This is a genomic window from Kribbella sp. NPDC056861, from assembly GCF_040687575.1.
Lineage (GTDB): Bacteria > Actinomycetota > Actinomycetes > Propionibacteriales > Kribbellaceae > Kribbella.
Map to the genome: position 1 here is coordinate 195250 of NZ_JBFBNQ010000007.1, position 57671 is coordinate 252920.

General features: G+C 67.4%; 50 protein-coding genes (2 of these 50 only partly in view). 29 read left to right on the plus strand and 21 right to left on the minus strand.

The window, feature by feature from the left end:
• Positions 1 to 413, plus strand: partial view of an LLM class F420-dependent oxidoreductase gene (locus AB0P21_RS32570; RefSeq protein ID WP_363701638.1) — the 3' end only. 538 nt of this gene lie to the left of the window's left edge; only the last 413 of its 951 coding nucleotides appear in the window; the start codon falls outside the window, past its left edge; its stop codon occupies positions 411 to 413.
• Here AB0P21_RS32570 and AB0P21_RS32575 read toward each other — a convergent pair.
• Both AB0P21_RS32575 and AB0P21_RS32580 read right to left on the minus strand, forming a co-directional pair.
• Complete coding sequence (locus AB0P21_RS32575; protein WP_363701640.1) at positions 406 to 1218, minus strand: pyridoxal-phosphate dependent enzyme; 813 nt, start codon at positions 1216 to 1218, stop codon at positions 406 to 408. The two genes, AB0P21_RS32570 and AB0P21_RS32575, sit on opposite strands and share 8 nt — an antisense overlap.
• Positions 1219 to 1237: 19 nt before the next feature.
• A complete protein-coding gene (locus AB0P21_RS32580) occupies positions 1238 to 2020 on the minus strand; it encodes a hypothetical protein (protein WP_363701642.1) in 783 nt (260 codons plus the stop codon).
• Between the two features lie 84 nt (positions 2021 to 2104).
• On the opposite strand from AB0P21_RS32580, the gene AB0P21_RS32585 reads away from it, so the two are divergent.
• Positions 2105 to 2788, plus strand: coding sequence for a DUF6518 family protein (locus AB0P21_RS32585; protein ID WP_363701644.1), 684 nt, complete (start codon positions 2105 to 2107; stop codon positions 2786 to 2788).
• Between the two features lie 484 nt (positions 2789 to 3272).
• Here AB0P21_RS32585 and AB0P21_RS32590 read toward each other — a convergent pair whose 3' ends face one another.
• From AB0P21_RS32590 to AB0P21_RS32600, 3 genes are read right to left on the minus strand one after another with little or no spacing between them, the layout of a single operon-like run.
• Positions 3273 to 3692 carry an MmcQ/YjbR family DNA-binding protein gene (locus AB0P21_RS32590; RefSeq protein ID WP_363701646.1) on the minus strand — a complete coding sequence of 140 codons (420 nt, stop codon included), beginning with the start codon at positions 3690 to 3692 and terminating at the stop codon, positions 3273 to 3275.
• A 9-nt stretch (positions 3693 to 3701) separates the two neighbouring features.
• Positions 3702 to 5594, minus strand: a complete 1893-nt coding sequence (locus tag AB0P21_RS32595; RefSeq protein ID WP_363701648.1) for a HAMP domain-containing sensor histidine kinase — start codon at positions 5592 to 5594, stop codon at positions 3702 to 3704.
• Positions 5584 to 6297, minus strand: coding sequence for a response regulator transcription factor (locus AB0P21_RS32600; RefSeq protein ID WP_363701650.1), 714 nt, complete (start codon positions 6295 to 6297; stop codon positions 5584 to 5586). The genes AB0P21_RS32595 and AB0P21_RS32600 overlap by 11 nt, the downstream gene beginning before the upstream one ends.
• 111 nt (positions 6298 to 6408) lie before the next feature.
• Here AB0P21_RS32600 and AB0P21_RS32605 point away from each other — a divergent pair, with 111 nt between their 5' ends.
• The 4 genes from AB0P21_RS32605 to AB0P21_RS32620 all read left to right on the plus strand — a co-directional run bounded on the left by AB0P21_RS32605 (position 6409) and on the right by AB0P21_RS32620 (position 10770).
• Positions 6409 to 7479: a hypothetical protein gene (locus AB0P21_RS32605; protein ID WP_363701651.1), complete on the plus strand. Its 1071-nt coding sequence runs from the start codon at positions 6409 to 6411 to the stop codon at positions 7477 to 7479.
• A complete protein-coding gene (locus tag AB0P21_RS32610) occupies positions 7476 to 8774 on the plus strand; it encodes a peptidoglycan-binding protein (RefSeq protein ID WP_363701653.1) in 1299 nt (432 codons plus the stop codon). The genes AB0P21_RS32605 and AB0P21_RS32610 overlap by 4 nt, the downstream gene beginning before the upstream one ends.
• 5 nt (positions 8775 to 8779) lie before the next feature.
• Positions 8780 to 9472, plus strand: coding sequence for an ABC transporter ATP-binding protein (locus AB0P21_RS32615; RefSeq protein ID WP_363702329.1), 693 nt, complete (start codon positions 8780 to 8782; stop codon positions 9470 to 9472).
• A 110-nt stretch (positions 9473 to 9582) separates the two neighbouring features.
• Entirely contained in the window at positions 9583 to 10770 is a 1188-nt protein-coding gene (locus AB0P21_RS32620) for an ABC transporter permease (protein WP_363701655.1), read from the plus strand.
• Here the strand turns inward: AB0P21_RS32620 and AB0P21_RS32625 are convergent.
• Both AB0P21_RS32625 and AB0P21_RS32630 read right to left on the minus strand, forming a co-directional pair.
• Positions 10748 to 12028: an MFS transporter gene (locus AB0P21_RS32625; protein ID WP_363701657.1), complete on the minus strand. Its 1281-nt coding sequence runs from the start codon at positions 12026 to 12028 to the stop codon at positions 10748 to 10750. The two genes, AB0P21_RS32620 and AB0P21_RS32625, sit on opposite strands and share 23 nt — an antisense overlap.
• Positions 12029 to 12041: 13 nt before the next feature.
• Positions 12042 to 12515 (minus strand): DUF4188 domain-containing protein, encoded by a 474-nt coding sequence (locus AB0P21_RS32630; protein ID WP_363701659.1) that lies wholly within the window; start codon positions 12513 to 12515, stop codon positions 12042 to 12044.
• Positions 12516 to 12587: 72 nt separating this feature from the next.
• Between AB0P21_RS32630 and AB0P21_RS32635 the strand changes: the two genes are divergently transcribed.
• Positions 12588 to 13208 (plus strand): MerR family transcriptional regulator, encoded by a 621-nt coding sequence (locus AB0P21_RS32635; RefSeq protein WP_363701661.1) that lies wholly within the window; start codon positions 12588 to 12590, stop codon positions 13206 to 13208.
• On the opposite strand, the gene AB0P21_RS32640 is transcribed toward AB0P21_RS32635, so the two are convergent.
• Positions 13209 to 14138, minus strand: a complete 930-nt coding sequence (locus tag AB0P21_RS32640; RefSeq protein ID WP_363701663.1) for an acyl-ACP desaturase — start codon at positions 14136 to 14138, stop codon at positions 13209 to 13211. It abuts the gene before it with no gap.
• Positions 14139 to 14185: 47 nt separating this feature from the next.
• Positions 14186 to 14851, minus strand: a complete 666-nt coding sequence (locus AB0P21_RS32645) for an alpha/beta hydrolase (protein ID WP_363701665.1) — start codon at positions 14849 to 14851, stop codon at positions 14186 to 14188.
• A gap of 23 nt (positions 14852 to 14874) precedes the next feature.
• On the opposite strand from AB0P21_RS32645, the gene AB0P21_RS32650 reads away from it, so the two are divergent.
• Positions 14875 to 15288: a thioesterase family protein gene (locus AB0P21_RS32650; RefSeq protein WP_363701667.1), complete on the plus strand. Its 414-nt coding sequence runs from the start codon at positions 14875 to 14877 to the stop codon at positions 15286 to 15288.
• On the plus strand, positions 15288 to 16433 hold the full coding sequence (locus tag AB0P21_RS32655) for a zinc-dependent alcohol dehydrogenase family protein (protein ID WP_363701669.1): 1146 nt from the start codon (positions 15288 to 15290) through the stop codon (positions 16431 to 16433). Before AB0P21_RS32650 ends, AB0P21_RS32655 begins: the two co-directional genes overlap by 1 nt.
• Positions 16434 to 16593: 160 nt before the next feature.
• On the opposite strand, the gene AB0P21_RS32660 is transcribed toward AB0P21_RS32655, so the two are convergent.
• Together AB0P21_RS32660 and AB0P21_RS32665 are read right to left on the minus strand one after the other, a co-directional pair.
• Positions 16594 to 17664 carry a glycoside hydrolase family 75 protein gene (locus tag AB0P21_RS32660; protein ID WP_363701671.1) on the minus strand — a complete coding sequence of 357 codons (1071 nt, stop codon included), beginning with the start codon at positions 17662 to 17664 and terminating at the stop codon, positions 16594 to 16596.
• A gap of 85 nt (positions 17665 to 17749) precedes the next feature.
• Positions 17750 to 18388, minus strand: coding sequence for a dihydrofolate reductase family protein (locus tag AB0P21_RS32665; protein WP_363701673.1), 639 nt, complete (start codon positions 18386 to 18388; stop codon positions 17750 to 17752).
• Between the two features lie 241 nt (positions 18389 to 18629).
• On the opposite strand from AB0P21_RS32665, the gene AB0P21_RS32670 reads away from it, so the two are divergent.
• Both AB0P21_RS32670 and AB0P21_RS32675 read left to right on the plus strand, forming a co-directional pair.
• A complete protein-coding gene (locus AB0P21_RS32670; RefSeq protein ID WP_363701675.1) occupies positions 18630 to 20078 on the plus strand; it encodes a zinc-dependent metalloprotease family protein in 1449 nt (482 codons plus the stop codon).
• Between the two features lie 105 nt (positions 20079 to 20183).
• Entirely contained in the window at positions 20184 to 21554 is a 1371-nt protein-coding gene (locus tag AB0P21_RS32675; RefSeq protein WP_363701677.1) for a zinc-dependent metalloprotease family protein, read from the plus strand.
• Between the two features lie 72 nt (positions 21555 to 21626).
• Here AB0P21_RS32675 and AB0P21_RS32680 read toward each other — a convergent pair whose 3' ends face one another.
• Together AB0P21_RS32680 and AB0P21_RS32685 are read right to left on the minus strand one after the other, a co-directional pair.
• Positions 21627 to 22265 (minus strand): transcriptional regulator, encoded by a 639-nt coding sequence (locus AB0P21_RS32680; protein WP_363701679.1) that lies wholly within the window; start codon positions 22263 to 22265, stop codon positions 21627 to 21629.
• Entirely contained in the window at positions 22262 to 22669 is a 408-nt protein-coding gene (locus AB0P21_RS32685; RefSeq protein ID WP_363701681.1) for a hypothetical protein, read from the minus strand. The genes AB0P21_RS32680 and AB0P21_RS32685 overlap by 4 nt, the downstream gene beginning before the upstream one ends.
• Before the next feature lie 58 nt (positions 22670 to 22727).
• On the opposite strand from AB0P21_RS32685, the gene AB0P21_RS32690 reads away from it, so the two are divergent.
• On the plus strand, positions 22728 to 24641 hold the full coding sequence (locus AB0P21_RS32690; RefSeq protein WP_363701683.1) for a PEP/pyruvate-binding domain-containing protein: 1914 nt from the start codon (positions 22728 to 22730) through the stop codon (positions 24639 to 24641).
• A gap of 431 nt (positions 24642 to 25072) precedes the next feature.
• On the opposite strand, the gene AB0P21_RS32695 is transcribed toward AB0P21_RS32690, so the two are convergent.
• The gene (locus AB0P21_RS32695; protein WP_363701685.1) at positions 25073 to 25783 is read right to left on the minus strand and encodes a TetR family transcriptional regulator C-terminal domain-containing protein; all 711 of its coding nucleotides are present in this window, start codon (positions 25781 to 25783) and stop codon (positions 25073 to 25075) included.
• A 12-nt stretch (positions 25784 to 25795) separates the two neighbouring features.
• Here AB0P21_RS32695 and AB0P21_RS32700 point away from each other — a divergent pair, with 12 nt between their 5' ends.
• Positions 25796 to 27397, plus strand: a complete 1602-nt coding sequence (locus AB0P21_RS32700) for a serine hydrolase domain-containing protein (protein WP_363701687.1) — start codon at positions 25796 to 25798, stop codon at positions 27395 to 27397.
• 130 nt (positions 27398 to 27527) lie between these two features.
• On the plus strand, positions 27528 to 27662 hold the full coding sequence (locus tag AB0P21_RS32705) for a hypothetical protein (RefSeq protein ID WP_363701689.1): 135 nt from the start codon (positions 27528 to 27530) through the stop codon (positions 27660 to 27662).
• Positions 27663 to 27819: 157 nt separating this feature from the next.
• On the opposite strand, the gene AB0P21_RS32710 is transcribed toward AB0P21_RS32705, so the two are convergent.
• The 3 genes from AB0P21_RS32710 to AB0P21_RS32720 all read right to left on the minus strand — a co-directional run bounded on the left by AB0P21_RS32710 (position 27820) and on the right by AB0P21_RS32720 (position 30251).
• Positions 27820 to 29145 carry a hypothetical protein gene (locus tag AB0P21_RS32710; RefSeq protein WP_363701691.1) on the minus strand — a complete coding sequence of 442 codons (1326 nt, stop codon included), beginning with the start codon at positions 29143 to 29145 and terminating at the stop codon, positions 27820 to 27822.
• On the minus strand, positions 29142 to 29294 hold the full coding sequence (locus AB0P21_RS32715; RefSeq protein WP_363701692.1) for a hypothetical protein: 153 nt from the start codon (positions 29292 to 29294) through the stop codon (positions 29142 to 29144). The genes AB0P21_RS32710 and AB0P21_RS32715 overlap by 4 nt, the downstream gene beginning before the upstream one ends.
• Before the next feature lie 96 nt (positions 29295 to 29390).
• Positions 29391 to 30251, minus strand: a complete 861-nt coding sequence (locus tag AB0P21_RS32720; protein WP_363701694.1) for a DUF72 domain-containing protein — start codon at positions 30249 to 30251, stop codon at positions 29391 to 29393.
• Between the two features lie 121 nt (positions 30252 to 30372).
• Between AB0P21_RS32720 and AB0P21_RS32725 the strand changes: the two genes are divergently transcribed.
• Both AB0P21_RS32725 and AB0P21_RS32730 read left to right on the plus strand, forming a co-directional pair.
• Entirely contained in the window at positions 30373 to 30918 is a 546-nt protein-coding gene (locus tag AB0P21_RS32725) for a hypothetical protein (protein WP_363701696.1), read from the plus strand.
• A gap of 38 nt (positions 30919 to 30956) precedes the next feature.
• Positions 30957 to 31928, plus strand: a complete 972-nt coding sequence (locus AB0P21_RS32730) for a winged helix-turn-helix domain-containing protein (protein ID WP_363701698.1) — start codon at positions 30957 to 30959, stop codon at positions 31926 to 31928.
• A 74-nt stretch (positions 31929 to 32002) separates the two neighbouring features.
• Here the strand turns inward: AB0P21_RS32730 and AB0P21_RS32735 are convergent, their stop codons facing one another.
• Together AB0P21_RS32735 and AB0P21_RS32740 are read right to left on the minus strand one after the other, a co-directional pair.
• On the minus strand, positions 32003 to 33082 hold the full coding sequence (locus tag AB0P21_RS32735) for an inositol-3-phosphate synthase (protein WP_363701700.1): 1080 nt from the start codon (positions 33080 to 33082) through the stop codon (positions 32003 to 32005).
• 10 nt (positions 33083 to 33092) lie between these two features.
• Positions 33093 to 33674: a PadR family transcriptional regulator gene (locus AB0P21_RS32740; protein WP_363701702.1), complete on the minus strand. Its 582-nt coding sequence runs from the start codon at positions 33672 to 33674 to the stop codon at positions 33093 to 33095.
• A gap of 222 nt (positions 33675 to 33896) precedes the next feature.
• Between AB0P21_RS32740 and AB0P21_RS32745 the strand changes: the two genes are divergently transcribed.
• The 4 genes from AB0P21_RS32745 to AB0P21_RS32760 all read left to right on the plus strand — a co-directional run bounded on the left by AB0P21_RS32745 (position 33897) and on the right by AB0P21_RS32760 (position 40416).
• Positions 33897 to 35408: a TIGR00366 family protein gene (locus tag AB0P21_RS32745; protein WP_363701704.1), complete on the plus strand. Its 1512-nt coding sequence runs from the start codon at positions 33897 to 33899 to the stop codon at positions 35406 to 35408.
• A 110-nt stretch (positions 35409 to 35518) separates the two neighbouring features.
• Complete coding sequence (locus tag AB0P21_RS32750; RefSeq protein WP_363701706.1) at positions 35519 to 37741, plus strand: transglycosylase domain-containing protein; 2223 nt, start codon at positions 35519 to 35521, stop codon at positions 37739 to 37741.
• A gap of 453 nt (positions 37742 to 38194) precedes the next feature.
• Positions 38195 to 39409 carry a mannosyltransferase family protein gene (locus tag AB0P21_RS32755; RefSeq protein WP_363701708.1) on the plus strand — a complete coding sequence of 405 codons (1215 nt, stop codon included), beginning with the start codon at positions 38195 to 38197 and terminating at the stop codon, positions 39407 to 39409.
• 47 nt (positions 39410 to 39456) lie between these two features.
• A complete protein-coding gene (locus tag AB0P21_RS32760) occupies positions 39457 to 40416 on the plus strand; it encodes a hypothetical protein (protein WP_363701710.1) in 960 nt (319 codons plus the stop codon).
• A 224-nt stretch (positions 40417 to 40640) separates the two neighbouring features.
• On the opposite strand, the gene AB0P21_RS32765 is transcribed toward AB0P21_RS32760, so the two are convergent.
• Positions 40641 to 44606, minus strand: a complete 3966-nt coding sequence (locus tag AB0P21_RS32765) for a GH92 family glycosyl hydrolase (RefSeq protein WP_363701712.1) — start codon at positions 44604 to 44606, stop codon at positions 40641 to 40643.
• Positions 44607 to 45102: 496 nt separating this feature from the next.
• Between AB0P21_RS32765 and AB0P21_RS32770 the strand changes: the two genes are divergently transcribed.
• The 8 genes from AB0P21_RS32770 (at position 45103) to AB0P21_RS32805 (ending at position 55788) form a co-directional block, all read left to right on the plus strand.
• Positions 45103 to 45630: a hypothetical protein gene (locus AB0P21_RS32770; RefSeq protein ID WP_363701714.1), complete on the plus strand. Its 528-nt coding sequence runs from the start codon at positions 45103 to 45105 to the stop codon at positions 45628 to 45630.
• 64 nt (positions 45631 to 45694) lie between these two features.
• Positions 45695 to 47446, plus strand: coding sequence for a hypothetical protein (locus AB0P21_RS32775; protein ID WP_363701716.1), 1752 nt, complete (start codon positions 45695 to 45697; stop codon positions 47444 to 47446).
• A gap of 788 nt (positions 47447 to 48234) precedes the next feature.
• Positions 48235 to 50208 carry an ATP-binding protein gene (locus tag AB0P21_RS32780; RefSeq protein ID WP_363701718.1) on the plus strand — a complete coding sequence of 658 codons (1974 nt, stop codon included), beginning with the start codon at positions 48235 to 48237 and terminating at the stop codon, positions 50206 to 50208.
• Positions 50201 to 51853: a hypothetical protein gene (locus AB0P21_RS32785; protein ID WP_363701720.1), complete on the plus strand. Its 1653-nt coding sequence runs from the start codon at positions 50201 to 50203 to the stop codon at positions 51851 to 51853. Before AB0P21_RS32780 ends, AB0P21_RS32785 begins: the two co-directional genes overlap by 8 nt.
• The gene (locus AB0P21_RS32790) at positions 51846 to 52166 is read left to right on the plus strand and encodes a hypothetical protein (protein WP_363701721.1); all 321 of its coding nucleotides are present in this window, start codon (positions 51846 to 51848) and stop codon (positions 52164 to 52166) included. Before AB0P21_RS32785 ends, AB0P21_RS32790 begins: the two co-directional genes overlap by 8 nt.
• Before the next feature lie 107 nt (positions 52167 to 52273).
• On the plus strand, positions 52274 to 52573 hold the full coding sequence (locus tag AB0P21_RS32795) for a DUF6086 family protein (protein ID WP_363702331.1): 300 nt from the start codon (positions 52274 to 52276) through the stop codon (positions 52571 to 52573).
• Between the two features lie 87 nt (positions 52574 to 52660).
• Positions 52661 to 53578, plus strand: coding sequence for an NAD-dependent epimerase/dehydratase family protein (locus AB0P21_RS32800; RefSeq protein WP_363701723.1), 918 nt, complete (start codon positions 52661 to 52663; stop codon positions 53576 to 53578).
• A complete protein-coding gene (locus AB0P21_RS32805) occupies positions 53554 to 55788 on the plus strand; it encodes a glycosyltransferase family 2 protein (RefSeq protein WP_363701725.1) in 2235 nt (744 codons plus the stop codon). The genes AB0P21_RS32800 and AB0P21_RS32805 overlap by 25 nt, the downstream gene beginning before the upstream one ends.
• Here AB0P21_RS32805 and AB0P21_RS32810 read toward each other — a convergent pair.
• Entirely contained in the window at positions 55706 to 56431 is a 726-nt protein-coding gene (locus AB0P21_RS32810; RefSeq protein WP_363701727.1) for a class I SAM-dependent methyltransferase, read from the minus strand. The two genes, AB0P21_RS32805 and AB0P21_RS32810, sit on opposite strands and share 83 nt — an antisense overlap.
• Positions 56432 to 56569: 138 nt before the next feature.
• Here AB0P21_RS32810 and AB0P21_RS32815 point away from each other — a divergent pair, with 138 nt between their 5' ends.
• Positions 56570 to 57671, plus strand: the 5' portion of a protein-coding gene (locus AB0P21_RS32815) for an NAD-dependent epimerase/dehydratase family protein (protein WP_363701729.1). It continues 53 nt past the right edge of the window; the window shows 1102 of its 1155 coding nt (coding positions 1-1102); the start codon lies at positions 56570 to 56572; its stop codon lies beyond the right edge, outside the window.

Below are 57671 nucleotides of genomic sequence, written 5' to 3' on the forward strand. Positions count from 1 at the left end.
TGTCGGCCGACGACGTCCGGCAGGTCCGGGCCGAGCTCGGCGACGAGAAGGAGCTGGCCGCCCGGATCTTCGTCTGCGTCACCGAGGACGCCGACATGGCGCGCAATATTGGCCGGTTCCTGATCGCGACGTACCTGACCGTGCCCGGCTACGCGGCCTTCCATGACTGGCTCGGGCGCGGCGAGGCGATGAAGACAATGCGCGACGCCTGGGCGGCCGGCGACCGGAATGCCGCGATGGCCGCAGTACCGGTCGAGGTGATCGACGACCTGATCGTGCACGGGTCGGCCGCCGACTGCCGGGCCAAGATCAACGAGTACGTCGCCAACGGTCTGGACACGCCGATCCTGGCCAGCCTGCCGACCGGCGCCGACCTGCTGGAGACGGCCCGCGCGCTGGCGCCGACTAGTTGATCAAGGCAACGACCGTCGTCCCGGGTGCCAGCAGGTGCGCCTGGTCGAACAGCGCGTACATCATCTTGGCCTCGTAGACCCAGTCCAGCCGCAGCCCGTGCCTGGCCTCGAAGTCGTCGACGAAGGCATCCAGCGTCGGGGTCCGTTTGGCGTACCCGCCGAAGTGATAGCCGCTCTCCAGCCGCCACTCGCCGACCCGTTCCCCGTACGCCGCCCGCTGCAGGTTCTCCACGTCGTCTTCCAGTGAAGCCTTCAGCACCGGTACGCCGATCGCTGTCTGCTTCGGTCTGAGTCCCGCGGCAACCCCCGCCAACGTCCCGCCGCTTCCCACCGCGCAGTACAAGACGTCGAATGGGTCGCCGATCTCACCCGGCAGCTCAGCGCACCCGCGCACGGCCGCCGCGTTGCTCCCACCCTCGGGCAGCAGATAGAACTCACCGAAGTCGCGACGCAGACCCTCGATCACCTCCGCCGACGTCTTCAACCGATACGCCGATCGATCGAGATAGGTCAGCCGCATCCCCTGGGCAGCGGCGTAGGCCAGCGACGGATTGAGCGGCAGGTGCTCCTCGCCGCGCACCACGCCGATCGTGGCGAATCCGGCGTACCGGCCGACCGCTGCGGTCGCCCGGAGGTGGTTCGAGTACGCGCCACCGAAGGTCAGCAGGGTGCCGACCTTTTGCGCGGGCTCGATGTTGTATTTCAGCTTGCGCCACTTATTGCCCGGGACGTCCGGATGGATGAGGTCGTCCCGTTTCAGCAGCACGCGGATATGGCTCAGCCGGTCGTCGTTGAGCTCCGTCACCGGCGACGGCAGTTGGAGATCAGGCAGGTGAGAGCTGGAAGACCCGGACACAGGACCCCTGAACGATGACCATGCCGTCCATCTTCTTGCCGCCGGTGGTGCCGGACATCGAGATGATGTACGGGTCCTGGCCGAGCGCGACATCGCCGAGCTTGAGGCTGGTCGGCGCCTTGATCCAGACGGTGATCAGGGTCGGGATCATCGCCTTGGTGTCGGCACACCCGAGCGCGGTCGCCGCCTCGGAGTTGCCGGCGTTGAGCTGCGCCACGAACTTCCCGGCCAGCGCGATCGCGGCGGTCTTGGTGCCCTTGCCGCCGACCGGCTTGCTGGGCACCGGCTGGGTCGGCGCCTTCGTCGGTGGCCGGGTCGGCAGCTTGGGGGGCTGCGTCGGGGACGGCACGGCTGTCGGCAGCCCGGTCGGCGTCTCGTCGGTCGGCGACGGCTCGATCGGGATGCTCGAGGGGGGCGGGGCGGGCGCAGTACCGCCGTCGCTGCCCGAAGAGAGGTTGTAGGCGACGAAGCCGCCGACACCGAGGATGAAGACGAGCAGGATCGCGATCACCACGATGATCAGCCCGGCCCGGTCCTTGTGCGGCGGTCCGCCGTACGGCGGGGCTGCCCAGTTGCCGCCTTGTGGCTGGTAGCTGCCTTGGGGTTGGCCGCCTTGCGGGTGGCCCTGGGGCTGACCCTGCGGTTGGCCTAGGGATTGGTAGGACCCGCCCTGCGGCTGGTACGGCTGCTGTTGCCAGCCAGGGTTCTGGTTGGGCTGATTCGGCGGGCCGGGCGGCGGTGGATAGCTCACCTGACAAGTGTGGCAGCGCGAGGTCCATTTCGGCGCGAATCAAAGATGCTCGCCTCTGGTCCCGCGGTGCAGCACACTGTTCGCGTGACCGAACGTGCACGGGTAGTCAGGGCAGCGGTAGTCGCGGTGCTGATCGGGCTCGGTCTGGGGTTCCTGACCCAGCACCTCCAGGCCTACCTGCCGGGCAACTGGAACACGCTGGCCAACTCCGGAGTCGTCTGGGTGGTCTTCGCCTTCGCCGTCACCGCAGTACTACGCCTGCCGACCGGCTGGTCCGCGCTGCTCGGCTTCCTCACCCTGGTCGGTGCGCTGACCGGGTACTACGTCTCTGCGCGGTTCATCGAGGACGCGACCAGTTCGGCGTCCACCATGGCGGTCTGGGCGTTCGCCGCGATCGTGGGCGGACCGGTCTTCGGGATCGCGGGCAGCTGGTGGAGCGAGGGCGCGACGGTACGTAGTACCGGGAGTTGGTTGAGCGGAGGCGGGGAGTCGCTGCGCAGCGAAGCACGCTTGTGGCACCTCAGCCGCCCGGTCGTCGGCGTCGCGCTGCTCAGCGGAGTCTTCCTGGCGGAGGGCATCTACTTCCTCTGGCAGGTCGAGAACAAGCACGCGTCCGGCCGGGTGGAGATCGTGCTAGCCATCCTCGCGCCGCTGCTACTCGCCCGCAGCAACCGCGACCGCTTCACCGGCTTGCTTCTGCTGGTACCGCTCGGCTTGCTGGGAATCGCCTTCTACGGCCTACTCGACTTATTGCTGACCAGCTTGTAATTCCCCGCGCGGTCTCCGCTGCTCGCTCCTTCGTCGCTCACTGCGTCTACCGCTCCCACCCACCCTGGGCGCGGGCTCCTACGTCGCCCGCTTGGTGAAGGCGGTGGCGCAGCCGTCGTTGGGTGGTGAGCTGGCTTCTCCCGCGCTGCCTGCTTCGCCCGCTCCTACGTCGCGTGCTCGCATGCGCTCCCACCCACCCTGGGCGCCAGCTCCTGCGTCGCCGGCTTGGTGAAGGCGGTGGGCCGTAGCCGGAACTCGACGGGTGAGCTGTTTGCCCCGCGCCGAACAAGTCGCTGGCTCTCGCGTTGCCCGCTTCGCGCTTGCTCCCGCGTCGCCGCCTCGCCTGCGCTCCCACGCCACTCTGGGCGCGGGCTCCTACGTCGCCCGCTTGGTGAAGGCGGTGGGTGCAGCCCGCCATCGGAGGTGAGCTGGTTGCCGGCGCATCCCCGTGTTGACGTTAGCTGCCGTGTCACCGCCGGCCCACCTAACTAAGCCGGTTCTCCTCCAGCCACGTGCTGCCTCGCCGCTTCGACGCTCGCGACAGCCAAGCATCCTGGATCACCTCAGTCAGCTCCGCGAGGCTCAGCTCACCTATCCGGCTCCCGCGCACCAACACCGACCGATGACCGTCAAAATGCGGTGTAGTGAAGAACGGATTCCCCTCGTCCGACACCAGCGCCAACTTGTCATCCTCAGACGGCACCCAGAACACGATCACATCCGAGTACCGCTCCCCGGTCTCCGCATCAAAAGCATCAGGCCGCGGCGTCCGGAAGAACACGAACGACTTGCCGCCGACCTGATAGACCGGGTTCTTCCCGCCGCCCTGCTCGACCGTCACGTGCGGCATCCCCAGAGCAACCTCGTGCACATCGGCTACCCGGGCTTTCCGACTCCTCGCCATTTCCGCAGTCTAGTGACCGCGGGACGGCAGATAGATGGTGAAAGTCGAGCCGTGCCCCAGCCGGCTGGTCGCCGCGATTGTCCCGCGATGCGCCTCGACCAGGTGTTTGGTGATCGCCAGACCCAGTCCGCTGCCGCCCGTCGTACGGCTGCGGGATTGTTCGGCTCGGTAGAAGCGGTCGAAGAGATAGGGGAGATGTTGCTCCCCGATCCCCGTGCCGTTGTCCGTGACCGTCAGGTTGTAGCCGTCGCCGACGCGGCGTACGCCAACCATCACGCGGCCATCGGTGGGGGTGAAGCGGATCGCGTTGGAGACCAGGTTGCCGAGTGCTTGCCGGATGCGGGCGTTGTCCACCACCGCCGGTGCAGGGCCGGTGACCTCGGCGGTGAGGGTGACTCCGGCTGCTTCGGCCGCGGGGCGGTGTGCTGAAACGACCTGCTGGGCCAGCTCGGAGAGGTCCTTGAGTTCCGGGTGGATCCGGAGTTTGCCGGCGTCGGCGAGAGCGAGGTCCTGGAGGTCGGCGACGAGGCGCTCCAGCAGGCCGGCCTCCTCCAGCAGGGAGGTGACCAGTTCGCTGTCGAGCGGGACGACCCCGTCCTCGGAGGCGACCAGATACCCCTTGATGTTGGCGAGCGGTGTGCGCAACTCGTGGGCTACGTCGCTGACCATCGCCTTGCGCTGGTGGTCGTGGTGCTGGATCGACTCCGCCATCGCGTTGAACGCATGCCCGAGCCGCGCCACCTCGTCCCGCCCGGTGACCGGGACCCGGGCCGCGTGGTCGCCGTTCGTCATCCGTTGGGCGGCGCCGGTGAGGGCGAGGATCGGGCGGACGAGTCGGCGGCCGGCGAAGACCATCACGAGTGCGGCGATCAGGAGTACGCCGAGCGCGGTGGCCGCAGTACGGGCCAAGCCTTCGCCGGAGAACACGTTGAAGGTGCTCTTGGCCCCGAGATACAGCTTGGCCTGCGGTGCGACGTACGGCGTGAGCGCTGCGGCGCGGGCGGTGTTGCCGCACTCGAAGAACGTCTCGGGGACCGGCGTGTTCTCCGCGTCGTCCGGGGTGACGGCGAGCAGCCCGTCGCCGGGATTGGCGGTCACCTGGTACCGCTGGCCGGCCGCGTCCAGGCACTCGGTCGAGCGGCGGATCTCGTCGGCGTTGACCGCCGCCGCCTTGGCGCTCGGCGCGTAGAGGCCGGCTGGCACACAGGGATCGTCCTGGATGGTGACCGGACGCTGAACCTGCATCACAGCACCGCCGTCCTGCCCCGGCGCTTCCCGGGCCAGCATCGGCGGAATGCCGTCCGGGCCGCTGATCAGCTGGACCGGCTCGCCCTTCGCCTGGAAGCACGCGACCGCCTGGTTGGCGAGGTCCAGGCGCTGCGCCTTCTCCTCGTCGGTCATGCCCCAGTTGGCCGATCCGACCACCTGCGTGTTGACGTACGCCGCACCTGAGGCGGTTGTCGAGAGCGGGGTCATCGCTCGGGTCGCCATCCGGGTGGTGGCGCTGCCGGCGACGCTGAACGCAACCCCGCCCTGGCTCTCGTTGCGCGCATCAACTGTTGCCGCCGGCACCGAAGGGAGGTCCGGACCGGCGCCGAGAGTGCGGGCCGAGTCGGCGATCACGGCGCCGTCGGCATCGGTCAGCGCGATCCGCCGGCCGGTCTGGTCGGAGAGGGTGCCGACCAGTTTGTCCACGCCCGACCAGGTCGGGTGGTCCGCGGCGTACGAGCTGAGCTGGGCGTAGATGTCGCCGTCGACCTGGAGCTGGGAGGTGTTCTGGTCGATCTCGCCCTGCAGCTTCTCCGAGGTGCTGTACGTCGCGATCACCGCGGTCGCGATGACGGCGCCGAGCGCGACCGCCAGGGACAGGCCGAGGAATCTGACCAGAACGCTATGACGCATCCGACCGCACCACCTTGTCGGCCAGCTTGTAGCCGACGCCGTAGACCGTCTTCAGGTACGCCGGGTTGGCGGGCGCGGGCTCGATCTTCTTCCGCAGGTTCATCACGTGCACGTCGATCGTCCGGTCGAACACGTAGTGGTCGAACCCGAAGGCGTGCTCCAGCAACTGCTGCCGGGAGAACGCGCGTCCCGGCGAGGCGGCCAGGCAGGCGAGGATCTTGAACTCGGCCGGCGTCACGTCGACCAGTTCGCCGTCCAGCCGTACCTCGTGCCGGACCGGGTCGATCTCCAGCCCGCCGACCCGGTAGATCTCGCCCTCGACCCGGCCGCGGGTACGACGCAGTACGGTGCGGACCCGGGCCACCAGCTCGCGGGGGTTGTACGGCTTGGTCAGGTAGTCGTCGGCGCCCAGGTCGAGGCCGAGCAGCAGATCGTCCTCGGTGGATCGCGCGGTCAGCATGATGATCGGCACGTCTCCGTTGCCCGAGGCATCGGCTCGCAGTACCCGGCAGACGTCCAGGCCGTCGACCTTGGGCATCATCACGTCGAGCACGAGCAGGTCGGGGCTGCGCCGGCGGGCCTCGTCGATCGCGGCCCGCCCGTCGTGCACGACGACCGTCGTATGGCCCTCACGCTCGAGGTAGCGCCGGATCAGCTCCGCCTGCTTGAGGTCGTCTTCGGCAACGAGAATCCGGGCTGGCATGGTTCGAGAGTGACCGATCTTCATGAGATTTCGATGAAGATCGGCTGAGAGCATCAGGTGCTGATCGGTCCTTCACAGGTTCTTCACGGCCGTCCCGCCAGGCTCCACCTCATGAAGAACTCACGCATAGCGCTCTCCCTGGTGGCCGTCCTGGCACTCGCCGGCTGTGGAGCGAACGGCTCGGCCGCCGACAACGAGCCGGTGAAGAACGGCGACGACAAGAGCCCGCTCGCGGAGTACCTGGGCGAAGGGTTCATCAGCTCCGGCGGTGGCGGCCCGATGATGGCGACCCGGGCGATCGGCCCGGGCTCCAACGAGTCGTCCGAGGAGCAGCTGGCCAAGCAGCGCAAGATGGAGGAAGCGGTCGCCGCCTGTATGAAGACGGCCGGTTTCGACTACGTCGCGGTACCGCCGGAGTCGCAGGGCAAGGGCAAGTTCGACGAGGCGTTCAAGCTGCCGCCGGACAAGTTCGCCGAGCAGTACGGCTACGGCATCTCCACGATCGACTGGGGCAAGCCGGACGACCAGGCGAACGACGACCCGAACAGCAAGATCCGCAAGGCGCTGTCGCCGACCGCGCAGAAGGCCTACGGCAAGGCGCTGAACGGCCAGTTCGACACCGGCGAGGGCAACGGCGTGATCGCGATCGCTCCGCAGGCGGGGGACAAGGGCAAGAAACCCGACACGGGGTGCCGCGGCAAGGCCGCCGACGAGGTGTTCGGCAGTCGCGACGAGCAGCTGACCGACTTCAAGAAGTTCGACTCGCTGTTCAAGGACATCGAGGCGCTGCGCAAGCGGATCGAGGGTGACCAGCGCGTCATCGACGCCACCTCGGCCTGGTCGGACTGCCTCGCCGACGCCGGGCACAGCGGCTTCAAGAAGGTGGACGAGCCGCGCGAGTCGATCAGCAAGAAGCTGGACGAGCTGTCGGGCGGCGACAAGGGAACGCAGAAGCCCGGCCAGATGACGGCGATCGGCCCGCCCTCGCTCGACAAGGTCGACGCCGCCAAGCTCGGCGACCTGCGCAAGGAGGAGATCGAGCTGGCCAAGGCCGACCAGGGCTGCAAGAAGAAGGTGTACGACGAGCCGTTCAAGAAGGCGCAGTACGAGCTGGAGAAGGAGTTCGTGGAGGCGAACAAGACCCAGCTCGAGCAGTACCGCGACTCGGTGTCGGAGCGGTGACCGCGTCACCCAAGTCGCGCCGCCGGGTACTGATCGGAGTCTCCGCGGTCGCGACGCTCTCACTCGGGGTCGGCGTCGCGGCCGGCAGCCGGCTGATGTCGCCGGAGGACGCGGCGGCCAAGACGGCGCCGCCGAAGGCCTCCCAGATCACGGTGCCGGTGGAGCTGAAGGCGTTGTCCAGCAAGGTGGTCGGGCGCGGGGACACCTCGTTCGACGGAGCGGTGAACATCCGGATCGAGACGAGTGGTCTGCAGACCCCGGCCGTGGTGACGGGCAAGGTGCCGAAGGTCGGCTCCCAGTTGCTGGCGGGCAAGGCGTTGCTGGAGATCGCAGGGCGCCCGGTGATCGGGCTCCCCGGAGTACTGCCGATGTACCGGGCGCTCGCGCCGGGCTCCAAGGGTCCGGACGTGCTGCAGCTCGAGCAGACGCTGGCGAAGCTGGGCTTCGACCCGGGCAAGGTCGACACGAAGTACGACACCAGTACTTCGCGGGCGATCCGGGAGCTCTACGAAGCGGCCGGGTACGACGCGCCGGAGGCCGATGAGCCGCTCAAGCAGGCGGTGGAGCAGGCCGACAAGAGCGTCGACGCGGCGAAGAACGCGCTCCGGCAGGCGAAGTCCGCGCTCAAGCAGGCCAAGGCCGGCCCGGGCAAGGCGGACACCTCGGTCCAGCAAGGTCTGGTCGACGACGCGGAGGAGAACCTGGCCGACGCGGTCGAGGCGAAGAACGAGGCCGAGTTCAAGGCCGGTACGCCGCTGCCGCTGTCGGAGGTGGTCTACGTGAAGTCGCTGCCGCGCCGGGTCGACGAGGTGAAGACCGAGCGGGGAGCCACCGTCAACGGCGTGGTGATGTCGGCCAGTGGCGCCGCGCTCGTGGTCAGCATCAAGGTCGATGCCGCGACCAAGGAGCGGCTCAAGGCCAGGATGCCGGCCAGCTTCGACCCCGGGGACGGTTCGGTCGTCCAGGCGAAGGTCGTCCGGATCACCGGCAGCGGTGACGAGTACACGGTGGTGATCTCGCCGAAGACGCTGACCGCTGCCCAGCTGACCCGGCTCCGTGAGGCGAACGTCAAGGTGACCATCCCGTTGAAGAGCACCAACGGCAAAGTGCTCGCCGTACCGCTGGCCGCGCTGTCGGCCGGCTCGGACGGCAGCTCGCGGGTCGAAGTACTGCGTAACGGCAAGGTCGAGCTGATTCCGGTCAAGGTGGGGCTGTCCGCCGACGGGTTCGCCCAGGTGACGGCGACCGGCGACGCCAAGCTGTCCGAGGGCGACCAAGTGGTGGTCGGCAAATGACCGCAATGGCCGCGACCGCGGTCGCGCTGCCCGCGCCGGTGGTGGAGATGATCGGCGTCCGGCGGTTCTTCCCCGGGCCGCCCGAGGTGCAGGCGATCCGGGAGATCGACCTGACGATCCGCGAAGGCGAGTACCTGTCGATCGTCGGGCCGTCCGGCTCCGGCAAGTCGACGCTGCTGCACCTGCTCGGGCTGCTCGACAACCCGACCGGCGGGGTCTACCGGCTGGACGGGGTCGACACGATGAGCCTGCGCGAGCGGCGTCGCGCCGTACTACGGGGGGAGCGGATCGGGTTCGTGTTCCAGTCGTTCCATCTGCTCGACCACCGGACCGTGCTGGAGAACGTCGCGCTGTCGATGGTCTACGTCGGAGTACCGCGGAAGGAGCGGATGGCCCGTGCACGAGTCGCCCTGGAACGGGTCGGGCTGGCACACCGGATGGAGTTCGGGCCCGGCACCCTGTCGGGCGGCGAGCGGCAACGCGTCGCGATCGCCCGGGCACTGGTCGCCGAGCCGAGTCTGCTGCTGGCCGACGAACCGACCGGCAACCTGGACAGCGCCAACGCCGAGGCGATCCTCGAGGTGTTCGACGAACTGCACCACGAGGGCATGACGCTGGCGGTGATCACTCACGACGACCATGTCAGTGAGCGGGCGCAGCGCCGGGTCCGGATCGTCGACGGGACGCTGCAGTGGTGAGCCGGCGCCGTACTCCGAAAGTTCGTTCCCCCAAGGCAGGCCCCCCGGATCCCGCCGGCGGGCCGTCCACTTCTCGAAATAGACGTCGTCGAAGGACGAGCGGCCCCGCGTTGCGCGACCTTCTCGACGAGGCGCTGGCAGGCGTCGCGGCGCGGCCGACCCGACTGGTACTGACCACGCTCGGCACGGTGCTCGGCATCGCCGCGCTGGTCGGCACCGTCGGGCTCGGCCAGACCGCGGCCGGTCAGATCACCCAGCTGTTCGACCTCGCCGCCGCGACCCGGGTGGTCGTCACCCCCGACGACAACGGGCAGGAAGGCGAGGCAGCGACCCAGCTCCCGTGGGACGCCCCAGAGCGGCTCACCAGGCTGAACGGCGTGGACGCGGCCGGCACCGTCAGCCAGGTGGACGTCGGTGACGACCTGGTGCGCAGCGTCACCGGGCTGGACGGCCAGAAGGAGGGCTACAAGCTGCAGGTGATGGCGGCCTCGGGCGGGCTCTTCGACGCCGTCCGCGCCGCGCTGAAGACCGGCCGGTTCTTCGACGCCGGCCACGACGCCCGCGGCGACAAGGTCGTCGTCCTCGGCAAGAACGCGGCGAAGCGGCTCGGCATCAACCGGGTCGACTCGCAACCGGCCGTCTTCATCGGCGACCAGGCCTACACGGTGATCGGCATCCTCGACGCGGTCAGCGGCAAGGCCGAGCTGCTCGACTCGGTGATCATCCCGAACGGAACTGCCAAGACCGCCTTCAACCTGAAGGCCCCGGAATCGGTCGAGATCCGTACGTCGGTCGGCGCGGCCCAACTGATCGCCAAGCAGGCGCCGATCGCGATCGAGCCGAACGACCCGAGCGGGATGAAGGTCGACGCGCCGCCGAAACAGGGCGGCGTCCGGAAGGGTGTCGAGTCCAACCTGAACGCGCTGTTCCTCCTGCTGGGCGCGGTCGCGCTGCTGGTCGGCGGCCTCGGCATCGCCAACGTGACGCTGCTGTCGGTGCTGGAACGAGTCGGCGAGATCGGCCTGCGCCGGGCCCTGGGCGCCGCGCGACGACACGTGGCCGGACAGTTCCTGGTGGAGAGCGTGATCGTCGGCTTCCTCGGCGGCCTGCTGGGTACGGCGGTCGGCGTCCTGCTCACGGTCGGAGTTTCCTTCGCCCGCGACTGGACCCCGATCCTGGACAACAAGCTCACCTTCGGAGCGCCGTTCCTCGGCGCGGTGATCGGCTTGATCGCCGGCACCTATCCCGCCTGGAAGGCCTCCGCCATCCAGCCGATCACAGCACTGCGGGGGACCTGAGTGGCGACGACCAACGGGAGTACAGGAAAGCACTGAGCAGGAAGCCGAGGACGACGAAGGCCAGGACCGGGTACGACTTGCCGTTGTCCGGCAGGATCAGCGCGCCGAGGGCGGCCGCGGAGACCTGGCCGACGTTGAAGATCATGTCGTAGAGCGCGAACACGCGGCCGCGGAAGACATCGTCGACACCCGTCTGGACGAGGGTGTCGACGCTGATCTTCACGCCCTGGGCGCAGAAGCCGGTGAGGAACCCGGAGACCAGGATCGCGGGCTGGGTGTAGAGCCCGCCGGGGAACGCGGTCACCACCGCGGCGCCGACGAACAGAACGGTGATCCAGCGGCGCAGCGTCAGCACGCGGGTGGCCCACGGCGTCACCAGGGCGGCGATGAACAGACCGGCGCCGACCGCTCCGGTCGCGAGCGCGAGCGCGCCGAACGCCTGGTCCAGCTGGTCAGGACCGTAGAACTCGTTGCGGTACAGCAGGATCATCGCGACCGTGACGAGGCCGAAGAAGAAGCGCAGCGACCCGATCGCGGCCAGCCCGAGCGCCGCCTGCCGCCGCTCCTTGAGATGCCGGCCACCGTCGACCAGGCCGGACAGGATGCCGCGGATCGCTTCCACCACGCCGGGTTCGTCGCCGGTCAGGTCGGGGCCGAGCTGGTTGCGCCGAAGTCGTAGCGCGAGCAGAGCCGCGGCGAGGTAGACGGCGGCCGTAGTACCGAGAACTGCGAGGTCCGAGTCGGAGAGGAGCTTGACGCCGGCTCCGACGCCACCGCCGATCAGGAAGGACGCAGTACCGGAGGTGGGGGTGACCGCGTTGGCCATCACCAGTTCGTCGTTGTCCACAACGTGTGGAAGACCGGCGGACAACCCGGACAGCAAGAAGCGGTTGACCCCGAGGGTCAGCAGCACCGCCAGGTAGAACGGCACCCCAGCGTTGCCTGCAGCAACGATCCCGCCGACCACCAGCACCAGCCCGGCCCGGGTCAGATTCGCCCCGAACAGAATCTGCCGCCGCGACCAGCGGTCGAGCAACACCCCGGTGAACGGCCCCAGCACCGAGAACGGCAACAACGCGACCGCGAACAACCCGGCGATCGCCGCCGCGTCCGGCGCCCGCTCCGGCGAGAACAACACGTACGACGCCAGCGCCACCTGAAAGACGCCGTCCCCGAACTGCGAGGTCAGCCGAACCGCGAACAGCCTCCGGAAATCCCCACGCCGCAGCAGCCTGCCAAGGTCCCGGATGAACTGCACGCCTGCACTGTAGTCACAGCTCCCTGCCGCCGAGCCGCTCGGCCGCGGTATCACCCCGCTTGTTCACCGGGACGACGCCGGCCACCTTGCCGAGGCCGATCAGCGGCATGTTGCCGTAGATGGTCTCGGAGTGACCGGCCGGGACGACGAACGTCTCGTGGTAGATGCCGACGTTGTTGCTCTTGTAGGCGTACTTGAAGAAGTTGGTCCAGGCCGGGCGGTGGGTGCGATCCGGGTCGTTGGCGAACGCCTGCAGCTTCTCGACCGATTCCCAGTACTGGATCATCGTGGTGGTCCGCAGGCCGGGGAAGGTGCGGAAGCCGAGCAGGCCGCTGTCCTGGTCGGCCACCAGTTCGCGCAGCATCGGCGGCATCGCGCGGGCCACCGGCAACCACTCCTTGAAGGCGCGGAACTTGTTCACCCGGAAGCCGATCACGAACACCACCAGGTCCTTGTCGTACGCCGCGGTCTGTCGTCCGGGGATCATCATGAGCTCCTTGGATAGTTCAACTACCCAATATTGGAGAGTGATACTCTCTAAAAGTCAAGAGGAGGCTCGATGTGGATCGCTGAACTGTCGAGACAGACCGACGTGCCGGTAGCGACGATCAAGTACTACCTGCGCGAGGGCCTGTTGCCCGCGGGCGAGGCGGTCGGCGCCACCAGGGCCCGGTACGGCGAAGCGCACGTCCGCCGGCTCAAGTTGATCCGCGCCCTCGTCGAGGCGGGCGGCTTGTCACTTGCCCGGGTGCGCAGCGTGCTGGCCGAGGTAGACGAGGAGTCCCGTGACCTGCACGAAGTACTGGGAGCGGCGCACGGCGCCCTGATCCCCGCCGACCTGACGGCGTCCGACGAGTCCCGCCGTCGGGTCGACGCTCTCGTCGCCGAGCGAGGGTGGCGGATCTACTCCGAGTCGCCGGACCGGGTGTTCCTTGCCGACGCGATCGATGCGCTGGAGAAGGTCGGCTACCACCTCGACGACGAACTGCTGAAGATCTACGCCTCAGCGGCCAACGAGGTCGCCGAGGCCGAGGTGGCCAACCTGCCCGACGGCGACCGCCAGCGAACCGTCGAGGACACCGTCCTCGTCACCGCCCTGGGCGGGCCGGTCCTGCTGGCTCTGCGACGCCTGGCCCAGCAGAATGCCTCGGCTCACCGCTACGGCAGTACGCAGTACTGACTAGTTGGCGCGAGCCGCCTGACGCTCCAGCAGCCGGGCGCGCTGCTCGACGAACCGCGACGCCTGAGCATCCAGCGCGGTCATGAACTCCGCCAGCTCGTCCCGCGCCTTCGCGCCCTCACCCGACAGGTCTTCGCGGTCGAAGACCTTCCACTTCCGCAGGATCGGCGCGACCACCTCGTCGTGGTGCAGCCGCAGGTCGTAGATGCCCGCCTTGGCGATGGTCACCGAGTTCCGCGCGAAACCCTCCATCGTCGCCCCGGGCATCGAGAAGTTGCGCACCTCGTTGGTGACCGCGCGCATCGTCTCGTTCGGCGCCGACTCGAACGCGGCGGAGACCAGGTTGCGGTAGAAGATCATGTGCAGGTTCTCGTCGGTCGCGATCCGCGCCAGCAACTGGTCGGCGATCGGGCAACCGGTCGCCTTCCCCGTGTTGCGGTGCGAGACCCGGGTGGCGAGCTCCTGGAAGCTGACGTAGGCGATCGCCTCGAGCATGTTCTTGTCGACCTCGTGCCCGACCGTCATGTGCGCCATCCGCGCCACCTCGAGCTCGACCGGGTCGACGCCGCGGGTGACCACCAGGTAGTCGCGCAGCGCGATCCCGTGCCGGCCCTCCTCGGCGGTCCAGCGCCCGACCCAGGTGCCCCACGCCCCGTCGAGCCCGAACTGGGTGGCGATCTCCCGGTGGTACGACGGCAGGTTGTCCTCGGTCAGCAGGTTGGTGATCATCGCGACCTTGGCCACCGGGTCGAGCCGCGACTGCTCCGGCGCCCAGTCCTCGCCCCCGAGGAAGGCGAAGTCGCGCCCCTCGCTCCACGGCACGTAGTCGTGTGGATTCCAGTTCTTGGTGATCGCCAGATGCCGCTCGAGATTCTCCTCGACGACCGGCTCCAGCTCGTGCAGCAGGTTGGTCACCAGCTTGTCGTTCACCGGAGTCTCCTTCGTCGGCGGGTTGTCCCACCCTACGCCACCGTAAGTTACGCAAGCGTAGGTTCAGCCGCCGGTACTCCGCGCCGGTACGCCTCGAGCAACTCGGCCAATGCACCCGCCTGGCCCAGCATCGGAAAGTGCCCGCCAGGCAGCTCGTCCGGCGCGAAGCCCAGCCGATCGGTGGTCAGTTTGCGCAGATAATCGGCCGGGAACATCAGATCCTCGGTCGCGATCACAGCCCGCACCGGAGTCTCGGGCCAGTGCTCGAACAACGCGGGATCGCTCATCGGCCGCCCAGCCTGAGTTCGCAGCTGGCGTCGAGCCTCGTCAGCAAGCTCCCTCGGCAGATCCTGGAAGAAGTAGTCCGATTCGGGGTCGCCGTCCCAGGCATAGTCGGTGTGTCCCCAGTAGTCGCTCACGGCTTCCCGCGGGCTCGGGATCATCGCCGCCACGAAGACCATCAGGTCGACGGGCAGCCGTTCGCAAACGGCCGGCGCGGTGAATCCGCCGAGCGAGTGGGCCACGACGACCAGGTCGGTACGCCGGCCGACTGCGGTCACCACCTCTTCGCAGTACCGGCTGAGTCCTGCGGTCTCGTCGTCGCACGGCAGGTCGACGGCGACGACTTCCTGCCCGCGCGCCTGCAGCTCCGCGGTCAGGGGATGCCAGTGCCAGGGGGTGCAACCGGCGCCTGGGATCAGTACATAAGTCACCCGCATCACCCTAAGGTGAGCGGATGGATCGGAGCGCCTACCCGCACTTCCTCGCGATCGGCACGCGGTGGAAGGACAACGACGTCTACGGGCATGTGAACAACGTCGAGTACTACAGCTTCTTCGACACCGTGATCAACGAGTTCCTGATCCGGGTGGGGGAGCTCGACATCCATCGTGGTGACGTGATCGGGCTGTGCGTCGAGTCGCAGTGCGGCTTCCAGCAGTCGCTGGCGTTCCCGGAGACGGTGGATGCCGGGCTGCGGGTGGCGAAGCTCGGCAACTCCAGCGTGACGTATGAGATCGGCCTGTTCCGGGAAGGCTCCGCGGAGCCGGCCGCGACCGGGCGGTTCGTGCACGTCTTCGTGGATCGCGCCGACCGCCGGCCCGTCCCGATCCCGGCCGGGATCCGCACCGCGCTGGAAGGAATCACCTGATGATCGTGCGAGGCGCAGTACTGCGGGAGATGGGTCTGCCCAGCCCGTACGCCGAATCGCGGCCGCTCGCGATCGAGGAGGTCGAGCTCGCGCCACCGGGGCCGGGGGAGTTGCTGGTCCGGATCCGCGCCGCCGGTCTGTGCCACTCGGACCTGTCGGTGATCAACGGCTCGCGCCCTCGCGTGATGCCGATGCTGCTCGGCCACGAGGCGACCGGCGAGGTGCTCCAGTCGGAGGCACCTGGTTTCGCTGTCGGCGACACGGTGGGCTTTGCTTTCGTGCCGGCGTGTGGAGCCTGCCCGCCTTGTGCAGAAGGCCGCGCCGCGTTGTGTGAGCCGGGCGCGGCAGCCAACACCGCCGGCACGCTGCTCTCTGGCGAACGCAGATTGAGCTCCGCGCCGTCCGCCGACTCGGTGTCGTCCGGCTCCGGGCACCTCCACCACCACCTGGGCGTCTCCGGCTTCGCTGACCACGCCGTCGTGTCTGCCCGCTCAGCGGTGAAGATTGACCCTGAGTTGCCCCCAGAGATCGCCGCCCTTTTCGGCTGCGCGGTCATGACCGGCGTCGGTGCAGTGGTCAACACGGCGCGCATCCAGGCCGGCCAAAGCGCCGTCGTTTTCGGCCTCGGTGGCGTCGGCCTGTCAGCCCTGCTCGGCGCGGCCTTGGTCGGCGCGCATCCACTGGTGGCGGTCGACGTCGTCCCGGAGAAGCTCGCGCTGGCGAAAGAGCTCGGCGCCACCCACGCGATCGATGCCCGAAGCAACGATGTTGTGGAGCAGGTCCGTGAGGCGACACGCGGCGGAGCGCGGTACGCGATCGAGACGGTGGGCAGTGCCGCAGTACTGGCGCAGGCGTACGCCGCCACTCGTCGCGGCGGCACCACCGTCACCGTGGGCCTGCCGGATCCCTCGCAGAACTTGAGCATTCCGGCCGTCAGCCTGGTCGCCGAGGAGCGCACGCTGAAAGGCTCGTACCTCGGCTCGGCGATTCCGAGCCGCGACATCCCGCGGTACATCGCGCTCTACCAGGCGGGCCGCCTGCCCGTCGACCGGTTGCTGACCTCGACGGTCCGCCTGGAGAGCCTCAACGAAGCCTTCGACACCCTGGCGGCCGGGACCTCGATCCGCCAGGTGTTGCTCCTCTAGGCCGTGTCTCCCGGTTCCCGCCTACTGCGCGGCACTCGGCACGGCACCTCGCCGCACTGGAGCAAAGGCCACGATGGAAAAACATCGAGGCCTTCACTCCAGCACGCCGAGCTACCGCACCGAGCACCTGCTCGCTACGGCGGGAACCGGGAGACACGACCTAGTTGTTGTTGATGAAGGTGCGCGCCAGCTCCTGACCGCGGGAGGTGGCCAGGCTCTGGTTCTCGATCGGGTTGATGGTCGAGTTCTTGAACACGATGTAGGTGACGCCGGAGTCGGTGCCGCCGTTGGCCGGGTTCGGGTTGATGCCGAGCTTGACCGCCGCGGCGTACGACGCCTCGCCGATGATGTCGACCGGGCCGGTGTCGCCGACGACCGCGTAGCTGACCTGGTTGTTGTAGATGACCGCGACCACGCCGCCGCCGGCGATCTGGAAGTTGCGGTAGTCCCAGGTGCTGCTCGGGCTCGGAACCACGACGTACGGGAGCTGCGCGGCGTTCAGCGGCTGGTTCGTGGAGGTGTGGAAGGCGGTGTCCGGCTGGAACCACGGGTCGGTGTTCTCGTTGCACTGCGAGGTGCGCAGGCCGTCGCAGTCGATGTCGAGATCGGCCTTCCAGAACACGGCGCCGTTCTTCCCGCAGACCGGGATGGTGCGGCCGAGCTCGGAGTCGGTCTTGTAGGTGCCGTTGGAGATCTGGCTGCAACTGGTCACCTTGGCGAGCAGTTCGGAGGCAGTCGGGGCGCCGCCGCCTCCGCCGCCGGAGTCCGTGACGGTGAGCGAGTCGAGGTTCGGGCCGCCGTTCGCGGTGGTGGCGGTGGTCTTGATGGTGTGGCTGCCGGCGGACAGCGTCGCGTTCACCGTGGTGGTGTTCCAGGTGGTCCAGGCGCCGGTCCCGGCGAACTGCGGGGTCGCGACGGTGGTGCCGTCGACCGCGATGCTCATCGGCCGGTTCACCGTGGTGCCGTTGGCGAACCGGAACGCCAGCGCGGCGTTGCCGGCGGTCCCGACGTTCACGGTGAAGGTGACCGACGAGCCGGCCACGTTGTCGTAGTTGACGAACCCGGTGCCGGTGAAGCCGGCATGGTTCGACTCGACCACGCCCTGGGTCCGGGCGGCGCTCTCGGCCTGGTACGTCGTGGTCGCGGCAACTGCGGTGGTCGCGGCGGTCGGCACCAGCAGAGCGGCGCCGAACAAGGCGAGGGCAAGTGCGATGGGGCGGAAGGTACGCATCTTTCACCTCTCTGATAGTTAGTAAAGCTTCCTAACTATCAGAGAGGTGAAAAATCAACCCGTCAAGAGGCTGTGGTTCCGGAACTCAGGAGTCGACCGAGAAGGTCGAGCTGCCGTCCTCGATCACCGCGGTACCGGTCAGGAACGGGGTCGGCGTGAGCACGGAGTACACGCCGCCGGTGCCGGTGACGCGGCTCTCGACCAGCTCGAAGCCGGTCGCCGGGGCGTCCTCGGTGAACAGCCGCTTGCCGGTGCCGACCGCGACCGGGAAGGTGATCAGCCGGTACTCGTCGATCAGGCCGGCCGCGTGCAGCGAGCGGGCCAGGCCGGCCGAGCCGTGGATCTGCAGCTCGCGGCCGGGCCTCGCCTTCAGCTCCTCGACCTGCTTGATGACGTCGCCGGTGAGCGCGGTGCTGTCGTTCCAGACCGGGGTCAGCGGCGTCGAGGTGGCGACGTACTTCGGCAGCTGGTTGAGGCCGGTGGCGGTGTTGCTGCCGTCGTCGATCTGCGACCAGTAGGCCTGCATCATCGTGTACGTCGTCCGGCCGAGCAGGATGGCGTCCGCCCGGGCGAACCAGCTCTCGGTGATCTCGCCCATCACCTCGTCGCCGTACGGCATCAGCCAGCCGCCGCGGTCGAAACCGCCGCTGCGGTCCTCCTCGAAGCCGCCCGGACCCTGCATGACGCCGTCGATGCTGAGGAAGGTGTGCAGTGTGAGCTTCATGATCCGTCTCCGTTGTCGTCGTGCCGGTTGGTGCTTTCGACAACGCGTCGGACGGGCCACGGCCGGATCGACACGGAGTTCGTAAATTCCTCCGAAAAATGTATACAGCGAGGCAACCGGTGGGGCAGGCTGCTTCTACTGAGCGTGCGCGCGAGCGCACCGCTAGTGAGTAGGACGGTTCCTCCCCGCCGCCCGGCGATACCCGCCGAGGAGCCGTCAGGAGTCCCTGAGGAGGGCCCCGATGCACAAAAGGTTCCGCCGTACCGGTGCGCTGGTAGGCACCGGTGCCGTTCTGTTCGGAGCGCTGGCCGTCGCGGCCGGTAACCAAGCAGGCGCCCAGCAAAGTCCGTCCCCCGCCCCCGTGGACACGTTGCTCGGAGGGCAGTCGCTGCAAGGAAAGGCCGCGCTCGGCAAGGTGCAGCCGCGACTCGCCGAACTGGCCGAGCGCAACGGCATCGCCGAGCAGAAGCTGCAGCAGATCCTGGCCACTGACAAGACCAGCTGGCTGGACAAGACCGGCAAGCTCTTCTACGCCGAGCCGGTCGCCACCGCCAAGGAGCGCGCCGCCACCGCCAAGTCGCCGAAGTGGGCGACCCGCGCGCGAGCCGCCGCCGACGGCCCGGCCTTCCAGTTGCACAGCAAGGCCGGCTCGAACCGGGTGATCTACCTGGACTTCGACGGCCACACGATCAGCGGCACCGCCTGGAACACGGGTGGCAAGCCGGCCACGGTCAACGTCACGGCGTACGACACCGACGGCAACACCGGCAACTGGAGCACCGCCGAGCAGAACGTCGTCCGCGAGGTGTGGGCCCGGATCGCCGAGGACTACGCGCCGTTCGACGTCGACGTGACCACGCAGGCGCCGGCCGAGTCGGCCATTACCCGGTCGGGTTCGTCCGACCAGCAGTACGGCACGCGCGTCGTGATCGACCCGACCACCTGGTACCAGTCCGGCTGCGGTTGCGGCGGTGTCGCGTACGTCGGTGTCTACGACAGCACCTCGCAGCACTCGTACTACCAGCCCGCCCTGGTCTTCACGAAGGGTGTCGGTACCGGCGCCAAGAACATCGCCGAGGCCGCCTCGCACGAGGCCGGTCACAACCTCGGGCTCAGCCACGACGGCACCGGCTCGGTCGGCTACTACAGCGGTCACGGCGCCTGGGCGCCGATCATGGGCGTCGGCTACTCCAAGGCGATCAGCCAGTGGAGCAAGGGCGAGTACTCCGGCGCCAACAACAAGGAAGACGACTTCACGGTCATCGGCCAGAACGGCCTGGCCCTGCGCGCCGACGACCACGGCAACGGCACCGGCGACGCAACCGCCCTCACGGTCGGTACTGCGGTCAACGGCGTCTACGCCAGCGACTCGGACGTCGACACCTTCCGGGTCGACCTGTCGGCCGGCACCTTCACCTTCGCGGCCAACTCCGCCGCGTCCGGCGCCGACCTGGACATCAAGCTCCAGTTGCTGAACTCCTCAGGGGCCGTCGTCGCCACCGCGGATCCGGCCTCCGGCCAGACCAACTCGGCGACGCCGACCGGTCTGAGCGCCAGCATCAACCGCCAGGTCACCGCGGGCCGCTACTACCTCCGCGTCGAGAACGTCGGCTACGGCAACCCGCTGAACACCGGCTACTCCACCTACGGCAGCCGCGGCGGCTACTCGGTTCGGGTCACCGCCGGCTGACCGACCCAGTTGTGCCCGGACAGGTGGGCGCTCGCTCCGCCCACCTGTCCGGCTACGTCCACGGGGGGACGTGCAACCGGGGGGAATCCTTGAGGAGGATTCCAGATGGTAGGGAAATATCGTCGTGCCGGTGCGTTGGTGAGTGCTGGTGCCGTTGTTTTCGGAGCACTTGCATTCACTGCCGGCACACAGGCTCAAGCACAGGAGCCCGTTGTCGATGAGGTTGCTAAGAGCAACGGTCTCTCGGAACAGCAACTCCGCGACACCCTCGCTCACGACAAGACCGCTCGGCTCGACCGCACCGGCCGCTTGTACTTCCGCGAGCCGGCACTGACCACAGCCCAGAAGGCGCATGAGGTCTCGCCTCGCTGGGCCACCACCGCAGCCGTAGCTGCGGAGGGTCCCGCCTTCGAGCTGCACAGCAAGCCCGGCGCGACCAAGGTCATCTACCTGGACTTCGACGGCCACAACCTCACCGGTACGGCGTGGAACGTGGACAAGGGGATCGACCCGGTCAACGTCTCGGCGTACGACACCGACGGGAACGCGGCGGTCTTCAGTACCGCCGAGCAGGACGTAGTACACGAGGTGTGGGCGCGGGTCGCGGAGGACTACTCCGCCTTCGATGTCGACGTCACCACCCAGCAGCCGGCGCAGGACGCGATCAACCGGACGGGCGCGGCCGACCAGCAGTACGGAACCCGCGTACTGATCGACCCGGACACCTGGTACCAGTCGAGCTGTGGCTGCGGCGGCATCGCGTACATCGGCATCTACGACAACCCGGACCAGCACGACTACTACCAACCGGCGCTGGTCTTCACGAAGGGCGTCGGCACCGGCGCGAAGAACCTCGCCGAGGCGGCCTCGCACGAAGCCGGCCACAACGTCGGCCTCGGCCACGACGGCACCGCCTCCGTCGGCTACTACGAAGGCCACGGCGCCTGGGCGCCAATCATGGGCGTTGGCTACTACCGAGGCATCAGCCAATGGAGCAACGGCCAGTACGCCGGCGCGAACAACCCGGAAGACGACTTCGCCCTGATCAACAGCCACGGCCTGGCACTCCGTACTGACGAAGCCGGCGACACCACGGCCGCCGCCGCAGCCCTAACCCTCGGCACCCCCGCCACCGGCTTCATCGCCGCCGAAACCGACACCGACGTGTACCGCCTCAACATCACCACCGCCGGCAACTACACGGCCACCGCCAGCGGCGCAGCCCTGGGCGGCAATCTCGACATCAAACTGGACCTACTCAACTCAGCCGGCACGGTAGTCACCACCGCCGACCCCGCCTCCGGCCAGACAGACGCCGGCACCCCCATCGGCCTAGCCGCCACCGTCACCAGCAACCTCCAGCCAGGCACCTACTACCTCCGCATCGACAACGTCGGCTACGGCGACCCCCTCAACACCGGCTACTCCACCTACGGCAGCCGCGGCGGCTACTCCCTCGCCATCAACCCCTCCTAAGACCCCTGTGGTTGGTCATCCTCTGGCGGACGACCAACCACAGGCCCCACCCCGTGCTGCCCGAGCAGCGCGTCATGACAGCTGTGTACTCCGGAGAACGCCGAGCGTGGCGATCAGATCCTCGTGGAGCTCGAACCAGACGGTGTGGCACGAATCCGCACCCGTCTTGTCCACCCAGGCATGGTCTCCCTCACGCACCTTCTTCAGCGCGTCGGCAAACCTGACGTCGTACCCGTCGAACCGATCAAGCACCACAGTGATCCGAAGAGACACCGCGTGCAGCGCCTTCGCCAACGCCTTCAACTCATCGATCACCAGCCGATCCCACTGCCGATCGCGATGATCATTGAACGCCAGCGGATCGTCCTCGGTCGGCCTGAGCTGCCAATCAGTACAAGCCCGCTGCAACCGCTCGTTGAGCGGCAGAAACTCCTGATAGGTCTCAGCAATCAGCCCGCGCCCCGCCGCCCGGTCGAGCTCTGTCGCCAACTGCCGTTCGTTCTCCGCGCGACCAGCCTCGGTGAGCGACCACCCGCCAGACCCCGCGAACTCGCTCCACGTGACCCAGCCGTACGCCTGATAATCGAGCAGCAACTCCGAAGTCACCGCCTGATCGAGCGCGAACCGTTCCGCAATGCGCCGATCATCCGCGACCCCCTTGAGCCGAACGGCATGCAGCGTCAGCAACTCCGGCGTCGACCCGCCACTCACGGCGTCACCCGACTGCTTCTTGCAGTGAGCCGATCCAACCGCTGCTGACAAGCCTGCGGCGAATTCAGCCCAAGCGCCGACGCCATCTGAGCCCAAGTCAGCCCCAGCCCACGCGCAGCAAACAGCAACCCGGTCTCCAACTGATCGACCTCAGCCCGCGCAGCCGGCAGTAACTGAAGCGCCGCCAGTACTGCGTCCGCCATCTCCTGGTCGACCTCGTTCGCCTCACCAAACGCCGCCGACCGAGACCGCCACAGGAAGAACTGCGTCAGATCAACCGCCGACGGAGGCATCGACCCAACCTGCCACGGCCGCTGCTCAAGCCCATCGGCCCCCGCCGCCAGCAACACCTCCCGCGCCGCACGCTCCCGCTCAGCCTGGTCGCCGTCCTCGTTGCGTTGCACCCCGAAACAGTCCATCATCAACAGAAAGTTGTCAACAATCTGTTGAAGCGAGGACCGGTTGATCATCCCCCTCACCGAGGCCACGCCCCAGAACGCCGGCGCCAAAGCCGCGGTCCTGGGCCAGCTCACCCAAGCCGGCTTCGCGGTCCCGCCCGGTTTCGTCATCCCCGTCGCCGCCTACCGCGCCGCCACCGCCCATCTAGACCTCACCAATCCCCACGACGCCCACCGGCTGGTCGAATCCCAACCCGTCCCACCTCGCCTACTCGACGAACTAGCGGACGCACTAGCCGAACTAGGCAACCACCCAGTCGCAGTACGCTCCTCAGCCACCACAGAAGACACCCCCACAGCCTCAGCAGCCGGCCAACACGACAGCTACCTAGGCATCGAAGGCCTCCCCGCCATCGCCGCCAAAATCCAGGCAATCTGGGCCTCCCTCTGGAGCCCCCGCGCCATCTCCTACCGCCAACGCGCCGCTGCACTCACGCCTGCCACGGCCGCCCCCGCGCCTGCCACCGCCACCGCCGCCCCCGCGCCTGCCACGGCCGCTCCCGCGCCTGCCACCATCGCTCCCGCGCCCGGCGCCACTACTCCCGCGCCTGCCACCATCGCTCCCGCGCCCGGCGCCACTACTCCTGCGCCTGCCACCATCGCTCCCGCGCCCGGCGCCACTACTCCTGCGCCTGCCACCATCGCTCCCGCGCCCGGCGCCACTACTCCTGCGCCTGCCGCCGCCGCTCCCGCCACCGCCGCTCTCGCGTCCGGCACAACTCCTGTCGCGCATTCCGCCACGGCTCTCGCGCCTGCCGCCGCGGCCGCCGCCCCAGCCATCGCGATCCTCATCCAACGCCACATCGACGCCGACGTCGCCGGCGTCCTCTTCACCGCAGACCCCCGCACCACCAACACCGCAGTGCTGGAATCCTCCTGGGGTCTAGGCGAAAGCGTCGTCCAAGGCTTGGTCACCCCCGACACCTACACCCTCAGCCCTGACGGCACCCTCACCCGCCACCTCGGCCCCAAACAAACCCGCCGAGACCGCAACAACGCCACCATCATCACCACCGAAGTCCCCGCACCCCAACAACATCAGCCCACCCTCACCGACAACCAAGCCCGCCAAATCATCCGCCTCGGCCAACAAGTCGCCACCCACCTAGGCACCCCTCAAGACATCGAGTTCGCCCTATCGGGCCAACACATCTGGCTCCTACAATCCCGCCCCATCACAGCCCCGCTGGACGCTGTCCTCCCGCCTCGCCCGATCACAGCCCCGCTCGCCGCCGTCGCGTCCCCCCGCCGCGTCGAGTCCACGACGCGTCCCGATCCCGGCTCGCCTAACTCTGGCGCCCCGCTCCGCCGGGTCGAGCCCGATCTGCTCGGCGATCTCCAGGACCAGCCGCCCGCAACGCGTCCCGATTCCGGCTCGCCCAACACTGGCGTCCTACCCCTCGTCGAGCCGGCGGCGCGGCGGGGCGATCCCGCGATACGGCCCGATTCCGGCTCGCTCGACTCTGATGCCCCGCGCGGCCGTGGCGAGTCCGATCTGCTCGGCGATCTCCAGGACCAGCCGCCCGCGATGCGGATCGATTCCGGCTCGCTCGACTCTGGCGCCCCCGCGCAACCCGAGCCCGGCGTACTGCGGGGAGTCGGCGGGAGCCCCGGAGTCGCCACCGGCCCGGCCCGCATCGTCAACGGCATCGAGGACTTCAACCGCGTCAAGCCGGGCGACATCCTCGTCTGCCGGTTCACCGACCCCGCCTGGACCCCGCTGTTCAACCTGGTCGCCGGAGTGATCACCGAGGTAGGCGGCCGCCTCTCCCACGCCGCCATCGTCGCCCGCGAACACCGAATCCCCGCAGTCCTCGGAGTCCCCAACGCCCTCAAAACCCTGACCGACAACCACCCGACAAGAATCGACGGCACCACCGGCCAGATCGCCGTGGCCCCCACGTCCAACCCGCTCTAGCTCGCCCCCGGCCCCGCATCGGCTAACCGATCCCACCCGCCGCGTCGACTGACCAACCGCACCCCGCCGCGTCGCTAACCAACCGCACCCCGCCGCGTCGCCAACCAACCCCGGCCTCGCCCGTGCCGCGTCGGCCGATCAGTTCCCTCAGATCGCCGCGTTGGCTAACCAACCCCGTCCCGCACGTACCGTCTGGGGCCAGCGAGTCGCGATCGCCTCATCCGTCACGCGAGGGCCGAGCTCGGCTGCTGCGATGGGCCACAGCGATTCGGCTAACCAAATCCCACGCCGCCGCGTCGGCTACCGACCCCCACGCCGCCGCGTCAGCTGACCAACCTCCACGCCGCCACGTCGGCTGACCAACCTCCACGCCGCCACGTCGGCTGACCAACCTTCACCCCACCCAGCCGTCGGCGGCACCATCGGTGCAGCTAAGCGCGCCGACACTCGCCGGTAAAGACGGTGGCCACCACCGGATCAAGGACCTCGGAGTACGTCCGGTTGTCCGTGGCGTCAGCCTGCAGAGCCAACACATCCGCCAGCCCATAGATCGCGCTGACAATCCGCAACGCCGCGACATCCGCATCGACGTCGGGCTCGACCTCCCCGCACTCGCGACCGTTGCTCACCGCAGTCCGCACCCGCAGGCAAAGCGCTTCATGAGCACCCATCGCCAGCGCGGCGAGCGCCTGATCCTGCGAACCGGTGAGCTGCAACTGACGCGCGATCCGATGCTCGCGCCGGCGCTGCTCATCCAGCGGCAGCAACTCCCGCATCGCCCGGTCGAGGATCTGCCGAATCGACCACCGCTTCTTCTCACCCGCCGCTACCGCCGCGTCGATCCGACCGTCGCGGCGGCGGATCAGATCGTCGTACGCGTACTCGAGCAGCTCATGCCGATCAGCGAAGTAGTGCTGAATCAGACCAACCGAAATCCCCGCACCCGCTGCGACCCGCGCATAGGTGGTCGCAGAGAAGCCCAGCTCGGCCACCTGCTCCTGGAACGCAACGGCGATCAACTGCCGCCGCTCCTGATGATCAACGATCTTGGGCACTCGTAAATCATATAGCCATATGGTAAAGATAACCATATGGCTATATTGCGAAAACTGGGATCGCTCCTGACCATCGCGCTCAGCCACAGCGTTCTCGCCGTGGCACCAGCGCTAGGTGCCGGCCCTGTCGACGTCGTACGCAGCGATGAGCTCGATCCAGCCGCGCTGGACAAACTCGTCCAGCAGCAGAGCCGCGCGCTCGGCGTACCAGGCGTGGCGTACGCCGTAGTCGGGCCCGACAGCGTGCAGCACAAAGCTGCTTTCGGCGTGGATGGCGACGATCAACCGGTGAGCCCGCAGACCCCGTTCCTGTGGGGCTCGGTCTCCAAGCCGATCACCGCCACCCTGGTGACACTCCTAGCCCGCGACGGCCGCCTGAACCTCGACGCCGCCGTGGCGAAGCTGGTCCCTTCGTTCACGACAGCCGATCCGGAGTCAGCTGCGCGGATCACCGTGCGCCAACTCCTCGACCACACCAGCGGTCTCCCCGAGGGCCTCGAACTCACCGACCGCTACGACGCCAGCCGCAGCGTCACTTCACTCCTCCCACAGATCGCCGACCTCGAACCAGTGGCAGCTCCCGGCAGCAAGCACTCCTACTCGAGCCTGAACTACGTCGTACTCGGTGCCGTCGTCGAGTCGGTCACCGGCAAGCCCTTCGCCCAGGTCCTCTCGGACCGCCTCCTCAAACGGGCCGGAGTGGCCAGCCCGCTCGCCGACGCCGCCCAGACCGGCCAAGTCCTGCCGCCCGGACACCGCTTCCTCTTCGGTACCACTCGCGCGTTCAAGACCCAGGTCGACCCAGCGACAGTCCCAGCCGGCTACCTGGTTGGCTCAGCAGACGACCTCGCCGCCTACGCGAGGACCCAGCTACGCGGCGGCCCAGTCCTCACCGAGACGGACCGCACCCTTCTCCACACCACCCAGGTCCCCGTCGGCGACAACAACGGCTACGCCCTCGGCTGGCGGACCTCGCAAATCCCAGGCACCGACGAGCCGATGATCTGGCACGGAGGCGCCGCCCCCGGCTACCAAGCCGCGATCGTTCTACTCCCGAAGCGCGCCCAAGCGATTGTTGTCCTCCAGAACGCTTACAGCCCCTTCCACGACACCGCCCTGATGGACACAGCATTCGGCGTCGCCGCACTGCTGGCAGCCACCACCCCCGAGAAGCACAGCACCGACCCGATCTACCCAGCACTGCTCATAGGCCTAGGCCTGCTGTCCCTAACCCTGCTCACCCTCACGCTCCTCTCCGTACTTCGCCTGCTCCGAGGCGCCAAGCCCGGCACTTCTCGCCGGACATTGCGCGAGGTGAACCCCGGCGGCGTCCAGGGCAGTGAGTCCCGTGAGGTCCAGCCCGTCAGCATCCAGCGCAGCGAGTCGAGCGAGGCCACGCCCGGTAGCGTCCGGCGCCGCAAGCCGCGAGTAGCCAAACCTCGCAGTACCCGACGTCGGTTGGTCGGTCTCGCGCTGAGCCTGCTGGTCCTCGGTGCCCTCGCCTTCGCGCTCGCCAGCGTCCTCCCTGGACTCGCTGGAGTCTCCCTCGGGCAACTCAGCCTCTGGGCGCCCGACCTGTCCTGGCTGGTGCACGTCGCGTTGATCCTGTGCGGCGCACTCGCCGTAGTCCGCGTTCTGGTGACCGTCCTTCACGCGCGCTCTGCTCAGACGCAGAATCACCATCTACCTGCCTCAACCTGAAGCCGTCTCGCGTGCGCCGAGAGCAGCCGCAACATGTACGGCGGGTGCTCTCGGCGGGTACCAGATGAGTGCACCCGCCAGCGTGTCACCGGTACGCCGACACGCTGGCCGGTCGATCGGAGACGGTGTTGTGGTCCCGGCGGGACTCGGTACTGCGTACTTCGTGGACTCGTACTGCGTGAGCGGCTGTCGAGCCGCGCGGGATCTGCTGAACGTGTTCGGGGAGTGGTGGGAACGCCGTACGCCGGCTCGGGTGACCGGGTGACCGGGTGACCGGGTGGGCGGGTTCGGTCGCCGCCTCGCATCTGGTTCAGCGAGGTGACGCGCAGCGTCACGAGCCCAAGCAGGGTGCGGGGGCGATCGCAGGAGGGCAGGCGGTGAGGTGTCGGCCGCTCGCCCGGCCGACACCTCGTCCGGGGGTGTCAGGGCTCTCGGTGTCTTGTGGTGGTTGGGGGCGTAGTGGGAGGCGTGCTCTGGGGCGAAGCGTTCGGGGGTGCTGGGGGATGAGCGGTCGGCGGGATGAGGCCGGCGAAGGCGTGGTGGATGGCGAGGTGGGGTGAGTCGATCGCGTTCGAGGTGTGGGCAGTGGCGGTGGCGGTCGGTGCCCGAGGTGGGGCTGGGGTGGTTGAGGTGGGAGTGCGAGCGGCGGTGATCGGGCTTGAGGTGAGAGTGGCTGCAGGGCTAGTTGTGTTTGGGGTGTGGGCGGTTGCGTCAGGCGTGTGAGCCGAGCCAGGGGCGGTCGCGTCAGGAGTGCGCACGGGGATAGGCGTGGTCGGGGGCGTCAACTGCTGGTGGCCAGGCCCGGCAGAAGCGTGGTCTGGCACCGGCAGCGAGGCAGCAGATGGAGAGTCGACCAAGCGAGAAGGCGACGCGGAAAGCGGACCGGGCGGCGGCGGAAGCGTGGCCGGCGTCAACTGCATCCGAGTAGCGCGGCGAGCCGGGGTGTGGCGATGTTCCATGGTGGCGATCTCCTGATGCAGAAAGGTGAGCATCCGCGTAGCCGCTGCATGGGAGCGGGAGGCGGCGAAGCCTCGGGGGAGGGGTTCGTAGAGCTCCAGGCCTTTGAACGAGGTGCGGAGGGCTTGTTCGAGGTGTTGGTGGATGGCGGGGGTCTCGTCGGGTGGGACGAGGTGGGGGAGGTGGCTGGAGTGGTAGATGCGGGTGACGACCTGGTGCCATTGGGTTTCGGCTGTTTGGCGGTTGAGGAGGTGGAGGGTTTCGCCGGTGGGGCGGGCTGCCTGGTGGTCCAGGTCGGTGGTGAGGAGGCGGACGGCGGGGACGAAGGCGGCGTACGACGGGTCGGTGCGGACGGTGAGGATGCCGGGGGCGGCTTTGTCGATCTCCAGGTCGCGGAGGTAGGCGTTCAGGTGGGCGTGGGACCAGGCTTCGGCGACGCCTTCTTCGAGGGCGCGGGCGCCGGGGAGGTTGAAGGCGGTGCGGGCTGCGTCCTGGGTGGCGCCGGTTGGGCCGAGGAAGTGGGATTGCTCGTGCAACAGGGTGACCAGGGCCTCGCGGTAGCGGATCAGGTCGGCGGCGGGGCGTGGCTCGCCGGCGCGGTCGTACAGGTCTCGTAGTGGGTCGAGGATGCAGTCGCGGTCGAGATGCAGGGTGCCGTCCCAGTGGGCCAGGCCGAGGATGCCTTCGCCGGCTTCGACGATCTCGCCGTTCCAGGAGGTCTGGTCGGCGCCGCTAATCCTCAGGGCGGCCGCGGCGTGCTGCTCCAGCAGGCCTTCGAGTGAGGTGATCATGACTGGCGCGCCGCGGCCAGGCGGACCAGGGAGTCCACGGATCGGCGGAGGTTGGTCTTCTCGTTCGGGTCTTCGCAGGCGTCCGCGCGGCGGCGGAGATCGTCGATCAGGGTCTGCGTGCGGGCCTGGCGATCGTGACTGGATTCCATGGCTGGTCCTCCCGGGAGATTGGTCTCGCCAGGGAACATATGGAGATTCGGGGCGCGATCAGCCGCGAGTTTGTGAGCTGTGGATAACCCTCGGAGTCAGAAGAGGGTCGGCGGCTCAGCAGGTACCGACACCGGCGCGGGGAGCGGCGCGAGCTGAGGCACCAGAGCGCGTACGTCGTCGTAGAACCGGCGAGCGAGCGCAAGCGCCTCGATGTTGTCAGGCGTATGCAGAAAGACGGTCGGCGACCGCCCCTCCCGCAACCACTCGGCGGTCTGCTCCGCAAGATACCGCCAACCCTCGACAGTCACCGCGACATCATCACGCCCGATATAGCGAACGATCGGGAACTCCGTCAGCGCCCGAGTACGCCGAGGCAGCCGCGGCTTGTTCAGCCAGGCCTCCCGCTCCCCGTAGCTACTCGCCGGAGTCTCGAACAAGGTCACCGTGTCGAAAGGCACCCACTCGGCCCCGGCCCGACCGAGCACCTGCTCAAGCTGCTGCGTCCAGCGCGCCTCCTCGAAGAACGCCGGATGCCTTACCTCGACGGCATAGCGAAAGGCCGACGGCGCTCGATGCAGAAACGCAGCCAACGAGCCGAGCTCCGAAGGCGAGAACGACGCAGGCAACTGGATCCACAACGCGTGCGCCCGCGAGCCGAGCGGCTGCATCGCGTTCAGAAAGGTCCGCAGCTCGGCGTCCGCGGCGTCGTGCAGCCGCAGGTCGTGCGTGATCACCTTCGGCAGCTTCAGCACGAACCGGAAGTCGGGCGCCACCTGACCGGCCCACATCTCCACGGTCGCGCGGGCCGGCGTCGCATAGAAGGTGGTGTTGCCCTCGACCGCGTTGCACCAGGTCGCGTACGCCTCGAGCCGCTCCGACGAAGGCAGCGGATGTGGCAGGAACCGCCCGTTCCAAGGTGTGTGCGTCCACATCGCGCATCCCACATGCAGCCGCATGACCGAAACGCTACCCAACGTTTCGGTCTGCACTGAATCGTGGCGAGGCCGGCCGCCGTACCCCGAGCCTGCATCCGTGCCCCTGCATCAGAAACCGGGGCCCAGGAACGAGGAGCTCACCATGAACCGATCCACCATCCGCCGGGTACTGCGGACCGGCATCCTGCTCGCCACCGCAGCCACCCTCGCCGTACCGACCGCTGCCAACGCCAAGCCGGCCACGGATTCAGGCACAGCGACCACGGATTCAAGCACAGCAACCGCGAGCCGGCCGAAGACCTGTGCCCAGAAGTTCGACCAGGCCCAGCGCACCGACATGGAGTCGTTCCGCGACTTCGACTGGCCGACCTGGATCGCCGGCCACTCCAAGCACGTGGTCAGCATCATTGCCGACGGTCGCACCCGGATCGGTCTGGACGCGGTCGCCACCGCGAGCCGGCCGCGTTTCGTCAGCAAGGACTCGGTGTGGTCCTGGACCGAGACCACCCGCCGGGTCAACGGCTGCGACTCCGCCTTCATCGTCTACACCACGAAGTACGCGATCCCGCGTCTCGACTACTGGTTCACGGCCGTCACCACCGTGAGCTACGAGTACCAGCGTGGCCGCTGGCTGGTGGTCCTGGACCAGGGCACGCTGCTCGAAGAGCATGTTGGAGGAGCTGCCTGAGAAGAGGAGCTGCCTGAGCAACAGGGGAGGAGAAGCGGATGATCGAGCTGGAGCTGACGGTGCCCGACCTCACCAAGGTCAGGTTCACCAGCGACGCCGTCTGGGAGACCACGGCAAGCCTGAGCCTGATCAACCACCGGCAGCACTTCCAGCTCCACCGGCATCTGCAGCCGCGGGTACCGCGTGATCCGGATTTCGATCTCGACCTGCTGCTCGAGCTCACCCGTCCGGACCACTTCGTGCCCGACCTCCTCGGCCCGGTACCGGCCGCGCGTCCAGTCCATCCGCTCGACCAGTTCGCCCGGCTCGCCACCGCGGACGAGGAGCTTCTCGAGCGCGACCTCCAGGCGATGCGGGAGCTGCTCCCGGGCTCCCGCGTCGCCGGAATGGGCAGCCGCGAGTTCGCCGAACGCACGGCGACGGCCATGGCGGCGTACTGGACTGCCGTGCTGGAGCCGCTGTGGGACCGGATCGAGGCGATCACCGGTGCCGACATCGCCCATCGCTCCGTCGCACTGGCCTCCGAAGGACTGGAGCGATCGCTGGACGAACTGCACCACACCGTCAGCTGGACCGGCGACGGCCTGGCTCTCGCGCTCGGCCAGGGCCAGATCCGGATTCCGTCCACAGGCCAGGGACTCTGGCTGCTGCCACTCGTCTTCCGCGGCCCAGGCGTAGTACTGGCCGACAACGCCACCCCGCCAGTCATCGCGTACTCCGCCCGTGGCGCGGGCCAGCTCTGGGAGCGGCCGGTCGAGTCGATCGTCGGCGGCCTAGAAGCGCTGATCGGGCGGTCCCGCGCGTCGATCCTGGCGCGATTGAGCGTCCCGCTGACCACGACCGCGCTGGCGGAGGCCCTGTTGCTCAGCCCGGGGAACGTCAGCCAGCATCTCGCCGTACTGACCTCGGCCGGTCTGTGCAGCTCGCGGCGGGACGGCAGGCGGGTCCTCTACGCCCGTACGCCGCGCGCCGAGCTTCTGCTCGACATCGACGCCGCCCAAGCCCGCTAGGCGGCAAAGCACGAGCCCCCGCGACCAGTAGCGGTCGCGGGGGCCCGGAGACACTCAGTACCGGAGTACTGGGATCAGCGCTCGACCTCGCCCTTGATGAACTTCTCCACCAGGTCGCGGCAGACGTCGTCGGCGTACTGCTCCGGCGGCGACTTCATGAAGTACGACGAAGCGGACAGGATCGGGCCGCCGATGCCGCGGTCCTTGGCGATCTTCACCGCGCGGATCGCGTCGATGATGATGCCGGCCGAGTTCGGCGAGTCCCACACCTCGAGCTTGTACTCCAGCGACAACGGCACGTCGCCGAAGTTGCGGCCCTCGAGCCGGATGAAGGCCCACTTGCGGTCGTCCAGCCAGGCCACGTAGTCCGACGGGCCGATGTGCACGTTGCGCGGATCGATCTTGTCGACCAGCTGCGAGGTGACGGACTGGGTCTTGCTGATCTTCTTGGACTCCAGCCGGTCGCGCTCCAGCATGTTCTTGAAGTCCATGTTGCCGCCGACGTTCAGCTGGTAGGTCCGGTCGACGGTGACGCCGCGGTCCTCGAACAGCTTGGCCAGCACGCGGTGCGTGATGGTGGCGCCGATCTGCGACTTGATGTCGTCGCCGACGATCGGCACACCGGCTGCGGTGAACTTGTCCGCCCACTCCTTGGTGCCGGCGATGAACACCGGCAGCGCGTTCACGAACGCCACGTTCGCGTCGATCGCGCACTGCGCGTAGAACTTGGCAGCTGCCTCGGAACCGACCGGCAGATAGCAGACCAGGACGTCGACCTGCGCCTCGCGCAGCGCGGCGACGACGTCGACCGGGGCCGCGTCGGACTCGGTGATCGTCTCGCGGTAGTACTTGCCGAGACCGTCCAGCGTGTGACCGCGCTGCACCGTGACGCCGCTCGGCGGCACGTCGCAGATCTTGATCGTGTTGTTCTCGCTGGCGCCGATCGCGTCGGCGAGGTCGAGGCCGACCTTCTTGCCGTCCACGTCGAACGCGGCGACGAACTCGACGTCGCGGACGTGGTAGTCGCCGAACTGGACGTGCATCAGACCGGGGACGCGCTCGTCGGGCTTCGCGTCGCGGTAGTAGTGCACGCCCTGGACGAGCGAGCTGGCGCAGTTGCCGACACCGACGATCGCTACGCGGATCGAGGTCATCTGTAACTCCTTAGTTGGGGGGCAGAACAGGCGGTTGATGCTCTTCGGGGGGCCGCTGCCGGCTACGTTCGCCGTCGATCAGCTCGTTCAGCCAGCGGACCTCGCGCTCGGCCGACTCCAGGCCGTGCCGTTGCAGCTCGAGGGTGTACGTGTCGACCCGCTCCGCAGTCCGGCTCATCGCGGCCCGGAAGTTGGCCAGCCGCTCCTCCATCCGGGCCCGTCGGCCCTCGAGGATGCGCAACCGGGTGGCCGGATCGGTCCGGCCGAAGAACGAGAACCGGACGCCGAACGTGTCGTCCTCCCACGCCGACGGACCGGCGTCGCTCATCGCTTGGGCGAAGTGGTCTTTGCCGTCGGCCGTGATCGTGTAGACGATCTTCTGCCTCCGCCCGACGTCCGGCGTACCGGCGTCGGCGGAGATCAGTCCGTTGCGGAGCATCGCCTTCAGACACGGGTAGAGCGACCCGAACGACAACACGCGTCCCCAGCCGAACTGGGCGTTGACGCGCTTGCGGAGCTCGTATCCGTGCATCGGCGCTTCGTGCAACAGGCCGAGTACGGCGAGCTCCAGGACCCCGCTGCGGTTTCCCATGACCCACCTCCCTCGACCATTTTGTCATGGCTATGTCATGACCTGATGTATCGAGTTGATACATCGCTCCGCCACTGTAAGCAGCGCGGAACCTGTGGACAAGCCCTGACAAAGATGGACTTTGTTAGCTATCCCACGACCCGCTGCCCGAAAACCTGTTACGTCAAGGGCTGATCTGCGTTAATCAGCTGACACAGCGTTGTGGGTCAAGAGCGGAGGGTCATGGCGGACAGCCATGGGAAGCACGCGAAGCACGGCACCGAAGACGAGGGCCCACTGGCCCGGACCGCGTTGCGCTTCACCGCCTTCACCGAGAAGTGGTTGCCGGACGCGTTCGGGTTCGTGCTGGTCGGCACCTTCGTGGTGTTCGTCTTCGGCCTGATCACCGGCGAGCCGCTGCTGAAGCGGCCGGACGACCCGGCGGCGACCAAGGGCTTCGGCATGATCGATGCCTGGGGCCTCGGTTTCTGGAGCCTGATCACCTTCACCCTCCAGATGGCGATGATCATCATCGGCGGGTACGCCGTGGCCACCAGCGGCCCGGTCGCGCGGCTGATCGCCAAACTCGCGCGGATCCCCCAGTCACCCCGTACTGCGGTCGCCTTCGTGGCGGCGGTCGCCATGCTGGCGTCGTACCTGAACTGGGCCTTCAGCCTGATCTTCGCCGCGATCCTGGCCCGCGAGGTCGCCCGCAACGTGCCGAAGGCCGACTACCGGGCGCTGGGCGCGATGGCGTTCCTGGGGCTCGGCACGGTCTGGGCGCAGGGCCTGTCCGGCTCTGCCGCTCTGCAGGTGGCCAGTGCGAGCAGTAGCCCGGCGCCTGTCCAGGAGGTGATCCGCCAGAGCGGTCACCCCTCCGGGCTGATTCCGCTCAGCGACACGATCTTCACCTGGCAGGCGATCGTCGCCACCCTCTTCGTGTACGTCGTAGGCGTGGCGATGGCGTGGTTCGTCGCACCGGGCGAGGGCAATGCCAGGACGGCCGAGGTCATCGGCATCGAGTTGCGGCCGCTGATCGGCCGCGGGTCGCCGTACAACGGACAGAGAGTCAACGGACAGCGGGTGGACGGCTCGGAGGACGAGAAGCGCCGGCCGGGCGACTGGCTCGAGCACTCGCCACTGTTCAGCCTGCTGGTCGTGCTGCTCGGCAGCATCTACCTGGTCCGGTACTTCGACGGCAAGAGCTTCTTCAACGCCCTCGACCTGAACACGGTCAACCTGATCCTCTTCCTGCTCGCCATGCTGCTGCACTGGCGTCCCTGGCGGATGGCCCGGGCAGTGCGCGACGGTGCGCCCGCGGCGGCCGGAGTACTGCTGCAGTTCCCGCTGTACGGCGGAATCTTCGGCATGATCGCGTACACCGGCATCTCGGCCCGGCTGGCCGGCTGGCTGGTCCAGGCGAGCAGCCAGTTCTTCTTCGCGCCCCTGGTGGCGATCTACTCCTGCATCCTGGGCGTGTTCGTGCCCAGCGGCGGCAGCAAGTGGGTGATCGAGGCGCCGTACGTGCTGGACGCGGCCAACCAGCTCAACGTCGACGCGGGCTGGATGGTGGTCGTCTACGACCTCGGCGAGGCCAGCGCGAACCTGCTCCAGCCGTTCTGGATGCTGCCGACACTGGCCATCCTCGGCCTCAAGGCGCGCGACATCATGGGCTACACCTTCACCATGTTCCTCGCCTGTTTCCCGGCCGCGCTGATCGCCGTGACGCTGCTGGCACCCCACGTCACCGGCTGACTACGGGCTGACCGCCGAGACGGCTACGATCCAGGCGGAATAGGGACCGTTACCACATCCGCCGTACTGTGGGTCGCAATGACTTCAGCGAGATCGTCGAGGATTGCACTGTGAGTGAAGCTCGTAGGAAGGCCCCTACCCGCGCAGTACGCCGAAAGAAGCACTGGGCGCTGCGGGTGATGGGCTGGCTGCTGGCACTGGGGTTCATCGGTGTGATCGGTGCCGTGGCCACCTTCTTCATCGGCTACCAGACCACCGACATCCCGGACCCCAACAAGGAGTTCGCGGCGAACACGACGACGGTGTACTACTCCGACGGCACGCACGTCCTCGGCACCTTCTACGACCAGAACCGCCGGTCGATGCCGCTGACCGAAATTCCGAAATACGTCCAGGACGCGATCATCGCTGCCGAGGACCGTACCTTCTGGACCAACCCGGGCGTGTCGCCGTCCGGAATGGCGCGCGCCGCGTTCAACATCGCCCGCGGCAAGCAGTTGCAGGGTGGCTCGACGATCACCCAGCAGTACGTGAAGATCATGTACCTGACCCAGGAGCGGACCTTCTCGCGGAAGTTCTCCGAACTCTTCATCGCCACCAAGCTGAGCCGCTCGCAGGACAAGAAGCAGATCCTCGAGGGTTACCTCAACACCATCTACTTCGGTGAGGGCGCGTACGGCGTCGCCGCAGCCGGCGAGGCGTACTTCAACGTCAAGGACCCCAAGAACCTCAGCGTTCCGCAGGCGGCGTTCCTGGCGACAGTGCTGAACAACCCGACCCGCTTCGACCCGGACAACCCGGCGGCGAAGCAGCGGATCATCGAGCGATACCGGTACGTCATCGACGGCATGCGGCAGAGCGGCACGATCACGGAGGCCAAGGCCGCGCAGTACAGCGCGAAGCTGCCCCCGATTACGAAGAAGCCGAAGAACAACCGGTACCGCGGCCCGAACGGCTACCTGCTCGACATGGCTCGCAAGGAACTGGCGGACATCGTCCCCGAGGATCAGATCAGTGGTGGTGGCCTGAAGGTCGTCACCACCTTCGACTACTCGCGGCAGATCGCCATCGTCAAGGCAGGCCAGGAGCGGCTGCCGGAGAAGCGGTCGAACCTGCACGTAGGTCTGGCCTCGGTTCGGCCGGGCACCGGTCAACTGGTGGCGATGTACGGCGGTCCCGACTACCTGAAAAGCCAGCTGAACTGGGCGACGCTGAAGGCTCGGCCAGGATCGTCCTTCAAACCGTTCGCGGTCGCGGCGGCCTTGCTGGACAACCGGACGATCTACGACGTGTACCAGGGTGACAGCCCGATCGAGATTCAGGGCAAGAAACTCAACAACGAGTTCGATCGGGATTACGGCGACGTCGACCTGATGAAGGCGACCGAGCAGTCCATCAACACTGCCTTCTACGACCTGATCGACAAGCAGATGGACGGCGGCCCGAACAAACTGGTGGACGCCGCCGAGGCTGCAGGGATCCCGAAGACCACCGCCCTTGAGCGAGGGCGGAACAACCCGTCGACCGTGCTCGGTCCGGACCCCTACGCGTCGCCGGTCGACATGGCCAACGCGTACGCGACCTTCGCCGCGAGTGGTAAGTACGTGCCGGTGCACACCTTGAAGAGTGTCACCGGGCCGAACATGAAGCCGTGGAGCGACCAGACCGCCCTCATCGCCAAGGCCAAGCAGGCCTTCCCGGAAAATGTGGCGAACATGGTCAACTACGTGCTGCAGAACGTGGTCGAGAAGGGCACCGGCGACGGCGCCCAGGAGCTCGACCGGCCGGCCGCCGGCAAGACCGGTACGGCCGGTGGCGTTGCTCTCGAGCACCGCGCCGAGAACGCCAAGTGCGACGGCTGCAAGGACGGCGCCGACACGTTGACATCGTGGTGGACGGGGTACACGCCCCAGCTCTCCACCGCGGTGCTCTACCGGGCCGGTAAGACCGGTGAGTCCGACCTCGACCCGTACAGCGATGACAAGGCGTTCTTCGGTGGCAACTGGCCGGTGAAGACCTGGCTGGCCTACATGGAGCCGGCCCTGACGGGCCTGCCGGACGACAAGTTCGCCGAGCCGAACAAGGAAGAAGTCGAGGACAGCCCGACCCCGACATTCACCCCGACGAAGACCGCGACGCCTCCTCCGTCGAGTACGCCGCCGCCGTCCAGCACCCCGCCGCCGCCTCCGACGAGCACACCGCCGCCGTCCAACACGCCGCCGCCTCCGTCGAACACCCCGACGAAGACGAAGACGCCGAAACCCCCGTTCCCGTCGTTCCCGACCAAACCGACTGACACACCAACGGTCCCGGACGATCCAGACGGCCAGTAGCTCCAGAGGACGGCACCCCGCACCGGGGTGCCGTTCTCGCTTTGACCGCGGCTTGGGGGCGAGTGATGGCTGGACGGCGGTTGACGGTTGCCTTGTACGGGTGCGGGATCGTGCTGGTCGGTGCGCTGATGTACGGGTTCTTTCTCGGTACGGCGTACTCGCCGGTGGGTGAGGCTTGTGCGACTGCGCGAGGTGGGCTCAATCGAGACTTCGGTGGGGAGCCGACCGTCACGCCCGGGGGTGTTTCCGATCAGCTCGGTGTGTCGGTGGCCGGAGACCGGGGAGGAGGTCGAGTTGATGTCGCGGAGCGTCACCGTGGTGCCGCTGGTGATCATGGGGCTCGGGGTGGTGGTCGCGGTGGCAGGGGTCGGTGGTGTTCGACCTGGAAAGACCAGATGGGGCACGATGGGGGTGTGAGGGCGCCTAGACGATATGTTGCGCGGCGAGCTTGCTGTGCGCAGAAACGGGCGTCTGGTGGTTGTTGAGCGGACGGCTTCCGAGGAGCAGCCGCGGCGGGCTCGGCGGGCCAAGGAAGCGGCAACGTTCGGGATTCGGTGGCGGCCTGATCTGACCGTGCGGGAGACGCTCGGGTGGTGGTTGGTCAGCCGGATCGGGATCTTCGTCCTCTCCGTGTCGGCTCCGATGTTGTTCAATCGCGGCAGCGACTACCCCAATGTGTGGCGGGCCTGGCTGCAGTGGGATGTGTGGCATTTCAAGGCGATCGCGGAGTTCGGGTACAACCAGGGTGAGCCGTCGGGAGCACCATTGGCGGCGTTCTTTCCGGGGTTGCCGTACCTGATGCGCGTGGTCGGGTGGACCGGGATCGGGCCGGTGGCCGGCGGGGTGGTGATCTCGCTGGTGGCCAGTGCTGTCGCGGGGGTCTACCTCGCGAGGCTGGCGCAGTACGAGTTTCCGCAGTTGAGTGAGCTCGGGCCGAAGGCGGCGTTGATCTGGTTCGCGGCGCCGGTCGGGGTGTTTCTCGCGGCGCCGTACACGGAAGCGCTGTTCTGCGCGTTCGCCTTCCCAGGCTGGCTGGCGGCGCGGCAAGGGCGGTGGGCGCGGGCGGCGGTCTTCGTCGCGCTGGCGTCGACGGTCCGGGTCTCGGGGCTGTTTCTGATCTTCGCGCTCGGCGTCGAGTTCCTCACCTCCAAGAAGCGCGACTGGTACTCCGTACCGTGGCTGGCGTTGCCGTTGATCCCGGTGCTCGGCTTCATGGCCTATCTCAAGCAGATCCACGGCTCCTGGTTCGCCTGGCAGGAGGCGCAGGAGAAGGGGTGGGCGCGCGAGTTCACCAAACCGTGGGTCTCGCTGATGCACACCGTCGAGGCCGCGACCAAGGGGCATTTCGCGGCTGATCGCAGCGACTGGACCTGGATGTTCCGGGCCGAGTTGGTCGCGCTGTTCGTCGGACTGCTGGTGCTGCTGTGGCTGGTCCGGCGACGCTCCTGGGGTGAAGCCGCGTGGGTGGCGAGCACGATCGCCGCGTTCGTCACGTCGTTCTGGATCTACTCACTGACCCGCGCGACGCTGCTGTGGTGGCCGCTCTGGATCGGCCTGGCGGTGATGGCTCACCGAAGGCCCTGGCTGGGCCGCCTCTACCTGGCGGTGGCGATACCCCTGGCAGCCATCTGGGCCGCAGCATTCTTCACGGGCCGCTGGACCGGCTGAGTAGTTCTCCTCAGGCGGTATAGACCAGCATCACTTACCGTCAGTTCATGGCGGACAAGGGGAGCAGTGGCAGTCGGCTGAGCGGTCAAGTCATGTGCCTGGTCGGGGCGCTTGTCGTGGGGGTAGTGGTCGCACTGGTGGCCGGGCTGATCGGTATGTCGGTCTACGAGAGCCAGTGCAGCCCAGATGACGAGTGCTGGGCGCTGCTGGGTGGCCTGGTCATCGGCCTGATCGCCGGGGCGTTCGCTGCCGCGATCACCGTCATCGTGCTGGCGGCACGGGCAGGGGTCGGGGTGGCGTTCGGTGTGGGAGCCGCCATCGCGTTCCTGCTCGCCGCCGGCGCGAACCTCGGCTGGGGTCTCCAGGGCTGGGCCCCACTCCTGTACTTCGCAGCCGCCCTCGCCCTGGCCGCCGGGTTTGTCCTCAGCCAGGCAACGGGCGGCTGGAAGCAGCCGAAGCCGGTCGCGATCGTGCTGTTCGTCGCGATCCTCGGCGGCGCCGCCTTCCCGCTGCTCAAGCAACTCAACGAGGTCCGCCAGGTGCAGCACGACATCGAGAGCCTGGTCGAGCGCCCGCTCCAGCCCACCACGAACGGCACCGGCCTGTGGAGCGTCTCCTACGGGACGACCGGCATCGAGTACTCCGTCCTGGAGCCCGAGCGCAACGGCAGCAGAATCGCCGAGATCGACGTCACCCTCCGGCAGTTGCCCTCGGAGCCGGCACCCTGCACCGGTTTCGCCGACCTGGCCCCGGCGAGCGCGAAGGACTGCACCGAGCTCGAACCGGGCCTTTGGCGCGGCAGGGACGCCCACAAGGCCCACTACTGGGTCCGGGCCGACGCTGGTCAGTGGGCGCACGTGTCGAGCTCGCACTACGTGGGGAGCGTCGCCCTGCAGAACACCCGCGATGCCCGCGCCGAGCAGGTCGCCCGGTCGCTGAAGCCGGGCACCGCCTGGCCCCTCGCGGCGGCGGTGCTGGAGTGCGGATTCTGCACTCCGCTCGCCTGAGTCGTCCAAAATATGGACAGTTCAGGGCCAAGGCAACCTAACCGGAGTCTTGCTCGTCAGTACTGGTGTTGGGGTGGCAGGCCGGGCGGGGTCGCCACCCCTCCATAAATTCTCCGGCGGAACCTCTCAGGGGCAGGTTCCGCCGGAATTTTTCTGCCCGGTTCCAGCGAAAAGCGCGGCGCCCACCGGCAAATGTCTGCCGGTGGGCGCCGCGCTTTCTCAGCTCAGCCGTAGTTCCGATCGATGGACTGCGACGGGGTCGGGCTCGGCTTGGTCTGGGCGACCCGCTGCTCGCTCGGGTGCGTCCCTACCTCGATGCCCTTCACGGTGCCGAGCAGTTCGAGTTCGGACAACGTCACGCCGGTGGCCCCGGCCGCCGGAGTCAGCACCAGCCGGTACTGCGTATAGGCCTTCGGCGCCGCCACACTGAACGACCTCGTGTACGCCGGGAACGCCCAGGTCTGGCCGCTCCGCTTGTCCACCTCGGTCCACGTGGTGCCGTCGTTCGACCCCTCCAGCGTCCAGCCGGCCGGCGCGACCCCGGTGTTGCCGCTGGTCAGCGTGTACATCGTCACCGGGCGACCCTGCTGCAGATTGACCGTCACGGTCGGAGCGGCGCCGGTCAGCGTGACCTGCTTCTTCGAGTCGTTGTCGGTCAGCGCGGAGACATCCACGCCACCGGCGGCGACCACCGCGCCGGCGTCCTCGGTCGAGTCGCGCCACGTCTTCGGGTCCTCGCCCGGAGTCGTGATCGACGGCGGAGCGTCGTTGCGGCCGGTGCCCCAGGTCGACGGCTTGTCGGTCATGTCGAACTCGATCTTGCCGCCGTTGCCGATCAGGTCGTGCGGCAGGTTGGTCGAGGTCCAGGCCTTGCCGTTGACCTTGACGCCCTTCACGTACTTGTTCGTGGCGCTGTTGTTCGGCGCGCTCACGGTCAGTTTCTTCCCACCAGGCAGCCGAACGGATGCCTTGGTGAACAGCGGAGCGCCGATCGCGTACGTCGGCGAGCCGACCTGCAGCGGGTAGAAGCCGAGCATGCTGAACAGGTACCACGCCGACATCTCGCCGTTGTCCTCGTCGCCCGGGTAGCCCTGGCCGATCTCGGACCCGAGGTAGAGCCGGTCCAGCACCTCGCGGACCTTCTCCTGCGTCTTCGACGGCTGCCCGACGAAGTCGTACATGTAGGCGATGTGGTGCGACGGCTGGTTGCTGTGGCCGTACTGGCCCATCCGGACGTCCCGCGCCTCGAGCATCTCGTGGATCGTGCCGCCGTAGCCGCCGGTGTGCAGCGCGTCCTCCGGCGTACTCCAGAACTCGTCGAGCTTCTTGGTCAGCCCTTCGCGACCGCCGTACAGGGCCGCCAGGCCGGCGCCGTCCTGCGGGGTGGAGAAGGCCATGTTCCAGGCGTTCGTCTCGGTGTAGTCGTGACCCCAGTCGCGCGGGTCGAACGTCGTCGGCGAGTTGCCCCAGACACCGGCCACGTCCTTGCCCTGGAAGAAGTTCAGGGTCGGGTCGAACAGCGTCACGTAGTTGCGGGCGCGGTTCAGGTAGTAGTCGTAGTTGTCCTTGTACTCCTGCTTGCGCGGGTCGTTGCTCTTCGCGGCGTCGTACAGCGCCTTCGACATGTTCGCGATGCCGAAGTCGTTGATGTAGCCGTCCATCGACCAGCTGAAGCCCTCACCGGTGTTGTTGGCCGTGTAGCCGTTGAACACCGAGCGGTCGAGACCCTTGCGGCCGACGTTGTCCGTCGGCGGCCGGGCGGCCGCGTTCTTGAGCGCAGCGTCGTACGCCGCCTGGACGTCGATGCCCTTGATCCCCTTCAGGTAGGCATCGGCGAAGGCGACGTCCGAGCTGGTGCCGACCATCAGGTTGGCGTAGCCCGGCGAGGACCAGCGCGAGATCCAGCCGCCGTCCTTGTACTGCTGGACGAACCCGTTGACCAGGTCGGCCGCCTCGTCCTGTGCGAACAGGCTGTACGCCGGCCACACGGTCCGGTAGGTGTCCCAGAACCCGTTGTTGACGTAGGTCTGGCCGGCCACGATCTTCGAGCCGGTCGTGGTCGGGGTGTCCGTCCCGACCTTCGGGGAGGTCGGCGACGCGTACTTGATCACCGGGGCCTGCGCCGTACCGGTGTTCTCCGAGCCGTTGTTCGGGTAGAGGAACAGCCGGTACAGGTTGCCGTACATGGTCTGCAGCTGGTCGGTGGTCGCACCGTCGACCTCGATGGTGGACAGCTTGGCGTCCCAGGCGTTCTGGGCCGCGTTGCGGACCTTCTCGAACCGGCTGCCCGCGGCCAGCTCCAGCTCGAGGTTCTTCTTCGCCTGCTCGGTGCCGATCAGCGAGGTGGCCAGCCGCAGCTGGACCTGCTTCACCTTCGGGTCGAACGAGAAGTAACCGCCGACGTTGGCGCCGCCACCGTTGGCAAGCTTGCCGCTGGCAACGACCTTCTGGTCGACGACGCCGTACACGAACAGCCGGCCGGCGCCGGTCGACAGTCCGCTCTTCACGTCGCTGTAGCCGGTGACCACACCGGTCGCGGCGTCCAGCGTCAGGCCGCCGAGGTTGCTGGTGTTGTCGAAGATCAGCTTCGCCTTGCCGGCCGGGAACGAGAACCGCAGCATCGCCGCGTGGTCGGTCGGGGTCAGCTCGGCCGCGTTGCCGTTGTCGAAGGTGACGCCGTAGTAGTACGGCCGGGCGATCTCGTTGTCATGGCTGAACGCCCAGGCGCGCGCGTCGCGGTTCGCCGTCGGCGTGTCGGCCGTCGACGGCATCACCTGGAAGGTCTGCCGGTCACCCATCCACGGGCTCGGCTCGTGGCTGATCGAGAACGCCTGGATCTCCGGCTTGTTCTGGTCGTTGTTGCCCTTGGCGTAGTCGTACAGCCAGGAGGTCGAGCCGGCGTTGGTGACCGGCGTCCAGAAGTTGAAGCCGTGCGGTACTGCGGTCGCCGGGAAGTTGTTGCCCCGGGAGAAGCCGCCGGTGGAGTTGGTGCCGCGGGTGGTGGCCACCAGGTCCGACGGGTGGTGCCGCGCGATCAGCTGCGAGGCGGCGTCCGTGGTGGTCGCCTTGCTGATCCGGACGTCGTCGACCCAGCCGCGGAAGTCGGCCGGTCCGGTCGCCTTGTCGTAGCCGACCAGGATCCGCTTCACCGTCTTGCCGGCCGCGACCTTGCCCAGGTCGGCCTCGATGTTGTTCCACTGGTTGGTGGACAGGCCCTTGCCGTCGCCCTGCCCGCGCGGGCTGAGCTCGAAGCCGTGGTGGTCCTTGGCCTTCAGGTCGCTCAGGTAGGTGCCGTCCGAGAACGCCAGGTCCACCGCCGCGAAGGTGCTCGGGTAGCTCAGGTCACCCTCGACGTGCTCGGGGAAGATCTTGTACCCGAGCTGGGTGTCCGGGCCGATGGTCAGGTCGACGTCGGCGACCTTGTTCCAGGTGTAGCCCCGGCCCTCGGCGGTCTGGTGACCGGCGTACCGGAAGGACTTGACGCCGGTGAAGCCGGTCCGGGCCCGCGCGTTGTAGGCGCTGGTCGGGCCGGAGTCGAGCCGCGACTCGGCGGTCTTGCCCGGGGGCGGCAGCGGGGCGCCGTTGGACAGGTACCAGTCGGCGAGCTGGACGATGTCCTCGCCGTGGTTCAGCGTGATGTCCAGCTTGAAGAACTTGTACGCCGTCTCGTTGGTGAAGCTGTACTCCTTGGTCTGGAACCGGTCCGGGAAGTCCTCGCCGGTCCGGGTGTCCAGGGTGGTCCAGGTGGTGCCGTTGGCCGAGCCCGACAGGGTCCAGTTCTTCGGGTCGCGCCCGTCGGCGTCGTTCGCGGAGGTGAGCGCGTACTTGCGGATCACCACCGGGGCCGAGGTCTCGTAGGTCAGCCAGCCGGTCGGCTCGAAGACCAGCCACTTGGTGAACTTGTCGCCGTCGGCGACGTTGCTGGCGATCTCACCGCCACCGGTGTTCTCGGCGTTCGCGGTCACTTTGGTGACCTTGTCCATCTCGGAGCCGCCGATCCCGGTCGGCGTCGGGCCCTCGACCCCGCCGGCTCGCGGCTGCCCGTCCGGCCCGGTCTCGACCGCGTCGGTGTAGCCGGGCTGTGGCTGGCCCGGTTCGAAGGAGGTGAAGAAGCTTGTTCCGGCGACGACCGGCTGCGCCTCGGCGGCCGGGATCGAGTTGGATGCGGCGCTCGACGATGTTGAGGACATAGCAGACATTGTCACAACAAGCCCGAGAGACGTGACGAGCCCCAGGGGGCGGCGGAGATCCATCTACGCTCCTTGCACGACAGAACCGGCGTACGGCGGTCGCCGTGTGCCGGAGATTTACGCGGCCCCGATGACAAGGTTGTCAGCCCGCGTCCGGGCTGATCTTGCCTATCGTGATCACCCCTGGTCAAGAGTTCGTCGCTGACCGCTTGCGGCACCGGTGCAGTACGAAGTTATCCACAGGGAGATTCAACTGGTGGTGCGACAGGCACGGAAGGTAACTATTGTGGCTTTCGGGTGATCTGGGGCGGCCACCGTCGACAGGTCGAAACTGCGAGAGCGGGGAGTGAGGATGGAGTCGGCGCGGCCGGGGGCTGTTCGCGGCCACACGCATTTTCTGATTCCTCAGCCTGCTCTCGGCGAAGCGCAGCGACGACTGTTCGATGGAAGTCTCCATCCGGCCGGGTGGATAGCTGACCCGGCCTCGAGTTCCAGCGTGAGCCTGCAATGGAGCCGCGGTGGAGATCTGCTGCGTCTTCAGACGCTCGGCTGGTTTCCTCTGCTGGTCACTGTCGGTCCCGTCGGACGAACTTCGCGGGCGCACCGAGACGCGATTGCGCGGTTGGTGGCCGCGGCGCGCGCCAAAGGGGGCAAGACTCTCAGCGACAGTCAGTTGGTTGGTTACCTCCCGCAAGCCGAACTGCGATGGCAGCGCGCGCTGTCGGAGCGCGTGCGTTTGTCGCGAGCCGAGCAGATACTCGAGGCGCGGCGTTGTCCACGCTGTCGCGCCTGGGTCGAGAACTCTGCTACGCACTGCGCCGGATGCCGGCATCGCTTCACGCCGGCCGAGGACGAGGATCGAGATCAGCTGACCGGTCAGGCGAGGGCGACCATCACCTCAGCGGAGAGGGTGCTGTCAGAGCTTGCTCGTGGAGTGCTCCTGAACGGTCTTGCTCCTCCCGATCAGGACCAGCTGAGCGTTCAACGGGAAGAGGCGACCTCGGTCGTGATGCGACGTGGCTGAGCCCGCACTTGCCGTGGTCCCGACCGAACAGTGGGGTTGGGAGTATCGCGGCCAAGAGGTGGTCATGGTGGAGGAAACTCAGCCGCCGCTGCCCACGATTCCCGTCCCGGCCGCACTGGCGAAGCTGGAGGGTCGGCGGGAGCGTGCACTCCGGTCGGGGCCGCGTCTCAGCTCCGTAGTCCTTGCCGCAGCACTCGGGACCGGCGTCACAGCAGTGACGACCAGCCCGCTGCTTGCCCTCGCACCAGGAGCTCTGACCGCCGGACTCGCGTGGTGGCGGTGGGGGAGGCCGGCCCAGTTGAGGCGCTCGACTCGTCGTGAGCATCAGCTGTGGGCAGCGGCCTGCGCCGAGTCCCTCCAGCGCTTCGAGGACGACGTCCGGGTGTGGGAGCACGAACTCGGCGAACAGGAGCGGATCGGGAAAAGTCGGGCGACTTCCGTCGCGCCCTGGGTGCCAGTGGCACCATCGACCAAGGAGCGGGTCGACCTCTACGGAGGTTCCGCGACGGGCTGGCGAGCGACCTTGCTTGCGATGGGTAGCTCGCTGATGAGTGCCGGTGCACGGCTGACCGTTGTGGATCTGACCCAGGATGGCGTGGCCGAGCCGCTCCGGCGGATGGCGGAATCGTTCGGTGCTCCGATTCGGACCACGACGGTGCCGGACGAGCAGCGAGCCCTGAATCTGCTCGCGGATCTGAGCGCGGAGGAGATCGGAGTCGTCGTCGCGGAGTCGCTGTACGGAGCTGATTCGGGCAAGGATGACTCAAGGGACGTGGACGCGACCCTGGTCCAGCACCTTGCCGAGTGCCTCACCGACGGACCGGTGACCTTCGGGCGGCTGCATCTCGCGCTGCAGGTCGCGCTACGGCAACTCGGGCCGGACGACCGTCGAGAACTCAGCAGGCCGGAGTACAGCGCGATCACCGACTTCTTGAGCGAGGCTGCGCGGCGCACCGCTGAACCGCGGCTCTTTCGCCTGGCCGCTGGGGTGAAGAGGTTGGCCGGCAGTGGCGGGTCCGAACCGGTGGACAGCTGGACCGACGAAGGCATTTCTCTGCGGCTGATGCAGATGTCGGACCGTGAGCCGCAATTGACGGCCGCCCTGCTACGGCAGGTGATCTTCCAGGTCGTCGCTTGCCATGTGCAGCGCGGCGAGCTGACCGGGAATGGTGAGCGCGTCGTCCTGATTGCGGGAGCCGACGGGATTCCGCGAGCCGACCTGGAACGCTTCGACGGACTGTGCCGGCGAAACAACCTTCGGCTGGTCCTGCTCTTCTCACACCTTCGCGACGATGCGGTGGACCTCCTTGGAGGAGGGGACGCCGTTGTCTTCATGAGACTCGGAAACGCGAAGGAGGCCGAGCAGGCGGCGACCTTCATCGGGCGTCAGCATCGCTTGGTGGCCAGCCAGTTCACCTACTCGCGTGGGACCAGTACCTCCGTCGGAACCTCTGACAACACCACGCGGGGCAACAGCTCGTCCACCGCGGAATCGGCCGGTGTCCAGAGCTCGGACTCAAGGCAGACAACCTTCGGACTGCTGTTCAGCAGGAGACATCGCTCGGGGAGCAAGAGCACCGGCGAGCAGTACTCGGTCAGTACCACTGGCGGTACCTCCTGGTCGGAGTCGGTTTCCACGTCGACTCAGCAGGGCACGAACGAGAGCACCTCGGTCGGACACCAGCGGACCTACGAGTACGCGGTCGAGCCGACCGTCCTGCAGGGATTGTCGCCGACCGCGTTCATCATGGTCGACCCTCGTGATCCGGCCAGCCCGCGGCTCGGCGATTGCGATCCGCGGCTCGGTCGCGAATGAGTCCTCTGGAGTTGCCGTCCTTCCGGCTGACCGAAGTTCCGATGCCGGGCGACCCGGAAAGCTCTCCCTCCCAACGGCTGACGGCTCTACAGCGAAGTCTCCTGCCGGGACTCACAGCGGCTGCTTCTGCTGGCAGGCCGTTCAGTTGCTGCTGGCTACGAACCGAACCATCAGGTCCAGTGGAGATACGTCTTGGGTTCGAACCCGACAGTCGGGGCAGGGTGCCCTATCCGTCCGGTGCCCGGGGGATCGCGGCCCAGCCCGCGACGATGCCTTGCTGGCTGGCCGTCAACGCACAGCACGATGTTCTCAGCATGCTCCCCGCCTCGGATGCGGATCCGAGCGGCCTGCTGGAGGACCTGCTCGAAGCTTTGGAGGACCTGCCGTTCGCGTGGCTCGTCGTGGCTACCCCCACTGCAGCCACCGAGCGGGATGAGCTCCTTGACGACCTGCATCTACGGATCACAGTCGGGCTGGACCGGGAGAAGATCTCGGGCCGCGAGGCCGTCGAGCTCGAGCGGAATCGGTCGAAGTACCGCGATTTCTCGGCTGCGCCCGGGGGGATGTGGCAGGTCCGAATTCTGGTCGGCGCAATGGACGAGACGTCCGCCAGGACTGTCGCCCACACGTTGTCCGGAGCGGCTGACCTCCAGCTGACGCCGTACTCGCTGTCGCCGTCCGACGATCCGGGCGAGCTTGAGGAGGTGTACGCCAAAGCGGCCGTCCTGGACGCGACCGGCGATCTGCTGACTGCGATCGCCAGGCCTCCTCTCCGCGAGATCCCGGGTGTGCGCATCGTGGAGCAGATTCGGTTCGACCAAACTCCTGAGACTCCGTCCGGCGGAGTGCCGCTGGGCGACGTCATCGATCTCGGCGGCCGATCAGCTGCCAGCGTCGACATCCCGTTGTCGACACTGAACAGGCACGCTCTCGTGGCAGGGGCCACCGGATCAGGAAAATCGCAGACGGTCAGGCACCTGCTCGAAGGCCTTCATGCTGCCTCGGTTCCTTGGCTGGTCATCGAGCCGGCCAAGGCGGAATACGCAGCGATGGCCGGTCGGCTGGGACCGGATGCCGACGTGGCGGTCATCCGCTTGGGCGACATCGCGGCAGTGCCCCTGAGTCTGAACCCGCTGGAGCCTGAAGCCGGCTTTCCTCTCCAGACCCACCTTGACCTGGTGCGCGCTCTGTTCCTCGCGGCCTTCGAGGCCAACGAGCCGTTTCCGCAGGTGCTGAGCCAAGCACTGATGCGCTGCTACACCTCTCTGGGGTGGAACCTCGCTCTGAGCAGCCCGAGTTCTGACGGACCACCACCGCGCTTCCCCACTCTTGTCGATCTGCAGCGCACCGCCGGCGAGGTCATCGACGACATCGGGTACGGCGCCGAACTGGCGGCGGACGTGCGGGGATTCGTCGATGTCCGGCTGACGTCTCTGTTGCTGGGAACTCCCGGCCGGTTCCTCGGCGGGGGGCACCCGCTGGATATGGCGGACCTGCTGAGCAGGAACGTCGTTCTCGAGCTGGAGGACGTCGGGGACGACCAGGACAAGGCCTTCTGTATGGGCATCGTGCTGATCCGGCTGGTCGAGTACCTCAGGGTTCGGCACTCCGCCGCTGGTGGCTCTGCCGGTCTTCGACATGTCACCGTGGTCGAGGAGGCGCATCGGCTGCTCAAAGCGACCGCCAACGGAGCGCCGGCCGGTCACGCCGTGGAGATGTTCGCCGGGCTTTTGGCTGAGGTCCGAGCCTACGGCGAGGGAATCGTGGTGGCCGAGCAGATCCCGAGCAAACTGATCTCCGATGTGGTGAAGAACTCGGCCTTGAAGATCCTGCACCGATTGCCGGCCGCCGACGATCGTGAGCAGATCGGTGCGACGATGAATCTCGGCGAGGCCCAGTCACGTGCCGTCGTGTCACTCGCGCCCGGGCAAGCCGTGGTGTTCGCCGATGGTATGGACAGGCCGGTGCTGGCCAGGATTCCACTGGGCGAAGATCGTGAGCTGCGCGCAGCCAAGCCGCCGACGGTCGCGACTGTCGGACGCCGGACGGGCGCTTGCGGAGCGAGTTGCCTGAAGCATCCGTGCGATCTGCGTGAGATGGGACGCGCGTATGACTGGGTTGAGCTCCACTCGGAGCTTGCGCTCTGGGTGGAGCTGCTCACCGTGGCGCACCTAGCCGGGCTCCCCAGCCCGAAACCGCGAGATCGCAGCGTGATGGTCGCTGAACTTTCGGTCCGCCAGCTCGAGTGCGTGGTGGCCGAGACTGTCACCCGAGCGGTCTCAGGCCGGGCCCGATCAATTGGCTCGACGTACCGGCCCGAAGCGCTGATGGCGCATCTCGCGGAAGTTGCGGCGGGAGCCTTGGTCGGCCGCGAGGTGGTCTGCGAGACAGTCGAGACAGAATGGCAGGCAGGACGCTACAGGTTCTCCGATGTGGCCGAGGCCCTCTACAAGTTCACTGGCCCCGCCGACCAACCGCACCCACTGACAGCGGAATGGGCAAGTCGAGGCTTGCGTCTGCGAGGGGACACGATCGAGGCGCAGTGCGAGAGCTACCTTTTGCGTCCAGGAGCCCGGACGCCGGGAACGGCCTTGCTGCATGGCGATGGGAACATCACCCGCCTGGTAGCGGAGTTGTCGGGTGCCGACGGCTTCACGGAGCAGTTGATCGAGGCGGCCGCCATCCTCGATATACCTCTCCAGTGGCACCGGTACATATTCCAGCTGGCAAAAAGCACCGCAGGAGTCGTTTCGAATGGCTGAGCTGGACCGTAGTCACCATCGAGAGGACGTGCCAGATCCTCGCCTTGAACGCCAGCCGACTGAGGATAGTTTGCGGGAACCGCGAGCTACAGAGCGGGCCAACGATGACGACAGATCCGCGGATCGCAGCGCCACCAAAGACCTGCGGGCTCAGATGCTCAAGGACGACACCTTCGCGCGCCATGCAGCCGGTCATGAGTTGGAGCATGTTCATCGCGAGGTCGAGAAGCGATCTGAGGACTCCGCGGCCAAGCAATCAGGTTCCCACCCCCGGGAAAACGACCAGCTTGAGGTATCTCGCTTTGAGGTCGCCGGACGACATGATGTCGCAGATCGTGATGTCCGAATGGCAGATGACACGGTCGCCCGGCTGGACCTGGCGGGTGCGGAACAAGCCTCGGCAATTCGTTCCACCGATGATTCAGACCAAGGCGCCAGTGATCAACCAGGAAGACCTCACCTAGGCCGGGGTCATTCTCTGCCGAATGAAGTACAGGAGATGCGCAAGGCCGAGGTCGAGGGGTCGAGCGCCATAGAGCGACCGCTAGGTCTGGATGAAGCCCGACCGGCGACCGACGACCGACGAAGCGATGGCGCAATCTCTGTTACCAGCGATGAGTTGCTCAAGACGGACGCAGACGACGCCCCACCTGCTGACCGGACCGACCCGGTTGACCGAGATGACAAGGCCGAGGAGGACAGTGTCGCTCCCTCGGCGGCTGAAGATGAGGAAGGTGTGGCCGCTGCCGACAGGCAGCAGGAGAAGCCGGAGCGGGCCGATCACGAGACAGACTCGAAAGGGTTCAGTCTTGACCGACAGATCGGTGACGAGCGCGCGAAGGAGGTCGTGGACCGCTGGGATCCGCGGCGTGCCAATCTGCCCGTTCGTCCGGCTGATCACAGTCAGGCAGCAGGTGATGCTCCGGAGAGTGACGATCAGTTTGTTGAGATGGCTGACCAGGACGCGGTTGAGTACATCAAGGCGAATCAAGAAGACCGGCCGTGGCTGGCGCCGGCAGTGACGTGTGATCCAAAGATCCAACGGATCTATGTGGCACTCGACCTTGGCAGTGGGCACTCGCACTATCGGCATGGGGCAATGGGTGGCGACGAGATCCAGAAACGCCGTGTGGCCTATCTCGAGGATCCGGCGCAACTGGATCCTGCCAAGCGCGAGCGAAGCATCGATGGGCTGAAGGCGAGACAGGTCCACCTCTGTGGGGTGGACACGACCAGGGTGCACGACGCGACCGCCTTCGCTGTGGCGTTCGCCCGCGCCGTCGAACACCCCGCTCTGCGGGATGTCCTGGACCAGGCGTGGGATGAGAACGAGCGGCCAGACGCAGTGGAGATACCCATCACCGATCTGCTTGGCCCTGATGGCCATCAATACTGTTCAGGATATCGTCTGCAAGGTGAGTGGCCGGAGTCTCGCGCTATGCGAAAAGAATGGGTCATGGCGCGGAGGCAAGGGCTCGATCTGGCCGGAATCCCCGAGCCGACGGCTGAGCGGATACCGAGCTTTGAGGGCGGTACATTTGTGTTCAGATTCCTGTCCAACTCGCACAGTCAGAGCTATGAGGTCGCCACTATGTTCCCCCAAGCGCCGGCCACAAAACCTGAAGGAGTAGCAGAGAATGCCTGAGATTGAGCGCTACTGGCTGAAGGACAAGACTGCTCCCTTCGCGGTTTTTCTGAATTTCCTGGAGAAGTATTATCATCCGGAGATTCGGTATGACAATTTTGAAGCTCTAATTCGACGCGCGAAGGCAGATCGGGAGGATGACGCTGACCTGGCGGTTTTCAAGCAAGAATTTGTCAGGTTGATCAAAGGTGATCGGGAGGGTCTTCATCCGCTGGCATTGAGTACTGCGGCCGAGTATGACGAACGTAATGACGACGAGTTTCTGGCAACCCTTTGGCGCCAGCTCTATCCAGGTGCAGTCCCGCCCAGCTAGCACTTCTGGCAAATGTCGGGTAGGTCGAAGGTGAGGGTGGAGAGATCAGCGTCATCTTTGAGGTTGGCGAGACCGAGGTCTGGAATCCCTCCAACAATGTAGGTCGGATATTCGTCGGGCAGACGCGCGTCTTTGAAGAGGTCACCAAACGGAGTTCTGGGTTGGGTGACGTGCTGGACGACGAGGTTGCCATTGACGGAGCCCTCTTCGCGGAGTTCGTGGAGGCCCTCGTCGATCTGCACGACGGCACGAATCACCCTGTGCTGCACAGTCTGCTGAAGGGATACATCGGGACGGCCCTGGTCCTGGCGCAGCGGTCCGCTGTGCTCAGGGTCTCGAAGGAGCGACTCGCCGCAGGTGGTTGGTTGGAGTACGCGGAAGGGCTTGCGCGCTCCATGCCGAGTTGAGATGTGTGTTGTTGCTCAACTCGGTATGAAGGGTGGTGGGTTGCGCGGGTGGCGACCGGTTCTGGCCACGCGGGTAGGTTGGCGGACATGGACGGATTCGACGACAGGGTGCTCGTGACGGGTGCCGCCGGCTTCATCGGGCGGGCCGTGGTGGCGGCGTTGCGGGAGCGGGATCTACCGGTGACCGCGGTGGACCGGGAGGCGCCGGATCCGGCTTGGGACGAGGGCGTCACGGTGATCACCGGTGAACTGTCGGAGCAGGAGGTCTGCATCGCGGCCTTCGAGACTCGGCCGCGGGCAGTGGTGCACCTGGCGGCCATGACCTCGGTACTGCGCTCCGTCGGCTCCCCGATGCGGACCTTTGCCGAGAACGTGACCATCACCCAGGTGCTGCTCGAGCTGTCCCGGGGTAGTGGGGTCGACAGCTTCGTGCTGGCCTCCACCAATGCCGTGGTCGGCGACGTGGGCGAGGAGACGATCACTGTCGACCAGGCGCTGCGCCCGCTCACGCCGTACGGGGCGACGAAGGCTGCGGCGGAGATGCTGCTCTCGGCGTACTCCGGGAGCTACGACCTGGCGACGGCGGCTCTGCGGTTCACCAACGTCTACGGACCGGGCATGGGCCACAAGGACAGCTTCGTGCCGCGGATGATGCGGGCAGCCCTCAGTGGCGGCAGTGTGGAGATCTACGGCGACGGCAAGCAGCGCCGGGACCTCGTGTACGTCGACGACGTGGTTGCCGCCGTGCTGCTCGCGCTGGACAACCGCTTCGACGGCCGGGCCATCATCGGCTCCGGCAACTCGGTGTCCGTGCTCGACCTGGTCGACACCGTGCGCACGGTCACCGGCGCCGCAGTACCGGCTGAGCATGTGGAGGCGCCGGACGGGGAGATGCCGGCGGTGATCGTGGACGTGACCGCGAGTGCGGACCGGCTCGGCTACCGGCCGACGGTCTCGCTGGAGGACGGCCTGGCCCGGACGTGGCAGTACTTCCAATCCCAGTAAGACACGCCCTCCGGGCCCACTGGCTGCTCGTCACCTTCCTGGTGGCGAGCCTGGTACTGCGTGTGCTGGCGACCGTCGCCTATCGGCCGGCCATCATCTACACCGACTCGGTGCAGTACCTGAAGAACATGCAGGACCTGAGCCCGGCCCAGCTCAACCCGATCGGCTACGACTTCGTCCTGAAGCCACTGGTCGACCTAGGTGGCCTCACCGGCGTGGTGATCGCACAGCACCTCGCCGGGCTGGCCATCGGCGTCGCCATCTACCCGCTGGCGCGCAGGCTGACTGTGTACAAGTGGCTGGCAGCCCTGGCCGCGGCCCCGATCCTGCTCGACGCCTACCAGGTGCAGATCGAGCAGAACATCATGGCTGAGACCACCTTCGACGTACTGCTCGTCGGAGTGCTCTGGGCTCTCCTTGGCTGGGGCAAGCCAGGCTGGAAGCGGGCACTGCTGGCGGGCCTGCTCCTGGGCGCAGCCTTCGCAGTGCGGACTATCGGGCTCACCCTGATCGTGGCGGCGCTGCTGTACCTCGTAGTGGTCGGCTCCGATTGGCGGCACCACCGCACCAGGCTCGTACTGCGTACCGCCGCCTGCCTGGCCGGCTTCGCCCTCGTCTTCGGCGCCTACGTCAACTACGTGCACAGCGAGACCGGCAAGTGGGCCATCTCGGGTGCGGAGAACCAGGTCCTCTACGGCCGCACCGCAGTGGTGGCCGACTGCGCCAAGCTGCCGCTCAACGAAGGCACCAAGCTCTTCTGCCCGGAGGAGCCGCTCGGGCAGCGCCTGGGCGTCGACAAGTACGCGCACAACCGCTACGGCGATCCCAACTGGCCGGGGCCGCTGCCGCCGGGGACCACCAAGCAGGAGTTGGCCCAGGAGTTCAGTGCCCTGGTGATCAAGCATCAGCCGTTCGATGTCGCCTGGGCGGCTCTGCAGGACTTCGCCAAGGGTTTCGCGCCGACCAGGACCACGTCGCCGGATGATGTGCCGCTGGAGCGCTGGCAGTTCCAGCTGACCTACCCGAACCTTGAGGACCCCAATACGGCCAAGGCGGCGGAGCAGTGGGGAGGCATGTCGCCCCACGTCAACCACGGCCCTGCCGCAGTACTGCGTGCCTACCAACTCAACGGGGGCTACACCTCGGGCCTGGCCCTGGGCATCGCCGTACTGATCGCGTTGGCCGCAGTAGCCGGTGTCGGTCGAGCGAAGCAGTCACGGCTTCGCTCGGCGGCGCTGCTGCCGGTGGCGGCCGGGGTCATCCTGCTGCTGGGCTCTGCGGCGTTCGAGTTCTCGTGGCGGTACCAGCTGCCGGGGCTGGTGCTGTTCCCGCTGGCCGGAGCGATCGGGCTCCGGGCGATCCTCGGCAAGGACCAGGCGCGGCCGGCCCTGGGGAGTTATCCGGATCAGACCGACTCCGAGGCGCTGGACGACTTCCGGGCCAGGCACGGGGAGGTGGTGTTCGCGCCGATCGTCGTGGTGATCGCCGCCTACAACGAGGCCGGTGGGATCGGTCCGGTGCTGGCCGGGATGCCCAAGACGTGCGCCGGGCTGCCGGTCGACGTACTGGTGGTGGTGGACGGTGCCGAGGACAACACCGCTGAGATCGCAGTCGCGCAAGGTGCCTATGTCTGTGTTGCCCCGCGCAACCGTGGCCAGGGTGCAGCGCTCAGGCTCGGTTATCAGCTGGCCGGGCAGGGCGGAGCGGAGTACGTCGCGACGACGGATGCGGACGGCCAGTACGACAACGACGAGCTCGATGTCCTGCTGCAGCCGATCCTGGCGGGCAAGGCGGACTTCGTCACGGGCTCACGTCGGCTGGGGGCAGAGGATGCCGACAGTCGGCTGCGCTGGCTCGGTGTTCGCGTTTTCGCTGCTCTGGCGTCGATTTTGACCCGCAGGCGCCTGACCGACACGTCCTTCGGGTTCCGCGCGATGCGGGCGGGGCTGGCCTGCAAGGTGACGCTGCGCGAGCCGCAGTACCAGTCGTCGGAGTTGCTGCTCGGAGTACTGGCCAGTGGTGCTCGAGTGGTCGAGCTGCCGATGACCATGCGGCGCAGGGGAGACGGGACCAGCAAGAAGGGACCGGGGCTGGTCTACGGCGCCAACTACGCGCGGGTGATGACCACTACGTGGTGGCGGGAGTACGTGCCACGCACAGTACGGTTTGGCCGAAGGGCACGGGAATCCGGCGCTCGACCGCCCGCGTGACCGGTACTACGAACCTGTCGTAGATCGCCACCAGCTTCGGGTTCGGCGCCGTGCTGCCGCCGCGCCGGACGGCTGCCCACCAAGCGATTCCGCCGAGCAGGTTGACCGGTTTCGCGATCTCGACCTGCAACCCGGCCCGCCGGACCGCATCGGTGACGGTTGCCGGCGTGTAGCGGCGGAAATGCCCGACCCGCCGGTCGAACTCGCCGTACAGCTGCTGGTAGCCGGGCACCCACAGCACGATGCTCCCGCCGGGGACGACGAGTTTCGCCAACGACGCAAGGGCTGCCGCGTCGTCCTCGATGTGCTCCAGCACGTTGATCGCGATCACCGACTCGACCGGCTCGGCCAGCGAAAAATCATTGCCCAGGGCAAATTGTTGGGCCTCGACCTCGGGGCGGTCGGCGAACCGCTGGTCCAGCAGCGCGACGGCGCCCGGGTCGGCATCGGTGACCACCAAGCGGTCCAGACCGGTGAACTGCGCGGCGAACTCGCCCAGGCCGGCGCCGACCTCGAGCACGGAGCGTCCGCAGTACGGCGCGATCAGTTCTCGTTGGTACCGCCGGTAGCGCGGCTGGTCGGCGCCGCCCTGCTCGAGGCTGCGGCCGGTGGCGTTGCTGAAGGCTCCGTTGTGTTCTTGCATCGGGCCCATTGTGCAACCCGGACCCCAACCGCTGTGGATTCACAGCAGATTGCCAGCTTCCCGTCAGGTGCTTCCGGTGCTGGTTGGGTACACATGACAGGACAAAGCAAGATTTTTCGTTCGAAAGGCGGTTGGTCCGTGCGCGTTCTCGTCCTGGGTGGTGACGGTTACCTGGGGTGGCCGACTGCACTGCACCTGTCCGACAGCGGACATCAGACGGCGGTGCTCGACAACTTCGCGCGCCGGGGCTACGACCGCGAGCTCGGGGTCGACAGCCTGGTGCCGATCGAAGACCTCGAGACCCGGGTCGCCGCCTGGCAGGAGGTGTCCGGGCAGCAGATCACGGCGTACACCGGTGATCTGTGCGACGCCGAGTTCGTCTATCGGGTGGTGGCCGAGTTCAAGCCCGAGGCGATCGTGCACTTCGCCGAGCAGCGGGCCGCGCCGTACTCGATGATCGACCGCGCGCACGCCGTCTACACGCAGCAGAACAACGTGATCGGCACCCTGAACCTGATGTACGCGATCGCGGAGCTCGACCCGCAGATCCACCTGGTCAAGCTCGGCACGATGGGCGAGTACGGCACGCCCAATATCGACATCGAGGAGGGCTGGCTGGAGGTCGAGCACAACGGCCGCAAGGACCGGATGCTCTATCCGAAGAAGCCGGGCTCCTTCTACCACCTGAGCAAGGTGCACGACTCGCACAACCTGGAGTTCGGCTGCCGGGTCTGGGGGCTGCGGGTGACGGACCTCAACCAGGGTGTGGTCTACGGGCAGCAGACGCCGCAGACCGTGCAGGACCCGCGGCTGGCCACCCGGTTCGACTACGACGCCGTGTTCGGCACGGTGCTGAACCGCTTCGTCATCCAGGCCGTGCTCGGCGAGCCGCTGACCGTCTACGGCACCGGGCAGCAGACCCGTGGCCTGCTGGACATCCGGGACACCATCGAGTGCATCCGGCTGGCGGTCGAGAACCCGGCCGACGTGGGCGAGTTCCGCGTCTTCAACCAGATGACGGAGAGCTACTCGGTCAGCCAGATCGCCGAGAAGGTCGCCGAGTGCTTCCCCGGCCCGGTGCAGGTCGACCACCTGGAGAACCCGCGGGTCGAGCAGCCGGAGCACTACTACAACGTCAAGCACACCGGCCTGGTCGGCCTCGGCCTGCAGCCGCACCTGCTCTCGGAGACGCTGATCGAGTCGATGTTCCCGATCGTGGCCGAGCACAAGGACCGGGTGA

Bases quoted from the DNA above. Each gene is read 5' to 3' on its own strand.
- AB0P21_RS32725 (WP_363701696.1), top strand. From the start codon at position 30,373: ATGAACCGATCCACCATCCGCCGGGTACTGCGGACCGGCATCCTGCTC.
- AB0P21_RS32670 (WP_363701675.1), top strand. From the start codon at position 18,630: ATGCACAAAAGGTTCCGCCGTACCGGTGCGCTGGTAGGCACCGGTGCC.
- AB0P21_RS32605 (WP_363701651.1), top strand. From the start codon at position 6,409: ATGAAGAACTCACGCATAGCGCTCTCCCTGGTGGCCGTCCTGGCACTC.
- AB0P21_RS32785 (WP_363701720.1), top strand. From the start codon at position 50,201: ATGGCTGAGCTGGACCGTAGTCACCATCGAGAGGACGTGCCAGATCCT.
- AB0P21_RS32590 (WP_363701646.1), bottom strand. From the start codon at position 3,692: ATGGCGAGGAGTCGGAAAGCCCGGGTAGCCGATGTGCACGAGGTTGCT.
- AB0P21_RS32630 (WP_363701659.1), bottom strand. From the start codon at position 12,515: ATGATCCCCGGACGACAGACCGCGGCGTACGACAAGGACCTGGTGGTG.
- AB0P21_RS32745 (WP_363701704.1), top strand. From the start codon at position 33,897: ATGGCGGACAGCCATGGGAAGCACGCGAAGCACGGCACCGAAGACGAG.
- AB0P21_RS32730 (WP_363701698.1), top strand. From the start codon at position 30,957: ATGATCGAGCTGGAGCTGACGGTGCCCGACCTCACCAAGGTCAGGTTC.
- AB0P21_RS32710 (WP_363701691.1), bottom strand. From the start codon at position 29,145: ATGATCACCTCACTCGAAGGCCTGCTGGAGCAGCACGCCGCGGCCGCC.
- AB0P21_RS32650 (WP_363701667.1), top strand. From the start codon at position 14,875: ATGGATCGGAGCGCCTACCCGCACTTCCTCGCGATCGGCACGCGGTGG.
- AB0P21_RS32720 (WP_363701694.1), bottom strand. From the start codon at position 30,251: ATGCGGCTGCATGTGGGATGCGCGATGTGGACGCACACACCTTGGAAC.
- AB0P21_RS32800 (WP_363701723.1), top strand. From the start codon at position 52,661: ATGGACGGATTCGACGACAGGGTGCTCGTGACGGGTGCCGCCGGCTTC.
- AB0P21_RS32765 (WP_363701712.1), bottom strand. From the start codon at position 44,606: ATGTCCTCAACATCGTCGAGCGCCGCATCCAACTCGATCCCGGCCGCC.
- AB0P21_RS32760 (WP_363701710.1), top strand. From the start codon at position 39,457: ATGGCGGACAAGGGGAGCAGTGGCAGTCGGCTGAGCGGTCAAGTCATG.
- AB0P21_RS32595 (WP_363701648.1), bottom strand. From the start codon at position 5,594: ATGCGTCATAGCGTTCTGGTCAGATTCCTCGGCCTGTCCCTGGCGGTC.
- AB0P21_RS32600 (WP_363701650.1), bottom strand. From the start codon at position 6,297: ATGCCAGCCCGGATTCTCGTTGCCGAAGACGACCTCAAGCAGGCGGAG.
- AB0P21_RS32775 (WP_363701716.1), top strand. From the start codon at position 45,695: ATGGTGGAGGAAACTCAGCCGCCGCTGCCCACGATTCCCGTCCCGGCC.
- AB0P21_RS32675 (WP_363701677.1), top strand. From the start codon at position 20,184: ATGGTAGGGAAATATCGTCGTGCCGGTGCGTTGGTGAGTGCTGGTGCC.
- AB0P21_RS32810 (WP_363701727.1), bottom strand. From the start codon at position 56,431: ATGCAAGAACACAACGGAGCCTTCAGCAACGCCACCGGCCGCAGCCTC.
- AB0P21_RS32715 (WP_363701692.1), bottom strand. From the start codon at position 29,294: ATGGAATCCAGTCACGATCGCCAGGCCCGCACGCAGACCCTGATCGAC.
- AB0P21_RS32740 (WP_363701702.1), bottom strand. From the start codon at position 33,674: ATGGGAAACCGCAGCGGGGTCCTGGAGCTCGCCGTACTCGGCCTGTTG.
- AB0P21_RS32635 (WP_363701661.1), top strand. From the start codon at position 12,588: ATGTGGATCGCTGAACTGTCGAGACAGACCGACGTGCCGGTAGCGACG.
- AB0P21_RS32660 (WP_363701671.1), bottom strand. From the start codon at position 17,664: ATGCGTACCTTCCGCCCCATCGCACTTGCCCTCGCCTTGTTCGGCGCC.
- AB0P21_RS32655 (WP_363701669.1), top strand. From the start codon at position 15,288: ATGATCGTGCGAGGCGCAGTACTGCGGGAGATGGGTCTGCCCAGCCCG.
- AB0P21_RS32615 (WP_363702329.1), top strand. From the start codon at position 8,780: ATGGCCGCGACCGCGGTCGCGCTGCCCGCGCCGGTGGTGGAGATGATC.
- AB0P21_RS32790 (WP_363701721.1), top strand. From the start codon at position 51,846: ATGCCTGAGATTGAGCGCTACTGGCTGAAGGACAAGACTGCTCCCTTC.
- AB0P21_RS32665 (WP_363701673.1), bottom strand. From the start codon at position 18,388: ATGAAGCTCACACTGCACACCTTCCTCAGCATCGACGGCGTCATGCAG.
- AB0P21_RS32735 (WP_363701700.1), bottom strand. From the start codon at position 33,082: ATGACCTCGATCCGCGTAGCGATCGTCGGTGTCGGCAACTGCGCCAGC.